This window comes from Streptococcus sp. 45 (assembly GCF_900108865.1).
Taxonomy (GTDB): Bacteria; Bacillota; Bacilli; order Lactobacillales; family Streptococcaceae; genus Streptococcus; species Streptococcus ruminicola.
In genome coordinates, this window is the sequence record NZ_FNXZ01000003.1 from 1 (window position 1) to 57671 (window position 57671).

At 36.8% G+C, this 57671-nt stretch carries 53 protein-coding genes, 3 tRNA genes and 1 rRNA gene; 25 read left to right on the forward strand and 32 right to left on the reverse strand.

Annotated features, from left to right (window positions below; all coding sequences use genetic code 11):
- The 18 genes from BMX18_RS05955 to BMX18_RS06040 form a co-directional block, all read right to left on the reverse strand.
- Window positions 1-186 (reverse strand): 16S ribosomal RNA (locus BMX18_RS05955); the annotation flags it as partial.
- Between the two features lie 514 nt (window positions 187-700).
- Entirely contained in the window at window positions 701-2674 is a 1974-nt protein-coding gene (gene ftsH / locus BMX18_RS05960; RefSeq protein WP_093815617.1) for an ATP-dependent zinc metalloprotease FtsH, read from the reverse strand.
- A gap of 20 nt (window positions 2675-2694) precedes the next feature.
- Window positions 2695-3237 (reverse strand): hypoxanthine phosphoribosyltransferase, encoded by a 543-nt coding sequence (hpt, locus tag BMX18_RS05965; RefSeq protein ID WP_074561122.1) that lies wholly within the window; start codon window positions 3235-3237, stop codon window positions 2695-2697.
- A 4-nt stretch (window positions 3238-3241) separates the two neighbouring features.
- Window positions 3242-4507: a tRNA lysidine(34) synthetase TilS gene (tilS, locus tag BMX18_RS05970; RefSeq protein WP_093815619.1), complete on the reverse strand. Its 1266-nt coding sequence runs from the start codon at window positions 4505-4507 to the stop codon at window positions 3242-3244.
- 10 nt (window positions 4508-4517) lie between these two features.
- Window positions 4518-5804, reverse strand: a complete 1287-nt coding sequence (locus tag BMX18_RS05975; protein ID WP_093815621.1) for a serine hydrolase — start codon at window positions 5802-5804, stop codon at window positions 4518-4520.
- A 12-nt stretch (window positions 5805-5816) separates the two neighbouring features.
- Entirely contained in the window at window positions 5817-5939 is a 123-nt protein-coding gene (locus BMX18_RS05980) for an SP_0009 family protein (protein ID WP_020915958.1), read from the reverse strand.
- Window position 5940: 1 nt separating this feature from the next.
- On the reverse strand, window positions 5941-6312 hold the full coding sequence (locus BMX18_RS05985; protein WP_006531200.1) for an FtsB family cell division protein: 372 nt from the start codon (window positions 6310-6312) through the stop codon (window positions 5941-5943).
- Window positions 6299-6571, reverse strand: a complete 273-nt coding sequence (locus BMX18_RS05990) for an RNA-binding S4 domain-containing protein (RefSeq protein WP_006531199.1) — start codon at window positions 6569-6571, stop codon at window positions 6299-6301. Before BMX18_RS05990 ends, BMX18_RS05985 begins: the two co-directional genes overlap by 14 nt.
- Before the next feature lie 195 nt (window positions 6572-6766).
- Window positions 6767-7258 (reverse strand): helix-turn-helix domain-containing protein, encoded by a 492-nt coding sequence (locus BMX18_RS05995; RefSeq protein ID WP_307770179.1) that lies wholly within the window; start codon window positions 7256-7258, stop codon window positions 6767-6769.
- A gap of 98 nt (window positions 7259-7356) precedes the next feature.
- On the reverse strand, window positions 7357-10854 hold the full coding sequence (gene mfd, locus BMX18_RS06000) for a transcription-repair coupling factor (protein WP_093815791.1): 3498 nt from the start codon (window positions 10852-10854) through the stop codon (window positions 7357-7359).
- 4 nt (window positions 10855-10858) lie between these two features.
- Complete coding sequence (gene pth, locus BMX18_RS06005; protein WP_021143396.1) at window positions 10859-11428, reverse strand: aminoacyl-tRNA hydrolase; 570 nt, start codon at window positions 11426-11428, stop codon at window positions 10859-10861.
- A gap of 77 nt (window positions 11429-11505) precedes the next feature.
- Window positions 11506-12621, reverse strand: coding sequence for a redox-regulated ATPase YchF (ychF, locus tag BMX18_RS06010; protein WP_074564732.1), 1116 nt, complete (start codon window positions 12619-12621; stop codon window positions 11506-11508).
- Window positions 12622-12720: 99 nt separating this feature from the next.
- Window positions 12721-12912, reverse strand: coding sequence for a DUF951 domain-containing protein (locus BMX18_RS06015; protein WP_039696077.1), 192 nt, complete (start codon window positions 12910-12912; stop codon window positions 12721-12723).
- Between the two features lie 10 nt (window positions 12913-12922).
- A complete protein-coding gene (locus tag BMX18_RS06020; protein WP_093815623.1) occupies window positions 12923-13807 on the reverse strand; it encodes a diacylglycerol/lipid kinase family protein in 885 nt (294 codons plus the stop codon).
- Window positions 13808-13937: 130 nt separating this feature from the next.
- Window positions 13938-15074, reverse strand: coding sequence for a DNA polymerase III subunit beta (gene dnaN, locus BMX18_RS06025; protein WP_039696079.1), 1137 nt, complete (start codon window positions 15072-15074; stop codon window positions 13938-13940).
- A 158-nt stretch (window positions 15075-15232) separates the two neighbouring features.
- A complete protein-coding gene (gene dnaA, locus BMX18_RS06030; protein ID WP_074564728.1) occupies window positions 15233-16588 on the reverse strand; it encodes a chromosomal replication initiator protein DnaA in 1356 nt (451 codons plus the stop codon).
- A gap of 203 nt (window positions 16589-16791) precedes the next feature.
- Window positions 16792-17574: a ParB/RepB/Spo0J family partition protein gene (locus BMX18_RS06035; protein ID WP_093815625.1), complete on the reverse strand. Its 783-nt coding sequence runs from the start codon at window positions 17572-17574 to the stop codon at window positions 16792-16794.
- 65 nt (window positions 17575-17639) lie between these two features.
- Window positions 17640-18896, reverse strand: a complete 1257-nt coding sequence (locus BMX18_RS06040) for a S1C family serine protease (RefSeq protein WP_093815627.1) — start codon at window positions 18894-18896, stop codon at window positions 17640-17642.
- A gap of 215 nt (window positions 18897-19111) precedes the next feature.
- Here BMX18_RS06040 and rlmH point away from each other — a divergent pair, with 215 nt between their 5' ends.
- The gene (gene rlmH / locus BMX18_RS06045; RefSeq protein ID WP_074564722.1) at window positions 19112-19591 is read left to right on the forward strand and encodes a 23S rRNA (pseudouridine(1915)-N(3))-methyltransferase RlmH; all 480 of its coding nucleotides are present in this window, start codon (window positions 19112-19114) and stop codon (window positions 19589-19591) included.
- 92 nt (window positions 19592-19683) lie between these two features.
- On the opposite strand, the gene BMX18_RS06050 is transcribed toward rlmH, so the two are convergent.
- A tRNA-Arg gene (locus tag BMX18_RS06050) sits at window positions 19684-19757 on the reverse strand.
- A gap of 331 nt (window positions 19758-20088) precedes the next feature.
- Between BMX18_RS06050 and BMX18_RS06055 the strand changes: the two genes are divergently transcribed.
- A tRNA-Glu gene (locus BMX18_RS06055) sits at window positions 20089-20160 on the forward strand.
- Window positions 20161-20191: 31 nt separating this feature from the next.
- Window positions 20192-20265 (forward strand) — tRNA-Asn (locus tag BMX18_RS06060).
- 146 nt (window positions 20266-20411) lie between these two features.
- Here BMX18_RS06060 and BMX18_RS06065 read toward each other — a convergent pair.
- From BMX18_RS06065 to BMX18_RS06075, 3 genes are all read right to left on the reverse strand, one after another.
- Complete coding sequence (locus tag BMX18_RS06065; RefSeq protein WP_093815629.1) at window positions 20412-22988, reverse strand: YfhO family protein; 2577 nt, start codon at window positions 22986-22988, stop codon at window positions 20412-20414.
- A 94-nt stretch (window positions 22989-23082) separates the two neighbouring features.
- Window positions 23083-24705, reverse strand: coding sequence for an ATP-binding cassette domain-containing protein (locus BMX18_RS06070; protein ID WP_074869659.1), 1623 nt, complete (start codon window positions 24703-24705; stop codon window positions 23083-23085).
- Window positions 24706-24798: 93 nt separating this feature from the next.
- The gene (locus BMX18_RS06075) at window positions 24799-25671 is read right to left on the reverse strand and encodes a YitT family protein (RefSeq protein WP_093815631.1); all 873 of its coding nucleotides are present in this window, start codon (window positions 25669-25671) and stop codon (window positions 24799-24801) included.
- 470 nt (window positions 25672-26141) lie between these two features.
- On the opposite strand from BMX18_RS06075, the gene trpS reads away from it, so the two are divergent.
- The 3 genes from trpS (at window position 26142) to BMX18_RS06090 (ending at window position 29983) form a co-directional block, all read left to right on the forward strand.
- Window positions 26142-27164 carry a tryptophan--tRNA ligase gene (gene trpS, locus BMX18_RS06080; protein WP_074482269.1) on the forward strand — a complete coding sequence of 341 codons (1023 nt, stop codon included), beginning with the start codon at window positions 26142-26144 and terminating at the stop codon, window positions 27162-27164.
- Between the two features lie 226 nt (window positions 27165-27390).
- Window positions 27391-28872: an IMP dehydrogenase gene (gene guaB, locus BMX18_RS06085; RefSeq protein ID WP_074965488.1), complete on the forward strand. Its 1482-nt coding sequence runs from the start codon at window positions 27391-27393 to the stop codon at window positions 28870-28872.
- A gap of 244 nt (window positions 28873-29116) precedes the next feature.
- Entirely contained in the window at window positions 29117-29983 is an 867-nt protein-coding gene (locus tag BMX18_RS06090) for a GRP family sugar transporter (protein WP_093815633.1), read from the forward strand.
- Between the two features lie 64 nt (window positions 29984-30047).
- Here BMX18_RS06090 and recF read toward each other — a convergent pair whose 3' ends face one another.
- Together recF and yaaA are read right to left on the reverse strand one after the other, a co-directional pair.
- Complete coding sequence (gene recF / locus BMX18_RS06095; protein WP_093815635.1) at window positions 30048-31142, reverse strand: DNA replication/repair protein RecF; 1095 nt, start codon at window positions 31140-31142, stop codon at window positions 30048-30050.
- 2 nt (window positions 31143-31144) lie between these two features.
- Window positions 31145-31528 carry a S4 domain-containing protein YaaA gene (gene yaaA / locus BMX18_RS06100; RefSeq protein WP_093815637.1) on the reverse strand — a complete coding sequence of 128 codons (384 nt, stop codon included), beginning with the start codon at window positions 31526-31528 and terminating at the stop codon, window positions 31145-31147.
- An 86-nt stretch (window positions 31529-31614) separates the two neighbouring features.
- Here yaaA and yfmF point away from each other — a divergent pair, with 86 nt between their 5' ends.
- The 9 genes from yfmF (at window position 31615) to BMX18_RS06145 (ending at window position 39840) form a co-directional block, all read left to right on the forward strand.
- Window positions 31615-32859, forward strand: coding sequence for an EF-P 5-aminopentanol modification-associated protein YfmF (gene yfmF, locus BMX18_RS06105; RefSeq protein ID WP_006531474.1), 1245 nt, complete (start codon window positions 31615-31617; stop codon window positions 32857-32859).
- Window positions 32860-34149 carry an EF-P 5-aminopentanol modification-associated protein YfmH gene (gene yfmH / locus BMX18_RS06110; RefSeq protein ID WP_074564709.1) on the forward strand — a complete coding sequence of 430 codons (1290 nt, stop codon included), beginning with the start codon at window positions 32860-32862 and terminating at the stop codon, window positions 34147-34149.
- 65 nt (window positions 34150-34214) lie between these two features.
- Entirely contained in the window at window positions 34215-35165 is a 951-nt protein-coding gene (locus BMX18_RS06115) for a helix-turn-helix domain-containing protein (RefSeq protein ID WP_039696093.1), read from the forward strand.
- A 12-nt stretch (window positions 35166-35177) separates the two neighbouring features.
- A complete protein-coding gene (gene pgsA / locus BMX18_RS06120; RefSeq protein WP_039696094.1) occupies window positions 35178-35732 on the forward strand; it encodes a CDP-diacylglycerol--glycerol-3-phosphate 3-phosphatidyltransferase in 555 nt (184 codons plus the stop codon).
- Complete coding sequence (locus tag BMX18_RS06125) at window positions 35729-36568, forward strand: energy-coupling factor ABC transporter ATP-binding protein (RefSeq protein WP_039696095.1); 840 nt, start codon at window positions 35729-35731, stop codon at window positions 36566-36568. The genes pgsA and BMX18_RS06125 overlap by 4 nt, the downstream gene beginning before the upstream one ends.
- Window positions 36544-37386 carry an energy-coupling factor ABC transporter ATP-binding protein gene (locus BMX18_RS06130; protein ID WP_074564705.1) on the forward strand — a complete coding sequence of 281 codons (843 nt, stop codon included), beginning with the start codon at window positions 36544-36546 and terminating at the stop codon, window positions 37384-37386. Before BMX18_RS06125 ends, BMX18_RS06130 begins: the two co-directional genes overlap by 25 nt.
- The gene (locus tag BMX18_RS06135) at window positions 37379-38176 is read left to right on the forward strand and encodes an energy-coupling factor transporter transmembrane component T family protein (RefSeq protein ID WP_039696097.1); all 798 of its coding nucleotides are present in this window, start codon (window positions 37379-37381) and stop codon (window positions 38174-38176) included. Before BMX18_RS06130 ends, BMX18_RS06135 begins: the two co-directional genes overlap by 8 nt.
- 138 nt (window positions 38177-38314) lie before the next feature.
- Window positions 38315-38920: an aggregation-promoting factor gene (locus BMX18_RS06140; RefSeq protein ID WP_074561052.1), complete on the forward strand. Its 606-nt coding sequence runs from the start codon at window positions 38315-38317 to the stop codon at window positions 38918-38920.
- Between the two features lie 251 nt (window positions 38921-39171).
- Window positions 39172-39840 carry a transglycosylase SLT domain-containing protein gene (locus tag BMX18_RS06145; RefSeq protein ID WP_093815639.1) on the forward strand — a complete coding sequence of 223 codons (669 nt, stop codon included), beginning with the start codon at window positions 39172-39174 and terminating at the stop codon, window positions 39838-39840.
- A gap of 28 nt (window positions 39841-39868) precedes the next feature.
- Here the strand turns inward: BMX18_RS06145 and BMX18_RS06150 are convergent, their stop codons facing one another.
- The 3 genes from BMX18_RS06150 to sdaAB form a co-directional block, all read right to left on the reverse strand.
- A complete protein-coding gene (locus BMX18_RS06150; protein ID WP_015695833.1) occupies window positions 39869-40504 on the reverse strand; it encodes an HAD hydrolase-like protein in 636 nt (211 codons plus the stop codon).
- An 88-nt stretch (window positions 40505-40592) separates the two neighbouring features.
- Window positions 40593-41465 carry an L-serine ammonia-lyase, iron-sulfur-dependent, subunit alpha gene (sdaAA, locus tag BMX18_RS06155; protein WP_093815641.1) on the reverse strand — a complete coding sequence of 291 codons (873 nt, stop codon included), beginning with the start codon at window positions 41463-41465 and terminating at the stop codon, window positions 40593-40595.
- Between the two features lie 11 nt (window positions 41466-41476).
- Window positions 41477-42148: an L-serine ammonia-lyase, iron-sulfur-dependent subunit beta gene (sdaAB, locus tag BMX18_RS06160; RefSeq protein ID WP_015695832.1), complete on the reverse strand. Its 672-nt coding sequence runs from the start codon at window positions 42146-42148 to the stop codon at window positions 41477-41479.
- A gap of 258 nt (window positions 42149-42406) precedes the next feature.
- Between sdaAB and mnmA the strand changes: the two genes are divergently transcribed.
- The 8 genes from mnmA (at window position 42407) to rpsD (ending at window position 51465) form a co-directional block, all read left to right on the forward strand.
- Window positions 42407-43528: a tRNA 2-thiouridine(34) synthase MnmA gene (gene mnmA / locus BMX18_RS06165; protein WP_074564673.1), complete on the forward strand. Its 1122-nt coding sequence runs from the start codon at window positions 42407-42409 to the stop codon at window positions 43526-43528.
- A 64-nt stretch (window positions 43529-43592) separates the two neighbouring features.
- A complete protein-coding gene (locus BMX18_RS06170) occupies window positions 43593-44231 on the forward strand; it encodes an RpiB/LacA/LacB family sugar-phosphate isomerase (protein WP_074564671.1) in 639 nt (212 codons plus the stop codon).
- Between the two features lie 221 nt (window positions 44232-44452).
- Window positions 44453-46357 carry a tRNA uridine-5-carboxymethylaminomethyl(34) synthesis enzyme MnmG gene (gene mnmG, locus BMX18_RS06175; RefSeq protein WP_074564670.1) on the forward strand — a complete coding sequence of 635 codons (1905 nt, stop codon included), beginning with the start codon at window positions 44453-44455 and terminating at the stop codon, window positions 46355-46357.
- Window positions 46358-46466: 109 nt separating this feature from the next.
- On the forward strand, window positions 46467-48446 hold the full coding sequence (locus BMX18_RS06180) for a DHH family phosphoesterase (RefSeq protein WP_093815643.1): 1980 nt from the start codon (window positions 46467-46469) through the stop codon (window positions 48444-48446).
- Window positions 48443-48895 carry a 50S ribosomal protein L9 gene (gene rplI / locus BMX18_RS06185; protein WP_006531457.1) on the forward strand — a complete coding sequence of 151 codons (453 nt, stop codon included), beginning with the start codon at window positions 48443-48445 and terminating at the stop codon, window positions 48893-48895. Before BMX18_RS06180 ends, rplI begins: the two co-directional genes overlap by 4 nt.
- A 33-nt stretch (window positions 48896-48928) precedes the next feature.
- Window positions 48929-50290 carry a replicative DNA helicase gene (dnaB, locus tag BMX18_RS06190; RefSeq protein ID WP_039696105.1) on the forward strand — a complete coding sequence of 454 codons (1362 nt, stop codon included), beginning with the start codon at window positions 48929-48931 and terminating at the stop codon, window positions 50288-50290.
- 34 nt (window positions 50291-50324) lie between these two features.
- Window positions 50325-50597 carry a Veg family protein gene (locus BMX18_RS06195; RefSeq protein ID WP_004233634.1) on the forward strand — a complete coding sequence of 91 codons (273 nt, stop codon included), beginning with the start codon at window positions 50325-50327 and terminating at the stop codon, window positions 50595-50597.
- A 256-nt stretch (window positions 50598-50853) separates the two neighbouring features.
- Window positions 50854-51465 (forward strand): 30S ribosomal protein S4, encoded by a 612-nt coding sequence (gene rpsD, locus BMX18_RS06200; RefSeq protein WP_004233633.1) that lies wholly within the window; start codon window positions 50854-50856, stop codon window positions 51463-51465.
- A gap of 94 nt (window positions 51466-51559) precedes the next feature.
- Here the strand turns inward: rpsD and BMX18_RS06205 are convergent, their stop codons facing one another.
- Window positions 51560-52096 (reverse strand): TetR/AcrR family transcriptional regulator, encoded by a 537-nt coding sequence (locus tag BMX18_RS06205; RefSeq protein ID WP_039696208.1) that lies wholly within the window; start codon window positions 52094-52096, stop codon window positions 51560-51562.
- 131 nt (window positions 52097-52227) lie between these two features.
- On the opposite strand from BMX18_RS06205, the gene BMX18_RS06210 reads away from it, so the two are divergent.
- Together BMX18_RS06210 and BMX18_RS06215 are read left to right on the forward strand one after the other, a co-directional pair.
- Window positions 52228-54738: a YhgE/Pip domain-containing protein gene (locus BMX18_RS06210; RefSeq protein WP_093815645.1), complete on the forward strand. Its 2511-nt coding sequence runs from the start codon at window positions 52228-52230 to the stop codon at window positions 54736-54738.
- 151 nt (window positions 54739-54889) lie between these two features.
- Complete coding sequence (locus tag BMX18_RS06215; protein WP_093815647.1) at window positions 54890-55243, forward strand: DUF1304 domain-containing protein; 354 nt, start codon at window positions 54890-54892, stop codon at window positions 55241-55243.
- Window positions 55244-55279: 36 nt separating this feature from the next.
- Here BMX18_RS06215 and BMX18_RS06220 read toward each other — a convergent pair whose 3' ends face one another.
- The 4 genes from BMX18_RS06220 to BMX18_RS06235 all read right to left on the reverse strand — a co-directional run bounded on the left by BMX18_RS06220 (window position 55280) and on the right by BMX18_RS06235 (window position 57625).
- Window positions 55280-56188: a DUF4097 family beta strand repeat-containing protein gene (locus tag BMX18_RS06220; RefSeq protein WP_093815649.1), complete on the reverse strand. Its 909-nt coding sequence runs from the start codon at window positions 56186-56188 to the stop codon at window positions 55280-55282.
- Window positions 56185-56769 carry a DUF1700 domain-containing protein gene (locus tag BMX18_RS06225; RefSeq protein WP_093815651.1) on the reverse strand — a complete coding sequence of 195 codons (585 nt, stop codon included), beginning with the start codon at window positions 56767-56769 and terminating at the stop codon, window positions 56185-56187. Before BMX18_RS06225 ends, BMX18_RS06220 begins: the two co-directional genes overlap by 4 nt.
- Window positions 56756-57082 (reverse strand): PadR family transcriptional regulator, encoded by a 327-nt coding sequence (locus tag BMX18_RS06230; protein WP_021143348.1) that lies wholly within the window; start codon window positions 57080-57082, stop codon window positions 56756-56758. Before BMX18_RS06230 ends, BMX18_RS06225 begins: the two co-directional genes overlap by 14 nt.
- Window positions 57083-57331: 249 nt before the next feature.
- Window positions 57332-57625: a WXG100 family type VII secretion target gene (locus tag BMX18_RS06235; RefSeq protein WP_021143347.1), complete on the reverse strand. Its 294-nt coding sequence runs from the start codon at window positions 57623-57625 to the stop codon at window positions 57332-57334.
- Window positions 57626-57671 lie beyond the last annotated feature (46 nt).

Here is a 57671-nt window from a genome sequence, read left to right on the forward strand (position 1 = left end):
TGCTGTTATGCGGTATTAGCTATCGTTTCCAATAGTTATCCCCCGCTAGTAGGCAGGTTACCTACGCGTTACTCACCCGTTCGCAACTCTTCCAACTTTAGCAAGCTAAAGTCTTCAGCGTTCTACTTGCATGTATTAGGCACGCCGCCAGCGTTCGTCCTGAGCCAGGATCAAACTCTCATTTAATCTTGTTCTCATTCTGTCACTGACAGATTTATCGTTTTTTGACAGGTTACTTCCGTAACCCACACGTTTGGTTCGTATTGTTCAGTTTTCAAAGGTCTTTGTCTCACTCGAGACAACTTCTATATTCTATCAAATTTGAAATCCTTTGTCAACATCTTTTTTCAAGAAATTTTCAAGTTCTTTTCAAATTTGTTACCGCTGCCCTCTCGAACAACAGCTATATTAGTTTATCATTTCTTCAACGCTTTGTCAAGAAGTTTTTTAACTTTTTTTCAAAGCCTTTTGAAATGTTTGCTGCTTCAAACAACAGCTTATTTAGTATACTAAACTTCATTTCCTCTGTCAACAGTTTTTTTAGCTTTTTTGATTTATTCTAGCTACCTCCATATTAGCAGCTAATAAGCCCGTTTTTAAGCGTATTATTTGAGCACTACTTTTCTATTGGGAGATAAAAAAAGAAGGCTCTACGAGCCTTCTTTTGTCTTTTCTGACTGTTTTCTACCTATTATGTAGATTATTCTTCAGAATCATCCATTTTTTCTTTGACTTCATCATATGAAAGAGCGTGTGCTTTTTCTGTATCGTTTTCTAATTCTTCAGGAACCTTACCTGTTTCATAGATAGATTTAATTTGTGCAGCATCAAGTGTTTCATATTTAAGAAGTGCTTCAGCAATAAGTTTATGAGTTTCACGATTATTATTGATAATATCAGCCGCTTTATTGCGTGCTTCATTTAGAAGCGCACGAACTTCATCATCAATCATTTGTGCTGTTTGTGATGAATATGATTTTTCCGGAGAAACTTGACCAGCCATGATGGCGTGGTTACCCTCATATTGAACAGGACCTAGTTTTTCACTCATACCATATTCAGTTACCATTGCACGAGCTAATTGAGTTGCTTGTTCGAAGTCATTTGATGCACCAGTTGTTTGAGCATTAAAAATGATTTCTTCTGCAACACGTCCACCCATCAAACCAGCTAACTGTTCTTTAAGATCAGACTTAGAGTGTAACATTTGATCTTCTTTCGGAAGAGCAATCATGTATCCACCAGCACGTCCACGAGGGACAATTGTGACTTTATGGACAACGCGAGCACTTGAGAGCACTAAACCAACGATTGTGTGTCCAGCTTCATGGTAAGCAACCATTTCACGTTCACGTTGTGAAATAGTACGGTCTTTCTTAGAAGGACCTGCAATAACTCTATCTTCGGCTTCATCAATATCTGAAGCATCAATTTTAGTTTTATTACGACGTGCAGCAACCAAGGCAGCTTCATTCAAGACATTTTCAAGATCAGCACCGACAAATCCAGGGGTTTGTTGTGCAACAACTTTTAAGTTAACATCTTCTGCCAATGGTTTGTTTTTAGCATGTACTCGAAGAATAGCTTCACGTCCTTTAACGTCTGGACTTCCTACAAGAATCTTACGGTCAAAACGTCCTGGACGCAAAAGAGCAGGGTCTAAGACATCACTACGGTTAGTTGCGGCAATAACGATGATGTTTTCGTTTCCTTCAAAACCATCCATTTCAATAAGGAGTTGGTTAAGAGTTTGTTCACGTTCATCATTTCCGCCACCCATACCAGCACCACGTCTGCGACCAACAGCATCGATTTCATCGATAAAGATAATCGCACGTTCAGCTTTCTTAGCATCTTCAAAGAGTGATCGAACACGACTCGCACCGACACCCACAAACATTTCAACAAAATCAGAACCTGAAATTGAGAAGAATGGAACGCCAGCTTCACCAGCGACAGCTTTCGCAAGTAATGTTTTACCTGTTCCTGGAGGGCCTTCAAGAAGGACCCCAGCTGGAATACGAGCACCAAGAGCTTTATATTTCTTAGGATTTTTCAAGAAATCAACAACTTCAACAAGTTCTTGTTTTTCTTCCTCTGCTCCAGCAACATCAGAGAATCTTACTTTAACATCACCTTTATTTTGTGACTTAGCTCGATTCTTACCAAAACTCATCGCACCACGAGCACCATTACCGCCTTGATTCATCATCATGAAGAAGAAGGCAATCACTAAGATAAGTGGAAGATAAGTTAGCGCCAAAGATAGCCAAGCTCCGCTTGAACTTTCTTGTTTGATGTTCACATCAACATCTGCTTTTTCAGCTGCTTTAGTAAGTGTATCAATAGAAGAATCACTTGGTAAAATAATTGATGTAAACTCAGTGACTGATGTCGAGTTATTTCCTTCTAAGAATGGAAGAGAGGCACTTGATTTAGTTTTTTTAGGTTTCGAATACTTACCACTTACTTCAATAATGCTACCGTTTGGCTGGTAAGTAATCGATTTAATATCACCCGCTTTAATTTGTTTAACCAAAGTCGAGTAATTAATTTGTTGGCTTTGTGTACTTGTTCCTCTCAAATAGTATTGAAATGCGGTAATAGCCGCAATAATAACAAGAATATAAATAAAGGAATTTTTTACAAAGCCATTATTTTTGTTATTTTTCATATATAACTAACGACTTTCTACTAATTTGAATAGATTTCTTCTTTCAAAACGCCAACATATGGTAAATTACGGTAACGTTCAGCATAGTCAAGACCAAACCCTACAATAAATTCGTTTGGAACATCATAGCAGACATAGTCAGCTTCGATGTCAACAACACGACCTTCTGGTTTATCAAAAAGGGTTGCGATTTTTACTGAATTTGCTTTACGGTATTTGAACATATCACGAAGGTATTTTAAAGTACGACCTGTATCGATAATATCTTCGATAAAGACAACATCACGACCTTCAATGTTCGTATCAACGTCTTTAAGGATTTTTACTTCACCACTGCTTTTTACTCCGCCGTGGTAGCTAGAGACAACCATAAAATCAATTTCGACATGTGTGTCGATATGTTTAATCAATTCTGCCATAAAAGGTACAGAACCTTTCAAAACACCAATTAATAGAGGATTTTTACCTTCATAGTCTTTTGTAAGTTGTGCGCCTAATTCTTTGGTTTTGGCAATAATCTCCTCTTCAGAATACAACACTTTTTCAATATCTTGTTCAAGCATGACATCACCTATTTCTAATTTTTTCAATATACAATTTGCCCTCCATTATATCATGTTTAGAGGGTTTTCTCAAATAAGTTTTATCAGCAACCTGGACAAAAATAATTTTTCCATCCTGCTCGCCGATAATGGCATTGGCACGTTCTTGACTTGGAATTTTCTCATCGATAAAAAGCCTACGCAATTTTTTCGAAAAATCTCCAAAATCAATGCGGTCACCTTCCTGTCTTTTTCTCAAAAGAATAGGATTTAAACTGTAAACAGCTATGCCTTCCTTATCTTTGCTAACAAATTGAAATTGAAACTGACCATAATTGACTATACTGTTATATTCTAGCATCTTTTGAGCTAGTTCCCCATCGGTCTTAGGGCTGATTTTTTTCACTTGAAATGTTTCATAATCTTTAACTAGCCAGTAATCTGATTTCACATGATAGTTAGCATTAGATTTATTTCTTAAAAGATGCAACATTTCCTCAAATTGTCCATGAGACACTTGCAATTCAGGAAAGTTTTCAAGGTAATTTTGAAAAAGAATAGCTTGAACTGCAGGAGTCTGAGCTAAAAATTGAGAGCAATTTGTTGGATCAATATCCTTTGTTAAATCCTGAAAAGCTTGGAAAAGTTGCTGACTTTCATTTCCAAGATAACGAAGGGCTTGTTTAAATTTAGGATTTTCTTCCTCTAAAATTGGAAAATAGCGATTCCTAATACGATTTCTCAAAAAGTCTAAAGAGCGGTTGGTATCATCTTCAAAGTGGAAGATATCAGGTAACTCTTTTTTAGAATACGCCAAAAATGGTCGAATCAATTCACCATCACCAAATGCATTCACGGTTTGCATTCCTGATAAATGGCGTAAACGACTGCCACGTAACAGTCGCATAAAAATCGTCTCAGCTTGGTCATCGGCATGATGTGCTGTTACAAGTGCTGTATAAGAATGCTCAGCCATCAACTCTTTAAAAAACTTGTAACGAAAATCACGCGCAGCTGTTTCCGAAAAAGCCCCAGAAAAGTAGGCTACATAAATCGGAATTTGGTGCTCTTTTGCCCATTCTCGCAAATAAGCTTCTTCAGTGTCTGACTCAAGACGTTGTTTATGATTCACGTGAGCAATAGCAATCTCTACTCCGAGTTTTTTTCGGTATATATACAAAAAGTGTAGCAGATTCATAGAATCTACTCCACCTGATACAGCTATTAAAACTTTTTTATGTTTGGCAAAATAAGCCTTTTTTTGAATTTCTTTTACTAATTTATCATACATAAGACATCACTTATTTTAAAATATTGTAAACGTCATTAGCGATATTTGAAATATCGTCGTAAGAAGCATTATTGGTAAAAATTGATAAGATGAACGGTTGATCAGCATAAACAATAGCAACGTCATGTCTGTAGTCGTAAGCATCACCAATTTTGTGAGCTACTTGAACATTGATATCTTTAGAGATACGTGCATTGTCAAAAGCAGTTGATGACAAATACGAAATGATTTCGCCATTTTGCTGATAAATAGCTTCCATTAAATCAGCAGCTGTTTTAGAAGACATTTCACGTGTCTTCATATCAAAATTAGTATTGGTTACAGCACTAATGTCTGAGGTGAAATGCTCACCATATTGTTTAGCGACATAATAACCTAAAATATTTGTCGCAACGTTATCAGAGTTCTGACAAACAGCTTTTAATAAATCTTCAACGCTGTAATCCTTATTATCAGCTGTTTTGCTAATTTTTCCGCTACCGCTTGGGTTATAAGCTTTAGCAAAGGTATTCACATCAGCAGTGTATTTTAGTTTATCATCCATCTTAACACTGCCATCCTGAATTTTTTCTTCAACGTAATACAGTGTCGCTAATTTGGCAACACTAGCTGCATACATTGTTGTATCAGGATTAATCCCTGCTGTTTCTTGGGTTGACAGTTGTTTAACGTAGATGGAATAGTTACCTTTATTATACTTCTGATTGAGAACCTGCTGAACTTTTTCCATACGATTATCAGTATCAGACAAAGCTTCTTCGCTAATCCATCCTTTACCATCAACTTTATAATAAGTTCCATGATGAGTTGTCGCTTTTTGTGAAACAGTTACTGCTTGATAAGCAGTTAAATCTGTTTTTGCTTCTTGTGTTCCAACAACATATGGTGATTGATAAACTTGAAAACCATCCTTTAGCCAGTAGTTTTCTGACAATGACTCTTGGCTAAGAATAACATCATCGTAAATCAACTGGCGGCTAGCTTCAATATAGTTACCATCTGATAACTCAAAAACAGGTTGAGAGTTATCATTAATCAGAATGCTAACAATATCCAATTGACTATTAGCAGCGATTGTTCTAGAAACAACTGTTAGATTACTATCTTTATAAATCTCGCTAGTTTTAGCAAGGACTGGATTTGAGGGCACAGCATCAAAGTAAGTTGTCGATGCTGCCACACCAGCTGTCAATTGGTATTTTGCTGCATTACTTAAATCAACATTTTTTTCGGTACTAACAACAGAAAGAGAAGTCAAGAAAAATGGTATTAGCATCACTGCGAATAGTTTTTTCATTGGCTCCTCCTTTCATTCTTTTTTAGTTGATTGATGATTTTCTTCTCGTAATTTTTGATTTTCTTCAGCCAATTCTTCTAGCTTTTCATCAGAATAAGCTAAAAATTTTTCAATAGTTTCGATTAAATTTTCCATATTATTTTGGTAATAGATTTGGCAATGGGTAAACCGTTTCGCCTGAGCGTGATAAATAATATTTTGCACGAGCATACTTTTCAACGTAGTTCTCGTCTTTTAAGCGATTTGCCAAAACTTTTTCAGCGTCTGTTTCTACAACAAGATTGTCGTAAGTTTTCTGAAGTGACACAACTTTATCTTTACGCTCTTGTAATGTTTGGTAACTTTTAACTAGGTTGTAAGTTGGCAAAATAAACAACAACATAACAACAATCAAAATCCATCCCATAAAACGATTACGTTTACGATTTTCTTCTTCCATGTAACGTTTTTTGGTATTTTCATCATTGATGTATTGATTGTTCAATTGAACGATATTAGGCTTCTCCATCCGCTTCTATCCTTGTTTCATTAATAATTTCATACATCTTAGTGGCGTCTTCTTTTTTGGTACTATCCTTCATTTCCAAAACGCGCACTGTCAGTAATTTATTTCCAAAACGAATTTCAACTTCGTCGTTAATTTTTAAATCAGTTGATGATTTAGCTAAGATACCATTTACTTTAATACGCCCTTTATCAGCTACTTCTTTAGCAACTGGACGGCGTTTTATAATACGGGATACTTTTAAATATTTATCTAATCTCATAATATTCTACCTCGCAATCTTTTCTATTTTATCACTTTTTTTCAGAAAATAGATGTTTTCAATCTGTTTGTTAAGATAATGTAATAAAAAGAGAGCTTATGCTCTCTTAGTTCTATAAAGTTAGATAGACGGTGTTTTAATAAAAAACTAGGGTAGAAACAACAACTCCAACAAAGAAAATAAGCCAAGTGACAGTTAACAAACTAAAGACAATATCTCTCTAAAAAAGTTTATCTTAACCTTTTTCTCTGGATTAAAAAAATTAAGAATGTCTGTATAGGTCTGAAGTTCGCGATTTTTTACAATATATAATATTTGAAAAAGAGAATAGGCAACTGGCAATGCTAATAAAGTCAAAATGACAACTACTTGCCCTTTATCAAATAAATAACGTGTTCCAAACGCAACTGAAAAAATAAACCAAGAAATTCCTCCAAGGATAAGCCATTTCTTAAATTGCGACTGGTCAACCTGATGTTTCATAATATCAACATCTCCTTTAATTAGATGATCTAAGGAAACATCAAAATAATTAGCCATCAACAAAAGTGAATTGATATCTGGGTAAGTCTTGCCCCTCTCCCAATTGGAAATTGTTTGACGTGAAACATAGAGTTTTTCTGCTAACTCTTCTTGAGAGAGATTCTTTTCTCTTCTCAATTCAGCTAATCTGCGTTCAAATTCCATTTTGACCTCCTTGACAATACCAGTCTAAACTTTACCAAAAAGTTTACCATAAAATCTCTTTGCTAAACTAGCTTTCTACTGTCAAAAGGCTTTGACATTTAGTCTTCTTTAGCTTTTCTTGCTTTAATCTCAGCTAGCATGCTACCAAATTTTTGGAGTTCTTCTAAAATTTCATAGTCCTTTTTACCTCTAACATTAAAGGTAATTTCAATTTTTCCTTGGTTCTCACCGATTCGAGCTTTCAAATCTGTCTTAGAAAGAGCCTCGAAATAATCTTGAGTCAAATAATGTTGTAGCGAAGCTTTTTCAAAACGCACCAAAAGATTATTATCTTTACGTTCAACAAGTTCTGTAAAGGCATTGTCCATGTAGGATTTCACAAGACCAATCTCAAGAAGGTAAGCGACTTGATCTGGGTATTCTCCAAAACGGTCAATCAATTCATCTTGTAAACTTTGGTAATCTTTAAGACTCTCAATTTCACGGATACGTTTGTAAATTTCAATTTTTTGACGCTCGTCATCAATGTACTCACTTGGAAGATAAGCATCAATTTGTAGGTTAATCTCAGCATTACTCTTACGACGTGCTTGAGATTTACCTTTTTTCTTAGCAATCGCTTCTTCTAATAATTGAGAATACATCTCAAAACCGACAGAATCAATAAAACCGCTCTGTGAAGCACCTAAGATATTTCCTGCACCACGAATAGATAAGTCACGCATAGCAATTTTGAATCCAGAACCAAGCTCTGTAAATCCTTTGATGGCATCTAAGCGTTTTTCAGAGACTTCGGTCAAAATCTTATCTGGACGATACATGAGATAAGCATAAGCAATACGATTTGAACGACCAACACGACCACGAAGTTGATACAAGGTTGACAAGCCCATGTGGTCAGCATTTTCAATGAACAAGGTATTGACGTTAGAAATATCAACACCTGTCTCAATAATCGTTGTGGCAACGAGAACATCGTAAACACCTTCAATAAAGTCCATCAAGGTGTTTTCAAGCTGAATTTCACTCATTTGACCATGAACGAATCCAATACTTGCTTCAGGCACCAATTCTTGTAACTCAGAAACCTTTTGATCAATCGTGTCAACGCGATTGTAAACGTAGAAAACTTGACCACCACGATCAATTTCACGAATAATAGCTTCGCGAATCAGACCTGGATTAGTTTCCAAGACATAAGTCTGAACAGGGTAACGATTTGTCGGTGGTGTTTCAATCACAGATAAATCACGGATACCAAGCATAGACATGTGAAGTGTACGAGGAATTGGAGTTGCTGTTAAGGTTAAGACATCAACTTTAGTCTTAAGCTCTTTTAGTTTTTCCTTGTGTTTGACACCAAAACGTTGCTCTTCATCGATAATAATCAAGCCCAAATCTGCAAACTCTACATCTTTAGATAACAATCGGTGAGTTCCGATAATAATATCAACTTGACCTTTTTTCAATTTTTCCAAAGTGGCTGTCTGCTCTTTTTTACTTTGGAAACGACTAAGCACATCAACAGCTACAGGATAATTCTCAAAACGCTCTGAGAAATTTGTAAAGTGTTGCTGAGCAAGCACGGTAGTCGGCACCAAAACGGCTACTTGTTTGTGGTCTTTAACAGCCTTAAAGGCGGCACGCATAGCAACCTCTGTTTTACCAAAACCAACATCACCAACCAAAAGTCGGTCCATCGTTTTTTCTTCTTCCATATCGTGTTTGATTTCTTTTATAGAACGAAGTTGGTCTTCTGTCTCTACATAAGCAAAGTCGTCATCAAACTCTTTTTGCAAGTCATCGTCCGGTGAGAAGGCAAAACCTTTCAGTTGACTACGTTCTGCGTATAGTTTCAACAAATCATCAGCAATATCTTCAACTTGTTTAGAAACCTTTTGTTTCGTTTTTTGGAAACGTCCATCGTTTAATTTATTGATTTTTGGCTCTTTACCATCAGCAGAAACATATTTTGATAGACTTTCAATTTGTTCCACAGGAAGAGAAATCGTTGAAGATCCTTGGTATTGAATCGTTAAATAGTCACGGTGTACCCCATGAATTTCAATAGTTTCAATTCCTAAAAATTGACCGATTCCATGAACATGGTGAACCACATAATCACCCTTAGAAAGTTCATTGTAATCTTTCAAACGTTCTGCATTGCTGATATTTGAACGACGGATGCGACGTTTGACTTTTTTATGATAAATTTCGTGCTCAGTGATTAAAACAATTTTATCGTCAGCAAAGTAAAAACCATTTGATAAATTGCCGACTACTAATTGCGCTTGATGTTCTTGTAAATCATTTGCATCAACTATCGGCAAATCCAAACCATATTCTTGCAGGTTCTCTTGCAGACGTTCTAAACCGTGTGGGGTATCTGATTGAACTAAAATAGTAGCTTTTGATTTTTGATAACGATTAATCTCATCAATCAAAAGCGGAAATTGATTAAAGAATTCTTGCATCGGGTATTGGGTGAAATTGTGTAATTTATCAAATTTCAGATTTCCCAATCCTTTATGGAAGTTTGAAAAGAAGGTTGCTGGTTGGTATTGACGTAATTCCTTATAAATATCAGCAAAGTAAACCAAACTTGACACAGCTTTACCACGTTGTAAATCTTCTGTCAATAGATTAGCAACCTCTAAATCAAACTTGGCATTGCGGTCAACCAACTTTTGAAAATCATCAAAGAAGACTGGTGTCCCTTTTGGAATATAATCGAGAAGTGTCCACTCTTTAGCATAAAAGAGAGACAAAAAACGTCTAATGTCTTGATGTCTATACTGCTCTTGTGTGGCTGCATAAAGTTCACTCAAATAAGCTTGTTGGTCATCCTTTGCAGTTTCAAGATACCTCTCAAAAGCTTGACTAGCTCTAGCAAAGTCCTCTTCTGACAAAATCAACTCATCCGCTGGATAAATCGTTACTTGTTCAACATTGCTAAGAGATTTTTGAGTCTGTGCATCAAATTGACGAATACCATCAACTTCATCACCAAAGAATTCCAAGCGGTACGGATAATCTGCCGTAATCTCATAGATGTCGACAATATCACCACGTCGGCTAAACTCGCCAGGATTCAAAACCTGAGAAACTTTTTGGTAACCAACGTTTGACAAGACCTTTACAACCTTGTCAAGGTTGTAATCCTCTCCGACAAGAAAATTCAATTGACTTTCTGAGTAAGTTTTAGGATTTGGCAACAAAACACGAGCACCAACTAGACTCGTAATCAAGATACCTGATTGTTTTTTATCTTGTAAAAAATTCAAAGCTTCTAAGCGAGAATGAGCTTTATCCATCGAAGCAAAAATGAATTCTGCAGCAGCAACATCATCCGCAAAAAACGTATAAACCTTATTCTCACCAATCAAACTAGATAAATCACTAGCCAATTTTTCAACTTCATTTTGAGTTGAGGTGATAATCACTATTTTTTCTTCATTAGCTTGATAAGCTGAAGCTATAGCAAGAGCTCTACTTGCTCCTGACAAACCCATAATAAGCTGTCTACCAAGATTAGACACGCCTGCATGCCAACTTTGGATTAGCTTATTTTGGCTAAATAAATCGATAATATTCATAGATTTACCCATTAAATTTTTGCATTGTTTTTACAAAATCAGCTTCCTGTAAATAAAATTGAACAGCATCATTAACTTTTTCTAGTGTGTTAGTGACTGTAATATAGTCATCCTTGTCAAATTTTCCAAGCACATGGTCAACAACTGAGCGACCTTGTTTAGGACGTCCAATCCCAACTTTAATACGGTCAAACGCTTGTGTCCCTGTGTGTGCAATAATTGACTTGATACCATTATGACCACCAGCTGAGCCTTTTTGACGAAGACGAATACGCCCGACTTCCATATCTAGGTCATCATAAATCACCATAAAATCTTCAATGGCAATATTATAATAAGTCAGCAAAGCATGTACCGCAATTCCTGAATTATTCATAAATGTAGTTGGTTTGACCAAGTACACTTTTTCACCATTGATAAAGGCAGAACCAACTTCTGCTTTGAAGTTTTTGTCTTCTGAAAAAGTCACATTCAAATCTTTAGCTAGACGATCAATTGCCATAAATCCGATATTATGGCGTGTTTCGTGATATTTACTGCCTGGATTTCCCAGACCTACGATCATTTTTACCATTATTTTTTCCTTTCAAATGTCAAAAGGGCTGGAAAAAATTTTTTCCAACCTCACTTGATTTTCAATTATTAGTTAGCTTAGACGTTAAAGCGGAATTCCATGATGTCACCATCTTGAACCACATATTCTTTCCCTTCTTCACGAAGACGACCTGCTTCTTTAACAGCTTTTTCTGAACCGTATTTGATTAAATCATCATAAGACATTGTAATTGCACGGATGAATCCACGTTCGAAGTCAGAGTGAATGATACCAGCTGCTTGAGGTGCTTTGATACCACGTTTAAATGTCCATGCACGAACTTCTTTTTCACCTGCAGTGAAATAAGTTCCAAGACCAAGCAAGTGGTAAGCTGCACGAGTCAAACGGTCGACACCAGATTCTTTCAAGCCAAGATCTTCAAGGAAGAATTCTTTATCTTCATCGTCAAGTTCAGAGATTTCTTCTTCTGCACGTGCTGAGATAACAACAACTTCAGCATTTTCAGTTGCTGCAAATTCACGAATTTGTTTCACATATTCGATGTCGTCTGGATTAGCAACTTTATCTTCATCAACGTTTGCTACGTAAAGAACTGGTTTTGTTGTCAAAAGGAACAATTGTTTAACAATTTTTTGTTCATCTTCTGTGAATTCAATTGTACGAGCTGATTTTCCATCTTCAAGCACTGGCTTGATTTTTTGAAGAACGTTAAATTCTGCAACAGAATCTTTGTCTTTTTGTGTACGTGCTACTTTTTCGACACGCGCATAACGTTTGTTAACAGATTCCAAGTCAGCAAGAATCAATTCCAAGTTAATAGTATCGATGTCAGCAAGTGGGTCAACAAAGGCATCTTCACGCCCTTGTTCACGCATAACGTTCTCGTCATCAAAAGCACGAACAACGTGAACAATCGCATCAACTTCACGGATGTTAGCAAGGAATTTGTTACCAAGACCTTCACCACGAGAAGCACCTTTTACGATACCTGCAATATCAGTAAATTCAAATGTTGTTGGGACTGTTTTTTTAGGGGTGATAAGCTCAGTCAATTTTTGTAGGCGTTCATCAGGAACTTCTACCATACCAACGTTAGGATCGATTGTCGCGAAAGGATAGTTAGCAGCTTCCGCACCTGCTTTAGTAATCGCATTAAAAAGAGTTGATTTTCCGACGTTTGGTAAACCAACAATACCTGCTGTTAAAGCCATATTTTATTAGTCTCCGTTAAATTTATTCAATCACAACTATTATAGCATAAAATCACTTAAAAAAGCCCGCTATATGCGCAGACTTAATGATTTTAAATATTATAATACTTTCTTCAACTTGCGTTCAAAATCATGACGGCTCATCATGACAATATGATCACAGTTTGTACAACGAATTTTAATATCTGCTCCAATACGAACGACTTCCCATTCGTTGGCTTTTTTGCCAGTTGCTTTAACAGTACACGCATGAGGTTTCTTCATCTCAACAAGACTTCCGATTTCGTACATGATTTCTCCTTTACAAATAAATATAACGTTTTTGCGGCATTAGTGTGACTTCATCAAGCGACACAATTTCACCATCAATCTCAATTAAACTTTTTTCAGGATTTTTTATGGTCACACTTTTGTAGGGATGATGCTGCAGGTAAGGGGAATGCTCATGCACTTTAAGAACTAAACTTAATAAAACAAGCACACGTTCCCACAAGGTTTCACCTTTGGCATACACGCAGTCTAGCTGTTCCAAATAAGCTGTGGCATGGGGCCAAATCATAACACCACCACCAAAGTAAGTATTGTTAGCCAGCGAAAAGAAAAACTGATTTCTAAGTTCAAGGACTTCTCCTGCTTCTGTCTCTAGACAAAGTGAAGCAAAAGCTGGTTTCTTAATCAAGCATTGAATCGCTGTTAGGATGTAAGTCAATTTTCCTAAATGATATTTGTTCAGTTTAGCTTTTAGCTGAGACTGTTCAACATGATTAATAACCCAAGAAACAAACCCCAAATCTAAACTGTTTAAAACCAAGCCATTTTGGTAAGTATAAACCGTAATTTCTTTTGGAGCTTGCTTAGTCGACTCAATAAGGTGTGTTAATTCTTTTTTCAATCCAAGAGCACGCGCAAAATCATTTCCTGACCCCATTGGATAATACGCAAAGGGAATATCAGCTGGCAGGTAATATAAAACTTTGGATAAGGTACCATCACCACCAAGAATCAATAATCTATCTTTCTCAGGTTGAAAGGTCTCTAAAACATCATTGACTTGATTTTCTTCGTCATCTGGATAACGCGTCAGAAAAACAGCCATCTCTTGATTCAATTCATTTTTCAACCTTGTAATAACTTCTTTGGCACTACGATTTCCTGAATGAGGATTAGCAATAATATAAAGTGTCATATCAAGAAATATTATAACATAAAAAGCAAGAGCACTGTATAGACAGTGCCCTTGCTGGAGATTATGAAAAAGAAAAGTTTTAGGATGATTATAGTATACGAATTCATCCTTAAAGTTTCCTTAAAGAATTTTAGTTTGTACGAACCGGTGTGATTAATTGGATAAAGTTTTCAGCATCATCACCTGGCATCAACGTAAATGGACGAACTGGTGAGATAAAGCGAATCACAACTGTTTCACTCTTCAAGGCTTTAAGAGCTTCAATCAAGTAAGTTGGGTTAAAGCTGATTGTCAAATCGCTACCTGATTGATCAATAATATCCAATTCTTCGTTAACTTTACCAACTTCAGGAGAGTTAACGTGTGCTGAAACGCTGTTATTTGTAATTTCAAGCTTAACAGTACCATTTTGTGTGGCATTTGAAATCAAATGAGCACGTTCCATAGCTGAACGAAGAGCACCTGTATTGAAGGTTACTTCTGTTTCAAATGAATTTGTCAACAAACGGTCTGTATCAGGATAATTTCCCTCTAATAGACGTGTATAGAAGCTAATGTAGTCACTTCTGAAAAGCATTTGACTATCTGAGAAGAAGACTTCTACTGTTTCGATATCATCTGTAAAGACTGCTGCAAATTCACGAAGAGATTTACTTGGAATAACAACGTTAAAGTCGTTTGAAGTATTGTCCAAAGTTAATTTGCGTTGGCTCATGCGGTGTGAGTCAGTAGCAACCGCTTTGAAATCTTTGTGGTCGCTAAGCACCATGTGAACACCAGTTAAAATTGGACGACTTTCTTGAAGGCTAGCTGCAAAAGCTGTTTCGGTAATGATTGACTTTAATAATTTTGTTTCAATAACAAGAGGATTTTCAGTAGCCATTTCTTGAAGACGTGGGTAAAGGTCAACATCTTTCCCTTTAAGAGTGATTTCTGATTTACCACTTGTCAAAACGATTTGGTGATGTTCAATTTCTTCAAAATCTAAAGTAACATCTGGAAGACTTGAAACAATGTTAATAAAGAAGTTTGCTTCTAATAGAACTGCACCTGGTGATGTAATCAAAAGACCTGCATTTTCATTAGAAGTTGGAATAGTATTTTCAATTGAAATTTGTCCATTTGAACCTGTTAAGGTGATATTACTATTTTGAACTTCAATTTTGATAGTAGATAATACAGGAATTGCATTCTTCGAAGAGATTGCTCTCTTGGTAGCATTCAATGCTTGAAGAAAGAAGGATTTATTAATTGAGAATTTTATCATGAAGATAACTCCTTTAATTTATAAGTATTAAGTTAGTAGTAGTAGTAGGTCTTGTTTATACTGTTGATAACTCCAAAAATGCTATAAAAATCGCGGAATAAGAGTTGTTAACAACCTGTGGATAAATCACATATTTTTTTGCTACTTATCCACAATGCTTATTTGATCTTGTTTTTGATGGTTTCAATTTCGATTCGTAAACTATCGTCTTGAGCCAGCATATTTTTGATTTTATTATAGGCATGAAGAACGGTAGAGTGGTCACGGCCACCAAATTCTTTTCCGATTTTTGGAAGAGAGTTATCAGTCATCTCACGCGCCAAATACATGGCTACCTGACGTGCCAAAACAATATCTTGCGTACGTTTAGTAGCTTTGATTTCTTTGACAGTGACTCCGTAGAATTTCCCAACTTGACTTTGAATTTCTTCTATTGGGATAACCGTCATTTTCGGACCATCTTGCTTACGTGCTCGGATGGCTTCAGCAGCAATGTCGACGGTGATGGTTTGGACTTTTTTGATACTTGCGACAAGGCTAATATCCTTTAAAGCACCTTCTAGGTCACGGACGTTAGAATCAAATTGACCAGCAAGATATTCAATGGTATCCTGCGGGAACACAAAATCATATTCTTGAGTTTTATTGGTCAAAATTGCCACGCGTGTTTCAAAATCAGGCGGCGTGATATTGATTGTCAAGCCCCATTTGAAGCGCGTGACCAAACGTTGTTCCAGATTGTCGAGATGATCTGGCGTGCGGTCACTGGTCAGTACGATTTGTTTGTTGTTATCGTAAAGAGCGTTGAAAGTGTTGAAAAACTCTTCTTGCGTACCAGATAATGTTTTTTTGGCGAGCGATTGAATATCATCAATCAGCAAAACATCAAGATTACGGAATTTTTCTTTCAATTCTTCCATAGTATCTAATCGAATATGGATAACAAATTCATTGATGAAATTTTCAGCTGTGATGTATTTTACACGCGCTTTGGGGTTATTTTGCAATACCGCATTACCAATGGCATTTAGCAAGTGAGTTTTTCCGAGTCCAGGTCCACCCCAGATAAATAAAGGGTTGTAAGTAGTCCCTGGAGCGTCCGCAACGGCATAAGACGCAGAAAAGGCCCAACGGTTTTCATCACCTTGGACAAAGTTGTCAAAAGTATACTTTGTATTTAAATCTGAATCAACCTGGGGCAGGTGGTTTTTTTGTGGTGTTTGGAGAACTTGGGAAGTTGCTTCTTCTACTGCTTGCTTAGCTAAATCTTCTTCGAAGACATAGTTCACGACAATTTCAGCATTATAAACCTCAAAACCAGCCGTTAAAATGATTGGTTTTAAATTTTTATCCCAAAAGAGTTCTTTCATAGGATCTAGGTAAATCGTCGCCGTATTTTGCTCAATTTGAATTAATCGAGCATCTAAAACAAAAAATTCATAAGTTGCTTGTTTTAGTTGACTTTTTGCCAGTTCAAGGACCCTATTCCAAAAAATTTGTTCATTTTCAGTCATAGTCTATTCCTTTTTGTGGATAATTCATAAATTATTTTAACATAAAATCTCAAAGTTTTCCACAACTGTGAAAATAAAAAATCCACACTGTTTATAGGAGTTTTCCACAGGGTGTGGACAACACAGAAAAAGGCCTAAAATCAGTGATTTTGGCCGCTTTTTCTTGTGGAAAACTATGAAATTTAAAAAGAGAAATTCACAAGCTATTTTAGCCTGTTGATAATTCTGTTTAAGTCTTCTTCTGATTGAAAATGTAATTGTAAGTCTCCTTTAAAGCCACTTTTAGAAAGTGATAAGGTGACAGGGAGACCTAATAATTTTGATAATTCTTCTTCTTGATGACGGATAAAAATATCTTTTTTGCTTACTTTAGAAGATGTTTTTTTCTTTTTGACGGATTTTACAGATTGTTCGAGTTTGCGAACGCTCATATCTTCGCTCAGAATTTTTTGGTACCACTTCTCCTGCTCTTTTTCGTCCTTAAGTGTCAGCAGCACACGCGCGTGTCCTTGAGAAAGTTCACCTTTTTCGACGGCATGAGAAATAATCGTCGGTAAATTCAATAAGCGCAAGCAATTAGTGATATATGGTCGTGATTTTCCCATAAATTGTGCCAACTCTTCGTGAGTCATTTGGTTTTTATCGAGTAATTGCTGATAAGCCTTGGCTTCTTCAATAGGATTGAGGTCAGAGCGCTGCAAATTTTCGACAATGGCAAGCTGCATGCTTTCTTGATTAGTAATGTCTTTTATAATTGCAGGAATTTCGCTTAAACCAGCCATTTTTGAAGCTTTGAGGCGTCTTTCGCCTGCAATGAGTTCATAACCAAAAATATCTGATTTACGGACGATTATTGGTTGTATAAGTCCATTTGCTTTTATCGAGCGAGAAAGCTCTTCTAATTCTTCTTGCTTAAATTTCAAACGAGGTTGGTAAGGATTTGGAGCAATATCGTCAATAGGTATGAGATTAAGTGTTTCAATCATAGTTTTTCCCTTTAAAAAATGAAGCTGAGAAGCTCAGCCTCATTAGTTTTTAGTTTTAAATTAAATTATTGATTTGATGAAGAAGAGAGGTCTTGTGTTGTTTTCGTTAGTTTAATAGTTTCTGTTTTCTTGTCAGTACCACGATAGAAGGTTACCTTAATAGAATCTCCAGTTGAATGACCGTAAAGGACACTTTGAAGATCTGTGATAGAAGAAACATCTTTATCATCGATAGCTGTAATCACATCGTATTTTTTAAGTGTTCCTTCAGCAGGCATACCTGATTGAACTGAAGCAACGACGATACCGGCTGTGACGCTAGTTGGAATATTTAGGCGACTGATTGTTGTTGTTGACAAATCGCTTAGGTTAGCCATTGTGATACCAAGTGCTGGACGGATAACTTTTCCGTTTGCTTCTAATTGATTAATAATTTTAACCACATCATTAGCTGGAATAGCAAATCCCATACCTTCTACAGAATTACCTGATCCAGAATCTGAGGTAGAAGAAATTTTACTTGAATTAATACCAATCACTTGTCCTTCAATGTTAATCAAAGCACCACCAGAGTTACCTGGGTTAATAGCAGCATCAGTTTGGATAGCATTAGTTGAAATTGTTTCGCCATCATCGTTAGTCATTGTGACTGTACGGCTTAGACTTGAGATAATCCCTTGGGTTACTGAGTTAGCGTAATCAGTACCTAGAGGGCTACCAATAGCAATGGCTGTTTCACCAACAGTAATTTTATCTGAATCAGCAAATTCAGCTACTGTTGTGACTTTATCAGAAGAAATTTTGACAACGGCGATATCTGAGTAAGTATCGGCACCGACTAATTCACCAACTACTTTTGTACCGTCAGAAAGCATGATTTCGATTTGACTAGCGCCATCGACAACGTGGTTATTAGTAACGACGTAAGCAGAATTGCCATCTTTTTTGTAAATAACCCCAGAACCTTCACTAGCGATGCTTAAATCACTATCTGAGCCATTATTATTAGTGTTATTATCTAAATTGCCACCAAACATTTGCATATACAAATCATTTGAAGAGCTATTTGATTGATAATTGATGACTGATACGACTGCTTCTCCCACTTTTTCGACAGCTTTTGTCGTATCATTAGTATTTGAGTAACTTACTTTACTTGTTGTGGTTTTTGTACTTGAACCACTAACATTATTAATAGAGATGCCAGCCATATTCAAAATGAGTAGGGTTCCAGCAACTCCTCCGATGAAACCAACTAAAATAACGGATAGTGGTTTAAGGATTTTTTTGTAATTGACTTTTCGAAATTTTATTTTTTTCACGTCTCTTCCTCCCTTTTTTTATTCACAGATAGCATATAAAAAACGACTTAATTATACCTTAAAAGGGAAAAAAAATAAAGTAATCCACAGGTTGTGGAAAACTTTTGAAACTTGTTCAAAAATCCCCAAATTATAGCGATATTAAGCCTCATTCTAGATTGTTAACATGTGGATAATGTGTGAAAAGCTTGTGAATATGTGGTAAAATAGAAGGCATGAAAGTAAAAATTATTGCTGTTGGAAAATTAAAAGAAAAATACTTAAAAGATGGTATTGCGGAGTATGGTAAACGCATGAGTCGCTTTGCCAAATTTGAAATTGTTGAGTTGCCCGATGAAAAAACACCAGATAATGCGAGTGAGGCGCAAAATCACCAAATCATGGAAAAAGAGGGTGACCGTATTTTAGCTAAAATCTCTGAGCGCGATTACGTCATTGTTTTAGCTATTGAAGGTAAACAATTCCCATCAGAAGAATTTAGTAAGATTATCGCCGATGCAACTTTGAGAGGTTATTCAGACATTGTATTTGTCATTGGAGGTAGTCTAGGTCTAGCTGACAAGGTAAAAAAACGTGCAAATCTCAAAATGAGTTTTGGTTTACTAACTTTACCTCATCAGTTAATGCGCCTAGTTTTATCTGAGCAAATTTATCGAGCTTTCATGATACAACAAGGAAGTCCTTATCATAAGTAAAAAGCAGTTCAATTTGAACTGCTTTTTCTAGTTTCATGTGAAACACTACTAGTGGAGAAAATAAAAAAGCCGGCTAAAGCCGGCTTAAGATTTGATCCCAGCAGGATTCGAACCTGCGACCGTTCGCTTAGAAGGCGAATGCTCTATCCAGCTGAGCTATGAGACCATATCAACTTAATCATTCTATCAAAATAACAGCTTTTCTGTCAACTAAAAATCGTACTTTACGCTAGCCTGGGTGGTTTTTAAAAAGTAAAGAATAGGTAAAAGAAAAAAATACTTTTTTACTAGTAAACAATTTTCTTATTTACCGAAAGTTCACCTGTAAATGCTTGATATTAAAGGCTTTTTAGCACGTTAAAATTGTTTGAATTTTTTGGCGATAATTTAGTGCAAAAAAACTTCAAAAAAAGTAAAAAAAATTGAAAAAAACTATAGACAAAGAAAAAATATCTGGTATAATAATAAGAGTGTTGAGGGGAAATCCTAAAACTTCTGGTCCGTTGGTCAAGGGGTTAAGACACCGCCTTTTCACGGCGGTAACACGGGTTCGAATCCCGTACGGACTATAAAACTACTGCTTAGCAGTTTTTTTGTTTATCCGGCATAGCTCAGTTGGTAGTAGCGCATGACTGTTAATCATGATGTCGTAGGTTCGAGTCCTACTGCCGGAGTGATAAGACACCTTCCTAAGTTTTACTTAGGATTTTTTATTGCTTAAAAAGAGCTAGAACAATTGTTCTAGCTCTTTTGGTGCTTATAATCTGTATTTATGGTTTCCAAATAATTAGGCAAATAAAAAGTATCCCTTGGATACTTTTTATTTTTTTCGTTTTCTCGCGATATTGTAACAGATAAATAGGAGGAGTCCAACTGATGATAACATCACTCCTTCTTTAAAGCCTGTAGGCAGATAAGTCAGAACGACTTTGCCTTTTCCAGACTTGACGTCAACTTTCATAAAGCCGTCTTGAGCTTTTGATAAAGTGATTTTTTGGCCATTTTGAGTAGCTGTCCAACCTTTATCGTATGGAATAGTAAATAAGAGTGATGAAGCCTTGTCGGCTTTGTAGGTAGCTGTTACAGTGTTTTTATTGGTAGTAACTTTAACCTTTTGGCGATTAATGATTTCCATAGCCTTTTGATAGCTTGTCGTATCTAAGGCATAAAAGTTTGATTGGTTAAAGGATACTTGGTTATTTTCAGGGAATGAAAGAGTAACATGCAAAGTTTGACTATCTTCAAAATATCCAAGATCAAAGAAAGTGTAGGCATTATCAGTTGTATATTCTGCCGTTTTACCATTGACAGTAATTTGGACCTTCTGGCTATTTTCATTAGAGAAGGTGATATTTGGAACGCTGATATAAAGTTGCGTATTAGGAGCGACAGTAAGGTTATAATCAGCATGCGAATTTAATTGTCCGTCATTACTAGTGGTTACACGACCATTTAGAAGATTAGCTCCTCCTGATAATTGGGAAGCCACACGCGTGAAGTATTTTTCAGATAAGCCAGTGAGATTGTTCATCCAGTTAGTTTGGTTGTCAAGCGTGTTGACACTGAAGTCAATATCTTTGTAAAGACCATTGGTTAGAATTGCTAATTGGCTAGCGTATTGATTTTCATATAGTGATGTATTACCAGAGTTATCAAGGTAACGGAATCCAAATTTGTTGACATCAGTTTCTGAAAGATTGTATTTGACAGCAAATAAACTATCCATTAGCAAGGTATTATTTTGATAACGAAGGTTTAGATTCGTTCCAGTTGACTTAAAACCAAGTCGATCTAGTGTGCTGCTGGATGTCGTGTTTCGAATAGATGAGAACTGAGAAATACCATGATAATTGTATTTCATGCTGTCATTACCTGTTTGAGGAAGGAGCTCCTCGGTACGATAAAATGTCGTGTTTAGTTTTTGACTTTTTTGAATGAGTTTTTCAGTATCTGTCAAATTAAGCTCATAACTTTGACGAGAAGGAAAGACCCATTCGCTATTTAGGGCTGTAATTTGATAATAGGTGTTAAGTGAAGTTTCAAATACTGTAAAGAGAAGTGTAAAGCTAATGAATAAATTAAATGTTAAATACTGCTTAGCGTAGCTAATTAATATAATGGTGTAAGCAGCTAAGAAAGAAAAGGTGATAATGATTTGTGGTGCTTCTAAAAATTGATAATGATTTTTGAGCAGTACCGTAGTTAAAAAGCCAAGTCCTAGTGGAACAATACCAATAAGGTAATGCTTAACAGTTAATTCTTTGAGACGTGACAACGTTTTTGCGGCCAAAAGAATCACCATTAGTGAAAATGCCCAAGAATAACGGTGCAGAAACATATTTGGTGAGTGCATTCCTTGCCACATTAAATCTAATGGTTCAAGGTAAAAACTAGCAATAATGAGTAGTAAAACAATACTGTAAGCTAAACGTGTTTGCCATTTGATTGACTTGATGGTAAAGAAGATAATAGCTAAGATTAAAGGGAAAATACCTACGTAAATCATAGGGATTGAGCCAAACTTTGTTGTGTCATAAGCACCAACAAAGTTTTTGGCAAATAAGTCTAGGAACCACGAATTTTCTGTAAACCATTCTGTAAAGGTAGAGAATTTCTCACCGTGCGTTGACAGGTCCAAGTAAGTAGGTAGCAGCATGACACAGCTAGATACCCCAGCTAAGATTGACACTACTGTAAAGTCTACAAATTGACGTCCAATTACTTTCAAGCGGCTTTCCTTGCTGATTTGAACAAGAAAATAAAGCACTAGGAAAATGGCAACCATATAACCAAAGTAGTAATTTTGAATAAAGAGAATGGTTAAAGTAAGGTAGTATAAGATGAATTTTTTCTGATTTAGTAATCGGTTAAGTCCTAGAATAATGAGCGGCAAAAGGATGAAAACATCCAGCCACATATTAATCTCAATCTGGCTAATAGCAAAGCTCATCAGCGCATATGAGCTTGAGAGGATAACGGTAAATGGTTTTAATACCTTTGGATACAGTTGGCGTAGGCTATAAAAGCTAGTTAATCCCATGCAAGCAACTTTTAACAATGTAAAGAGATAAATGGCATTGGGCATGCTTTTTAAGCTAAAGAAGTAGACAAAAGGTGAGAAGAAACTACCAAGATAATAGCTGATTAAAGCATAAAAATTTAATCCCAGCCCACTGGTAAAGGTATAAAAGAGACTATCTGAACCGTGTAAAATATTTCGTAAATTTTCAGCGAAAATAACGTATTGGTGAAAGCCATCACTAGCTAAAATAGTTGTCTCACCATTAAAGGAAATATTTTCAGCCAAAAGGGCTAGAAATAAAATTACAAAAGGTAAGAAGAAAGCTGTTAGGTAGTAAATGGTATTATTTGTTAGTTTAAAAGATTTTAGTTTCATAATGTTAGTAAGACAGGTTGAGATAATAATCCCAACCTGTTTCTTTTCTATAATGTAAAATATGGTAATGTCGTTTTAGATTACGACATGATGATTAGTCTTTCCAAAGTTCTTTAACTTTTGCTTGAACTTCTTCATTTTCAAGGAATTCATCGTAAGTTTCATCGATACGGTCAATCACCCCATTTTTAGAAATGACAACGATGTGGTTGGCAAGTGTTTGGATGAACTCGTGGTCGTGACTCGCAAAGATGATAGATTCTTTGAAGTCTTTCAAGCCATCATTCAAGCTTGAGATTGATTCCAAGTCTAAGTGGTTAGTTGGGTCATCAAGGACAAGAACGTTTGATTTGAGAAGCATCAATTTAGAAAGCATCACGCGCACTTTTTCTCCCCCTGAAAGAACGCTAACTGATTTGTTAACTTCATCTCCAGAGAAGAGCATGCGACCTAGGAATCCACGAAGAAATGTGTTATCGTCTTCTTCTTTAGAAGCAAATTGACGAAGCCATTCAAGGATTGATTCACCTGAAGCAAAATCACGTGAGTTATCTTTTGGAAGGTAAGAGCGACTTGTTGTAACACCCCATTTGATAGTTCCTTCGTATTCGATATCATCCATCAATGCACGAATAAGAGCTGTTGTTTGAATATCGTTTTGTCCGATGAAGGCTGTTTTATCACCTGGACGTAGGATAAAGCTGATGTTATCGAGAACTGTTTCACCATCGATTTTAACAGACAAGTTTTCGACTGTTAGAAGGTCCTTACCAAGTTCACGCTCAGCTTTGAAGTTGATGAATGGGTATTTACGACTTGATGGAACAATTTCTTCAAGTTCGATTTTATCAAGCATTTTCTTACGAGAAGTAGCTTGTTTTGATTTAGAAGCGTTGGCAGAGAAGCGAGCAACGAATTCTTGCAATTCTTTGATTTTTTCTTCTGCTTTAGCGTTACGGTCAGCTTGCAGGCGAGCAGCAAGTTCAGATGATTGTTTCCAGAAATCATAGTTACCGACGTAGAGTTTGATTTTACCAAAATCAAGGTCAGCCATGTGTGTACATACTTTGTTCAAGAAGTGACGGTCATGGGATACGACGATGACTGTATTTTCAAAGTCAATCAAGAAATCTTCTAACCAAGTAATTGATTGGATATCAAGACCGTTGGTTGGTTCGTCAAGAAGAAGAACATCTGGTTTACCAAAAAGAGCTTTGGCAAGGAGAACTTTCACCTTGTCACCATTAGCAAGTTCGCTCATGTTTTGGTAGTGAAGTTCTTCTGGAATATTAAGGTTTTGGAGCAATTGTGAAGCTTCACTTTCAGCTTCCCAACCGCCAAGCTCAGCGAATTCACTTTCTAATTCTGCTGCGCGGACACCATCTTCATCTGAAAAGTCAGGTTTCATGTAGATAGCGTCTTTTTCTTTCATGATATTGTAAAGGCGTTCATTCCCCATGATAACGACATCAATCGCACGTTCTTCTTCGTAGTCAAAGTGATTTTGACGAAGAACAGATAGACGTTCGTCTGGACCAAGGGAAACATGACCTGTTGTTGGTTCAATATCTCCTGCCAAGATTTTTAGGAATGTAGATTTTCCTGCACCGTTGGCACCGATTAAACCATAGGTATTTCCAGCTGTAAAGTTGATGTTAACCTCATCAAACAGTTTTCTATCGCTGAAACGTAGTGATACATCAGAAACTGTAAGCAATTTTTCACCTCATATTATTTATCTATAAGCTCATTGTACATGAAAAAGCCCCAATTTTCAATTAGAGAAGTGGGGCTTTGAGTTACGTTTGGATTACATTGGTAAAATGGCGTCTTTTTCGTTGAGTTTGTAGTATTTTTTAAGGCTGAAACCACGTCCCATAACTTGTGTTGCGGGCATAACAACGATAAAGGCTGCTTCGTCGATTTTTTGAATATTTTTTTCTAAACGAGGGACTTCTTGGCGAGAAACGGTTGTCATTAACATGGTTTGATGGTCGCCAGAAAAGCCACCAGTAACAGGGATTTCAGTGACACCACGGTCAGCTTCTGTTGAGATATAGTTTTTGATCAAGTCATTTTTAGGTGAAATAATCATCAAGTTACGAGATGAAGTAACACCGATTTGCATGCTATTTACCACGTATCCAATAACGAGTAAAGCAATAATCGAATACATTACTGTGTCAGTATCAAAGGCGATAAATCCCATAGCTACACTACAACCATCGACAATCGTCATGGCTACTGCTAAAGGAAGCGGTGTGTATTTATGGAGAATTTGGGTGATAATACCAGTACCACCAGTTGAAGAATTCCCCCAGAAAACAACTCCTAAACCAAAACCACAGATAATAGCTCCAAACAGAGCAGCTAGTAGCGGATTATGAGTCAGATTTGGTAGATTTTCTGTCAATTTGACAAAAATAGAATAAATCCATGACCCATAAATGGTTTTGAAGAAAGTTTCTTTTCCAAGGAAAAGCCAACAAGCTAACAATAAAGGAACGTTGGTAATCATAACAAAGTTACCAGGATTCCAGCCAAATAAAGCTTTCAAGCTGACCGCTAAGCCGACCACACCACCAGATGCAATATGATTTTCAAGGAAAAAGCAATTGAAGCCAACAGCGGCAATAAAAGCTCCTGCAGTTACGAGTGCAAAATCAATCAGTCTTTTTTTCATAGTTAATCCTCTTTTTTATAACAAAACAAACGATTATATTATGGCAAAGAAGCAGCTTAACGTCAAGATTTTTGGGCAAAAGGAGTGTTTGGAAAATGCTAGTTTTAATCTTTCTAATTTAATTAAAACACAAAATGTATAATTATTCTTCGAGCATAAAAGAGCTCAAAATGCTGTACAAACTTGACAAAGAACCCAGAATTTCATAAAATGAAGAAGATTCAGAAGAGTAATGTAAACGCGTACTTTTAGAGAGCTGATGGTGCTGTGAATCAGTAGTAAGCTTACATGAATGGGCTGATGGTAAAAGAGAATAATCTTTACATGAACCGTGTAAATTTTTATATAGTGGTAAGAGATGGTAGGCTAGTTCTATCAATTGAGGTGGTACCGCGTATTGACAACGCCCTCACGTAGTTTAACTACGTGGGGCTATTTTTTACTTTTGAAATTAATTTTGAGGTGATAATATGGCAAAACCAATTATTTTAACAGGTGACCGTCCAACAGGTAAATTGCACCTAGGACACTATGTTGGAAGTCTAAAAAATCGTGTTCTTCTACAAAATGAAGATAAGTATGATATGTTTGTCTTTTTGGCAGACCAACAAGCTTTGACAGACCACGCTAAAGAGTCTGAGATTATCAGAGAATCAGTTGGAAATGTTGCTTTGGACTACTTGTCAGTAGGACTTGATCCAGCTAAATCAACGATTTTCATTCAAAGTCAAATTCCTGAATTGGCTGAATTGACAATGTACTACATGAATCTTGTTTCATTGTCACGTCTAGAACGTAACCCTACTGTTAAAACAGAAATTGCTCAAAAAGGATTTGGTAGCTCAATTCCAACAGGATTCTTGGTTTACCCAATTTCACAAGCCGCAGATATTACTGCTTTTAAAGCTAATTATGTGCCAGTCGGAAATGACCAAAAACCAATGATTGAACAAACACGTGAAATCGTACGTAGCTTCAATCACACTTATAAAACAGATGTTTTGGTTGAACCAGAAGGTATCTTCCCTAAAAATGAAGCAGCTGGTCGTTTGCCAGGGCTAGATGGTAATGCGAAAATGTCTAAATCTCTTGGAAATGGTATTTATTTGTCTGATGATGCTGACACTGTTCGTAAAAAAGTAATGAGCATGTACACAGATCCTAACCACATTCGTGTTGAAGATCCAGGACAAATTGAAGGAAACATGGTTTTCCATTACCTTGATATTTTTGGACGTGAAGAAGATCAAGCAGAGATTGCTGCTATGAAAGAACACTACCAACGTGGTGGTCTTGGTGATGTGAAAACAAAACGTTACTTGCTTGAGATTCTTGAACGTGAATTGGCACCAATTCGTGAACGTCGCTTAGAATATGCAAAAGATATGGGTGAAGTATTCCGTATGCTTGAAAAAGGAAGCGAAGCTGCGCGTGAAGTTGCAGGGCAAACTCTTGCTGAAGTTAAAGCAGCTATGGGGATTAACTACTTCTAAAATCGACAGAACTCTGAGGCAAATGCCTTGGAGTTTTTTTGGCAATTAGTAACATGTGTTTTAAATGAGAATTGCAAAAATAATCAGTCTAATATAGGAAAGAATTTTTGGAAAAAAATTGAATTTAATTTGTTGACAAATGAATTTAGCGTGTTATTATAGTAACAATAAAAAATTAGCTAGGGTTAAAAATCCCCTACAAATATATAGAAAAGAGGGTTATTTAATGTCAAATTGGGACACTAAATTTTTGAAAAAAGGTTACACTTTTGATGACGTACTACTCATTCCTGCTGAAAGTCATGTTCTTCCAAATGAAGTTAACATGCAAACAAAACTTGCAAAAAATTTGACATTGAACATTCCTATCGTGACAGCTGCTATGGATACTGTTACTGACAGTAAAATGGCAATTGCTATTGCACGTGCGGGTGGTCTTGGTGTTGTTCACAAAAATATGTCAATTCAAGAACAAGCAGAAGAAATCCGTAAAGTAAAACGTTCAGAAAATGGTGTTATTATTGATCCTTTCTTCTTAACACCTAAACATTCTGTCTCTGAAGCAGAAGAGTTGATGCAACGTTACCGCATTAGTGGTGTTCCGATTGTTGAAACCCTTGAAAATCGTAAATTGGTAGGGATTATCACAAACCGTGATATGCGTTTCATCTCAGATTACCATGCTCCAATTTCAGCACACATGACAAGTGAAAAATTGGTAACAGCTCCTGTTGGAACTGATTTGGAAACTGCAGAACGCATTCTTCACGAACACCGTATTGAAAAATTGCCTTTGGTTGATGAAGCTGGACGTTTGTCAGGTCTTATCACTATCAAAGATATTGAAAAAGTTATTGAATTCCCTAATGCCGCTAAAGATGAATTCGGTCGTCTTTTGGTTGCAGGTGCTGTCGGTGTTACTTCAGATACATTCGAGCGTGCTGAAGCCCTCTTTGAAGCAGGTGCAGATGCCATTGTTATCGATACTGCTCACGGTCACTCAGCTGGTGTTCTTCGTAAAATTGCTGAAATTCGTCAACACTTCCCAGAACGTACATTGATTGCTGGTAACGTAGCAACTGCAGAAGGTGCACGTGCCCTTTACGAAGCTGGTGTTGACGTTGTTAAAGTCGGAATTGGTCCTGGTTCAATCTGTACGACTCGTGTCGTTGCAGGTGTCGGTGTTCCTCAAATTACTGCTATTTATGACGCAGCAGCTGTTGCGCGTGAATATGGTAAAACAATTATCGCCGATGGTGGTATTAAATACTCAGGTGATATCGTTAAAGCTTTGGCAGCAGGTGGTAATGCTGTAATGCTTGGTTCTATGTTCGCTGGTACAGATGAAGCACCGGGTGAAACTGAAATCTACCAAGGTCGTAAATTTAAAACTTACCGTGGTATGGGATCAATTGCAGCTATGAAGAAAGGTTCAAGCGATCGTTACTTCCAAGGTTCTGTTAACGAAGCTAACAAACTTGTTCCAGAAGGAATTGAAGGTCGTGTAGCTTATAAAGGTGCTGTAGCCGATATCGTCTTCCAAATTCTTGGTGGTATTCGTGCTGGTATGGGTTATGTTGGTGCTGAAAATATCTCAGCTCTTCATGAAAAAGCTCAATTTGTTGAAATGTCAGGAGCTGGTTTGATTGAAAGTCACCCACACGATGTTCAAATTACAAATGAAGCGCCAAACTACTCAGTACACTAAGATAGACTGAGATTAATAATTAAATCTCTGATAAGTTCGTAAACTTATCAGAGATTTTTTTGTGTAGGCCTTTACAAAATGCTATGTTGTATGGTAGAATATGTAACTATGTTCGCAAAAAACATGAAATTTTCTTTTACTTTTCTGAAAAAGCGTTTTCATAAAAAGCGAATAGTTAATTATATATTTACAACAGTGTAAACAACGTTTACTAATCTGTAAAACATATCGTAAAGGAGAAAAAATGCAGGGTATTTTATTTGCATTAATTCCCATGGTAGCATGGGGAAGTATCGGGTTTGTCAGCAACAAAATTGGAGGTAAACCAGATCAACAAACATTAGGAATGACTTTAGGGGCGCTTTTATTTGCCTTTGTTGTATGGTTGTTTGTTCAACCAGAAATGTCAGTATCACTTTGGGTTGTCGGGATTATTGGTGGTATGCTTTGGTCTATGGGTCAAAACGGTCAATTCCGCGCAATGCAATACATGGGTGTTTCAGTAGGTAACCCATTGTCAAGTGGTGCTCAACTTGTATTTGGTAGCTTGATTGGTGCCATTGTATTTGGTGAATGGGGCAAACCAGTTCAATACACACTTGGTATTATTGCTTTGCTTCTTTTGGTTATCGGATTCTATTTTACAAGTAAACGAGATGCTGAAAAAGTTGAAACTAGCGAACTTACTGACTTTGGTAAAGGTTTCCGTGCTTTGACTTACTCAACAGTTGGTTACCTTTCTTACACTATTCTATTTAACAACATCATGAAATTCGATGCTTTAGCTGTTATCTTCCCAATGGCCGTAGGTATGGTACTTGGTGCTGTTATGTTCATGAAATTTAACGTTAAATTTGAAACAGTTGTTATCAAAAACGCAATCGTTGGTTTGATGTGGGGTGTTGGTAACATCTTCATGCTTCTTGCAGCTGCAAAAGCAGGTCTTGCTATTGCCTTTAGTTTCTCACAATTAGGTGTTATTATTTCTATTATGGGTGGTATCCTCTTCTTGGGTGAAACAAAAACACGCAAAGAAATGCGCTGGTTGGCAATTGGTATTGCATGCTTTGTTCTTGGTGCAGTCTTACTAGGAATTGTTAAATCTTACTAATTATCATTGACAGTAGTGTCAATTTAATTGTAAACATAAAAAGAGCTGGCTTTTGCCAGCTTTTTTAGTTTTCTTCAATATTTCCTTGATTAACAGTGAAAATTTTCAACTCTTCTGGAAGTTGTGATAAATGTTCAAGACTTGTTGTTGTGATAAAGGTTTGAACATTTTTAGCAATAATCATTTTTAATAACTCTGTTTGTCGGTAGTTATCTAGTTCACTCATAACGTCATCAAGAAGAAGGATTGGGTAATCACCAGTGACATTCTTGATAAGTTCAATCTCAGCCATTTTAAGAGATAAAATCAAGCTACGGTGTTGTCCTTGGCTACCAAAATGAGCAGACATGTCATTGATGAAAAATTCTAAATCATCACGATGAGGACCTGCGCCGGTATTTTTTTTGAAAATATCACGTTTGCGATTCTTTTCCAAAGTTTTTAAGAAGTATTCTTTGATTTCACTTTTTTCTTGGAATGGCACAGATGATAGATAGCGAATTTTTAAATGTTCTAGGCCATTAGAGATGGCATAGTGATAGCGGTCGGCTTCTTTTTCGAGATTAGAGACGAAATCTAAGCGATGTTCCATGACGCGGCTACCAAAATCAGCTAATTGCTCATCAAGGACTGCTAAAAAGTCGATGTCAACTTTTTCAGCGGTTTTTAGGTAAGTGTTACGTTGTTTAAGGACATGATTGTAATTAGACAAATCAGATAGGTAGACAGGTTTGATTTGTCCTAAATCAATATCAATAAACTTACGACGGAGGCTAGGTGCTCCTTTGATAAGTTGTAAATCTTCAGGTGCAAATAAGACGACTGTCATCACTCCGATGTAGTCGGATAATTTAGCTTGTTTGAGGTGATTAACTCTAGTGACTCGTCCTTTACTTGATAGATTGATTTCCAAAGGAACTGTCCCAGTTGAGCGTTGCAGAATACCTGAGACGCGGAGTTCTTTTTCTTGAAAATGAATCAGCTCTTTGTCTAAGCGTGTACGGTGGCTGCGAGTTAAAGATAAGAAATAAATAGCTTCTAAGAAATTTGTTTTTCCTTGAGCGTTTTTCCCGATAAAGACATTTAGCCCGGGAGAAAATTCAAGCTCATTGGTTAAATAATTGCGATAATTTTTTAAGGCTATTTTTTGAATCCACATGCTTAAGTTCCTGGGAAGCGAACGGGTTTGCGTTCTTTAGTTGGCTTCGTTTGTTTTTTCGCTTGTTTTTGTTTCTTATCTTTTTTATTTTTAGCGTTTAATTCTTTAACGATAGCAGCAACACGAGCTTTTTCAGCTAAGGCTTCAAGATGTTCATTCTTTTCTTCATCTGTTGGCGCGATAATATCGATAGTGATACCGTCTTCTGGAATGCTTACAACATCACCGAGACGAATTTTTTTACCGCGACGTTTTTCATCCTCGCCGTTGAAGAGAACGGTTGTTTCTGCTAAATAGGCTTTAATAGCACCACCGCTTTGGATAATACCTAGTTCTTTTAGTAAAGCTTGCAAGGTAATATAGTCATCAAATAATTTGTATTCCATCGTTTTCTCCATTTTATAATTCAAGTAATTATAACATAAACGTGGTATAATTTTAGCTAATAAAGTGTTTTAGTAAGGAATTTGTAATGAAAATAGTTGATGGTGTTGAATTACATCTAATCAAAAATGAAAAATTCAAAATGAACCATATTACCTTTCGATTTTCAGGAGAGTTCAGCCAAAAAACGGTAGCCAGACGTGTTTTGGTGGCTCAGATTTTAGCAACGGCTAATGAGAAATACCCGACGGCACAGCGTTTTAGAGAGCGTTTGGCAAGCCTTTATGGAGCGACTTTGTCAACCAAGGTATCAACTAAGGGATTGGTTCATATTGTTGATATTGAACTAACTTTCATGAAGAATCAGTATGTGATGACTACAGAAAATCTCTTGGAAGAAGTGATTGAATTTTTATATCAAGTTCTTTTCTCACCGCTTGTAACAGTTGAGCAATATCAGTCTAAATTATTTGAGCTTGAGCAAGCGAACTTAATTAATTATTTAAAAGCTGATAAGGATGATAGTTTTTATAGTAGTGAGCTAGGTCTTAAAAAACTTTTCTTTACGAACCCAGCTTTTCAAACATCAAAATATGGGACAGCTGAATTAGCAGTCGCTGAAAATTCTTACACGGCTTTTCAAGAGTTTCAGAAAATGCTTCGTGAAGATCGCTTGGACATCTTTTTATTGGGAGAGTTTGATGACTATCGCATGTTACAATTGTTCAATCGATTTCCTTTTGAAGACCGTCAAAAAGATTTAGTATTTGACTACCAACAAGAATTTAGCAACATTGTTCAAGAAAAATTAGAAGTCAGAGAAGTTAATCAGTCTGTTTTGCAGTTAGGTTATTCTTTCCCAACTAGATATGGTGACAAGGATTACTTTACACTTCTTGTCTTTAATGGTTTGTTTGGAGGTTTTGCTCATTCTCGTTTATTTACAGAGGTTCGTGAGAAAGAAGGACTTGCTTATACTATCGGAAGTCATTTTGATATCTTTACAGGTTTACTGAATGTTTACGCTGGTATTGACAAGAAGAATCGCAATCGAGCGATGCAATTAATTAACAAACAATTTTCAACGATTAAGGTAGGTCGCTTTTCAGAAGCCCTTCTTAAGCAAACGAAGAAAATGTTACAAGTCAATTTAAGATTGGCAGGAGACTCTCCAAAAGTATTAATTGAGCGTAGTTACAACGGTCAATATTTGAAGAATCATTACAGCGTTGACGATATGATTGACAACATTGACAAGGTTAGTAAAGCTGATGTGATGCAACTAACTAGAAAGATTAAACTGCAAGCACTGTATTTTTTGGAGGGAAAGTAAGTGACAAAATTAGTTGAAAAAGTTTTCCCTGAAATTGGTGAAACTTTGTATACTGCTGTACTGGAAAATGGATTGAAAGTTTTTTTGATTCCTAAGACTGATTTTCAAGAGTCTTGTGGGATGTTGGTTGTTAATTTTGGCTCCCTTGACAATAAGTTTACACTAGATAAAAGTGAAAAATGCTATGAGAAGGGGATTGCTCATTTTCTAGAACATAAGTTGTTTGAATTGGAAGATGGTCAAGATGTTTCAGAGCTATTTACAAATGCCGGTGCCAACAGTAATGCCTTTACAACCTTTGACAAAACATGTTTTTATTTTTCAACGGTAGATCATTTAAATGAAAACTTAGACTTGTTGCAGCATTTTGTGGCAGATACTGCCTTTACAGATGAGTCAATTGAGCGAGAAAAATCGATTATCGGTCAAGAGATTGACATGTATCAAGATGATGCGGATTATCGACTTTATCAAGGAATTCTTGAAAATTTATATCCTAAAACTGCTCTTGCTCAAGATATTGCTGGAACTCAAGAAAGTATTGCCAATATTTCAGTAGCGGACTTGAAAGAAAATCATGATGTCTTTTATTCTCCACAGGAGATGACACTCTTAGTCGTTGGCAATTTTGATAAGGATGACATCTTTAAGCAAATCCAAGAAAGTCAAAAGGGAAAAAATAAGACAGCTCATCATCTTGAGCGTCAAGAATTGGCTTACGAATCTGTTGTGCCGAAGGCATCGGTTCAAATGGAAGTGACACAACCTAAACTAGCTATTGGCTTAAGAGGCCCTGCTTTATCAGAAGGAGAATCTACCTTGCGTCAAGAATTAGCCTTGAGATTATTTTTTGCGATGATTTTGGGTTGGACTTCAAGACGTTATCAAGAACTTTATGAAAATGGTCAGATTGATGACTCATTTGATTTTGAGATTGAAGTTTATCAAAATTTCCAATTTTTGATTATTTCTTTAGATACTTCAGTACCGATTGCTATGGCAACGAATCTGCGACAATATTTAAGTAAAGTAGCAATGTCTAGTGATTTGGAGGATTTGTCAGAAGAACATTTTGAAATTGTTAAAAAAGAATTGTATGGAGACTTTTTCAAGAGTCTAGATTCAATTGATAACCTTTCAGCGCAATTTATCAATCATCTTGCTGATGAGGAAACTTATCTATCGGTTCCTAAACTATTAAAGACTTTAAGTTTTGAAGAAGTTCTTAAAAGAGGAAATGATTTCTTAAGTCAATCAGACGCGACAGAATTCACAATCCTTCCAAAATAAAATCGAAATACTTGTTAAAATTTGCTATAATAAATCTGATTATATTTTATTAAAGGAAACCTTGTATGAGAGAAGAAACGATTGGTGAAATCTTAAGAAAAGGTCGAGTTGCCAAAAACTTGACACTAGAAGATGTTGAAGAAAAAACAGCAATTCCTTCACCACATCTTTTAGCATTAGAGTTAGAAAAATTTAAATTAATTCCTAAAGATGAAGTTGAAACTTACCTTCAACAATATGCGGAATTGGTAGATGTAGATGCAGCAGAACTATTAAAGCGCTATCGAGCACAAGTATTTGCATCAAGTATTGAAACAGCACCAGTAGTTGCTGAGGATGAGAAAATTACAATCGTACCAAGTCATAAAAAAGTAGCTAAAACAGCTCCAGTTTCAGTTTCTAAACCTAAACCTGAGCCTAAACCTGAACAGACAGATGATTTTGGTGTTGGTTCACGTTCAAGTCGTTATAAAAGTTCAGAAAAAACAGCAACTTATCTTCCGATTATTCTGCTTTGCTTAGTTGCTTTAGGAATTTTAGCTTTTGTTTCATTTGTCACTTGGACACAGCTTCAAAGCGATAGCAATCAAGCAAAACCAAGCTACTCTGTTGTTCATAGTTCATCATCAAGTAGCTCATCAACTCCAGAAAGTTCATCAACCAGTGAATCTTCTTCATCTGAAGAAAAATCATTGAAGATGGAAACTGAAGGAGGCGGAAGTAATTTAACGGTTAATCTATCAAATGTTACAGATAGTTTGACAGTTGACATCAGCTTAGCTGGTGCTGATAGCAGTTGGGTTTCTGTAAGCAATTCAGAAGCTGGCGATGCTGGAACACTTCTTTCTTCAACAGGAGTTTCAAGCTATTCAGCAACCCTTCCTGCAGGTACAAAAACATCTGTGATTACACTAGGAGTCACTGCAGGTGTTAACGTTTCAATCAATGGTCAAGCGGTAGATACATCAGCTTTGACAAGTACAACATTAAGTTACATTACAATTAATATTCAATAATAAGGTAGGAAAATGAAAATCGATTTTACAAAAAAAGAAAACATTCCTAATTTGTTAACATTAGGTCGCATTGTTTTGATTCCAGTATTTATCTTGATTCTTTGTATCTGGAATAGCGTAGCTGGACATGCTGTTGCAGCAGTTGTTTTTGCGCTAGCAAGTATTACAGACTACTTAGATGGATACCTTGCAAGAAAATGGCAAGTTGTTACAAACTTTGGTAAATTTGCCGATCCATTGGCTGATAAAATGTTAGTGATGACAGCGTTTATTATGTTAGTTGAATTGGGAATGGTTCCTGCGTGGATTGCTGCGATTATTATTTGTCGTGAGTTAGCAGTAACTGGTCTTCGTTTACTACTTGTTGAAAATGGTGGAACAGTTTTAGCAGCTGCTATGCCTGGTAAAATCAAAACATTTACTCAAATGTTTTCAATTATTTTCTTACTTTTGCATTTTTCAATGATTGGAACACTTTTGCTTTATGTCGCTTTGATTTTCACAATTTACTCAGGATATGATTATTTCAAAGGGGCAGGATTCCTCTTTAAGGACACATTTAAATGACAAATAGTATTGACGTCAAACATTTAAAATTCAAATATACTGATCATCAAGAACATTACACCTTAGATGATTTATCGTTTCACGTGAAACAGGGAGAATGGTTATCCATTATTGGCCATAATGGTTCAGGAAAATCAACCACAGTTCGTTTAATTGATGGGCTTTTAGCAGCTGAATCAGGTCAAATCTTTGTTGAGGGAGAACTCTTAACTGAAGAAAACGTGTGGAACATTCGTCATAAAATTGGAATGGTTTTTCAAAATCCAGATAACCAATTTGTTGGTGCGACAGTTGAAGACGATGTCGCATTTGGGTTAGAAAACAAGGGAATTCCATTAGAAGAGATGCAAGCACGTGTCAAAGAAGCCCTTGAATTAGTTGGCATGTCAGCTTTTGCAGACCGTGAACCAGCTCGTTTGTCAGGTGGACAAAAACAACGTGTGGCTATTGCAGGTGCTATTGCTATGCGTCCTAATATTATTATTTTGGATGAAGCGACTAGTATGCTTGATCCAGAAGGACGCTTAGAATTAATTCAAACAATCAAAGAGATTCGCGACCAATATAATATGACCGTTGTGTCGATCACTCATGACTTGGATGAGGTTGCGCTTAGTGATCGTGTCTTAGTCATGAAAAAAGGAAAAGTTGAGTCAAGCTCAACCCCACGCGAACTTTTTGCTAGAGGAGAAGAATTATTGACTTTGGGATTGGATATTCCTTTTTCAGCCAATCTTATCTCTACTTTAAAAGACAAAGGGTTTGAATTTACAGAGAATTATCTTACGGAAAAGGAATTAGAAGATCAGTTATGGGAATTACTCTTGAAGGCGTAAATTATACATATCAAGCGGGGACACCTTTTGAAGGGCGTGCCCTTTTTGACATTAATCTTACTATAAAAGAAGGCTCATATACAGCCTTTATCGGCCACACTGGGTCAGGTAAGTCAACAATCATGCAACTTTTGAATGGTCTTAACGTCCCTACAGAAGGGGCTGTTATTGTTGATGATATTAAGATTACGGCAAACTCAAAAAATAAGGAAATAAAACCCGTCCGTAAAAAGGTTGGATTGGTCTTTCAATTTCCTGAAAGTCAGCTTTTTGAGGAAACAGTTCTTAAGGATGTGGCATTTGGACCACAAAATTTTGGTGTTTCTATAGAAGAAGCTGAACAGTTAGCGCGTGAAAAACTTGCCATGGTAGGAATTCATGAAGAATTTTTTGAAAAGAATCCTTTTGAGCTATCTGGTGGTCAAATGCGTCGTGTGGCTATTGCTGGGATTCTAGCCATGGAACCAGAGGTTTTGGTTCTAGATGAACCGACAGCTGGCCTAGACCCTAAAGGACGCCGTGAATTGATGACTTTATTTAAAGAACTGCATCAAAATGGCATGACAATTGTTTTAGTGACTCATTTAATGGATGATGTTGCCAATTATGCTGATTATGTTAATGTTCTTGAAGGTGGTAAATTGGTTCGCTCAGGTTATCCTAAAGAAGTCTTCCAAGATGTCGCATTTCTTGAAAGTAAACAACTTGGTGTTCCTAAAATTACGAAATTCGCTCAGCAACTTGTCAAACGCGGCTTACATTTAGATACTTTACCAATTACTATAGAAGAATTTGCAGAGGTGGTGAAACATGGATAAATTAATACTTGGTCGTTATGTACCTGGAGATTCCTTAATTCATCGTCTAGACCCTCGTAGTAAACTCCTATCAATGATTTTATACATTATCATTGTTTTCTGGGCCAATAACCTTGTGACCAATCTATTGATGATTGCTTTTACTTTAGGAGTTGTCTTTCTATCGAAGATTAAACTTAGTTTCTTCTTAAAGGGTGTTCGTCCGATGATTGGAATTATTTTATTCACGACCTTATTTCAAATGTTCTTTACACACGGTGGTGAGACCTATTTCCAATTTGGTATTTTGAAAATTACTAGCTACGGGTTTAATCAAGCAATATTAATTTTCATGCGTTTTGTTTTGATTATCTTCTTTTCAACGCTATTAACCTTGACGACAACGCCTTTAAGCCTTGCTGATGCTGTGGAGTCATTGTTGAAGCCATTTGTTCGTTTTAAGGTTCCTGCTCACGAAATCGGCTTAATGCTGTCTTTGAGTTTACGTTTTGTCCCAACATTGATGGATGATACGACACGTATTATGAAAGCTCAGCGAGCGCGTGGGGTTGATTTTGGTGAAGGAAATCTCATTCAAAAGGTTAAATCAATCATTCCAATCCTTATTCCGCTCTTTGCTTCAAGCTTTAAACGTGCGGATGCTTTGGCTCTTGCTATGGAAGCACGTGGCTATCAAGGTGGAGATGGACGTACAAAATACCGAATTTTACAATGGAAAATCAAAGATTCGGTGACCATTTTGCTTGTCATAATTTTAGGAATTCTCTTATTTTATCTTAAAGAAAGCTAAAACGCCTAATCTGTAGGCGTTTTCTTTATATTATAAGAATCTAATTGTAATATTTTTAATATAACTCTAAAGCCAGAGTAACATTAAGTCTGTATTATATAGCCTGTACTAATTTTTGAAACAAAAAAGGAGCATATAATGCAAACAAATATTTTTAAAACTAAATCGAAATCTATTAAACTTGGTCTTGCCGGTGTAGCCGCAGCAGCAGCACTTATTGCCCCAGCAGTTGCTAACGCTGATTCATACACAGTAAAATCAGGTGATACACTTTCTGAAATTGCTGTAACTTACAACACTACAGTTGAAAAATTGGCTTCAACTAACCAAATCGCTAACGTTGACTTCATCACTGTAGGTCAAATCTTGGAACTAGATTCAGAAGCTACTGCACCAGCAGCAACTACAACTGAAACTGCAGCCGTAGAAGCAGCTCCAGCAGCTACTGATAACTCAGCGGCAGCAGCACCAGCAGCACAAGCTGAAACAACAACTACTTCTTACTCATCAAACTTGGGTACTTCAGATGCTCAAGCTAAAGAAATCATTGCTCAACGCGAATCAAGCGGTAGCTACACAGCTCAAAACGGTCAATACTATGGTCGTTACCAATTGACAATGTCATACCTAAACGGAGACTTGTCAGCTGAAAACCAAGAACGCGTTGCCGATTCATACGTAGCAGGACGTTACGGTTCATGGTCAGCAGCCCTTGCATTCTGGAATGCTAACGGTTGGTACTAAGATAAGAGACTTTTCTTAGAGTTAATATTATTTACTATTTAGCGAATTACCAGTATTAGATAGATAAGCTTGAAGAATTTATCTTCAAGCTTTTTTATGTCTACAAAAGCTTGAATTTTAGCGTTTTCATAGTAAAAACGATGTTAATTTCAATATCTCTGTAATATTTTTAACATATTTTCAATCTGAGAGTAATAAATAAATTATATGATAGGAAACAGGAGTTCTAGAGAGGTATATATTTATTTAACATGTATAGTAGGATTACTAAAGCAAAACATAGAAAAATTAGAAATATTATTGTCAGCATCCTTGGAGCTATTTTAGTTGTAGCGATGGTTGTTGTCCTTATTCCAAAAATAGAAGCATTCGCAGAAACTATTACAACTCGTTCAGAGGCAGGAGCTGCGAAAGCTGTGTCAACAAGTTCTGAAAGCTCTGAAGTGTCATCAACAAGTATCAGTTCAACTACAGCAGAATCAGAAGAGTCTAGCAGTAGCTCATCAGAAGAAACTGAAGAAGTTGAGGCATCTTCTACCGAAGAGGTTCAAGAATCAGAAGCAAGTTATGCTGAGGTTGCTCCAGCTAATGATAATACAACGACTGTAGCTGCTGCGCCTACACCATCTTCAACGACAGCCCAAACGGCACCATCAGTAGCTTCAAATGGTAATACAGCAGGTGCTGTTGGTTCAGATGCTGCTGCCCAAATGGCTGCTGCAACAGGTGTTCCACAATCAACTTGGGAAGCTATCATTGCACGTGAATCTAATGGAGATCCAACGGTTGCCAATGCTTCAGGAGCATCTGGTTTATTCCAGACTATGCCAGGTTGGGGATCAACTGCAACAGTTCAAGATCAAATTGCAACAGCAATTAAAGTTTACAATACTCAAGGACTGTCAGCTTGGGGATACTAATTTAATAGAAGAAAAAGCACTAATCATCCTATAAAGATGATAGTGCTTTTTTAATATCGTATGGATGGTGACAGATACTTTCTGCTCCATGTTCTTGTAAACTTTCTAGGCTACCAAATCCCCAGGTTACCCCAAGTCTTCGAACTCCTGTTTTTTGTCCACCAATCATATCAAACTTTGTATCGCCGATGATAACAGCTTCATGCGCTTGAATGCCTTGTTCCGTTAGACAGGCCTTAATCACATCAGCTTTGTGGAAGTGCTCGGGAGTAGACCCATAGACTTTTTTAAAGTGTGAAATAATACCAAGCTCTGTTAACATCAAGTTAGCCATAGGTTGGTGCTTACTTGTGGTAACAAATAGTGAGTAATTTAAGTCATTTAATTCTTGTAGAGCTTCTGCGATACCAGTGTAAAGAGAGACTTGGTGGACTCCTTTTTCACCATAGTAATCTCTAAAGGTTTTGATAGCATGATTAACCTCGTCAGCTTGCTCAAAATAATGACCGAAAGTGACTTCTAGAGGTGGTCCGATAAATGTTGACAATTGTTTGTCAGTTTGTAAAGGTAGTTGTAACTTTTCAAAGGCATAATTAAATGCTGCTTTAATACCAGGACTTGAATTTACTAGTGTTCCATCAAGGTCAAATAAGATAGATTTCATGTTTACTCTCCTGTAAATTTTGTCAACAATGATTGACAAATACGTCAATTAGCAAGGAACCAAACAAATAGTATTCGAATACTATCGTCTATTCACCAAAGATTTTAGCTTGTAAGCGACGACCAGTAGGTGTGGCTGCTAAACCACCTTCAGCAGTTTCTCTAAAGGCTGTTGGTAAACTAGATCCTACTTGGTACATGGCATCAACAACTTCATCAACTGGAATTTGTGATTTAATGCCAGCCAGTGCCATATCAGCGGCAACTAAGGCAAAACTAGATCCAAGTGCGTTGCGTTTGACACAAGGAACCTCGACAAGACCAGCGACAGGGTCACAGATCAAGCCTAGCATATTTTTGATGACAAAGGCTACAGCTTGACTAGCTTGATAAGCAGAGCCTCCAGCAGCTTTGACAAGAGCAGCTGCGCTCATGGCTGAAGCAGACCCGACTTCGGCCTGACAGCCACCTTCAGCACCAGAAATAGAAGCGTTATTTCCAATAACCAGTCCAAAGGCACCAGCAGTGAATAAGAACTCTAACTGCTCTTCTTCAGAGAGGTTTAATTTATCAATAGCCGTTGTTAAGACAGCAGGTAAGCATCCAGCAGAGCCTGCTGTTGGAGTTGCACAGACAAGTCCCATTTTGGCGTTTAGTTCGTTGACAGCAATTGCGTTTCGGACAGCTGTTAAAATGGTTGTATCAGACAAGTTTTTACCTGATTTTAAGTAGGCATCCATCTTGACAGCGTCTCCGCCTGTCAGCCCACTAATTGATTTACTAGGAGTGAGTCCATCAGTAACAGAATTTTTCATGACTTGAAGATTTTTCTTCATGATATGAATAATTTCATCACGGCTACGTCCGCTCAATTCTGTTTCTGTGGAAATCATTAGCTCAGCAATATTGCCGTTAAAGTCTTTATCGGCTTGTTCAACTAATTCTTTAATAGAATAAAACATTCTTTTCCTTTCTAGTCAAAGAAATTGACATTGTGTAGGTGCGGAATGTGCTGGATTTGTTCCACAGCTTTATGACAATCACGTGAGTCAACTTCGATAATCATAATGGCTTTTTCCCCAGCGCGTTCGCGGGTCACATTCATTTGAGCAATGTTGATATTGTGTTCAGAAAGAATATCTGTTACTTTAGCAATCATACCAGGAATATCTTGGTGAACGATAATAAGAGTAGGGGTATTCATTTTAAGAGAAACAGAGAAGCCATTGAGTTCAGTAACTTCAATATTTCCTCCACCAATTGATACACCTGTGATACTCATGCTTTTATCACCTTTTTCAACGGTAATCTTAGCAGTATTTGGGTGAGGGGCATTACTGTCCTTTAAAATATCCCAATAAATGCGTACCCCTTTTTGGTGAGCGATTTCTAATGAATTTTTAATATCTGGATTGTCAGTATCCATTCCTAGGATACCGGCAACGAGTGCTTTATCAGTTCCGTGTCCACGGTAAGTTTTAGCAAATGAATTATATAAATGAAATGTTACGGAATCAGGAATTTCTCCGAAAATAGAGTTAACAATTTTTCCAATACGAACAGCACCAGCAGTGTGGCTGCTTGATGGGCCAATCATAACAGGTCCGATAATATCAAAGACGGATTGGAATTTTAGATTTTTCATATCTACTCCTTCTAGAATCTATGCTTACTTATTATAACAAAGGAAAGGAATTGGGTAAACGATAATAAATCGCTTACTTTCATAGAAAATGAGAAAAAGATTTAAAAATAAGTCTAAATGCCTTACATAACTGGAAATTCATGTTATAATAGTCTTCGCGTGGATTTCTGCGCTCAAAATCGACCTTCAAATCGATTTTTGAAAAACTGGGCCCTTCAAGCCTATGTTCGAAAAAAATATCTTGATGGGAGGATTATCATGACAGATAATTCAAAAACACGTGTTGTTGTTGGTATGAGTGGAGGCGTTGATTCGTCTGTAACTGCTCTTCTTTTGAAAGAACAAGGTTACGACGTTATTGGTGTTTTCATGAAAAACTGGGATGACACAGATGAATTCGGTGTGTGTACAGCAACCGAAGATTACAAAGACGTAGCAGCTGTTGCTGACCAAATCGGCATTCCGTATTATTCTGTTAACTTTGAAAAAGAGTACTGGGATCGTGTCTTCGAATACTTCCTTGCGGAATACCGTGCAGGACGTACGCCAAATCCAGATGTAATGTGCAATAAGGAAATCAAATTTAAAGCCTTCCTTGACTACGCTATGACACTTGGTGCTGATTATGTGGCAACTGGGCACTACGCACAAGTCTCTCGCGATGAAGATGGTACAGTTCACATGCTTCGTGGTGCAGATAATAACAAAGACCAGACTTATTTCTTGAGTCAATTGTCACAAGAACAATTGCAAAAAGTAATGTTCCCACTTGGTCACTTGGAAAAACCAGAAGTGCGTAAAATTGCTGAACGCGCGGGACTTGCAACAGCTAAGAAAAAAGATTCAACAGGAATTTGCTTTATTGGTGAAAAGAACTTTAAACAATTCCTTAGTCAATATTTACCAGCTCAAAAAGGTCGCATGATGACTGTTGATGGCCGTGATATGGGTGAACACGCTGGTTTGATGTATTACACAATCGGTCAGCGTGGAGGTCTTGGTATCGGTGGTCAACAAGGTGGCGACAATGCTCCTTGGTTTGTTGTCGGAAAAGACCTTTCAAAAAATATTCTTTACGTTGGTCAAGGTTTCTACCATGAGTCACTAATGTCAACTAGCCTTGATGCTTCAAGTATTCACTTTACACGTGATATGCCTGAAGAATTTACAATGGAAGTTACTGCAAAATTCCGTTATCGCCAACCTGATTCAAAAGTTACTGTTCATGTTAAAGGTGATAAAGCAGAAGTTGTCTTTGATGAACCACAACGTGCTATCACACCAGGTCAAGCTGTTGTATTCTACGACGGTGAAGAATGTCTAGGTGGGGGAATCATCGATATGGCTTATAAAAATGGCGTTGCTTGCCAATACATCTAATTGACAACTTTGTAAAGAAAGGTTGACAGACTTGCTTTCGGGAATGATACTAGGGGATTATCTTATGAGAGTGGGAGTTATTCAAGCGAGTACAAGGTCAGATATAAATGACCTCTTATTTCAATCAGTGCAGAAAGCTGTAAAGGGACTACACGAAGTTGTTAACTTTGGAATGTTTCCAAATGAAACAGCAAACTTTTCATATGTTGAAGTGGCTGTTATGGTAAGCTTGTTGATTGAAACACAAAGTCTAGATTTTGTGGTGACTGGTTGTTCATCTGGTCAAGGGATGATGCTTGCTTGTAATAGTTTACCTGGCTTGCGTTGTGGCTTTATTCAAACACCACAAGATGCTTATCTTTTTGGTCGTATTAATAATGGCAATGTTGTTTCTTTGCCATTAGGCTTAAATTTTGGGTGGTCAGGTGAGCTAAATTTACAGTACACTCTAGATAAGTTATTTGAAGATGAGTTCGGTTGTGGATATCCAAAAGAAGACGCTAAACGTAAACGGCAAGACGCTGACAACTTGGTTAAGTTAGCGACTATCACCAAACGCTCTTTTAGTGATATCCTAGATCAACTCGATCAAAACCTTCTCCGAAAAATCTTATGCCGAGAAAGTTTTTATAACTATCTTATGACTAATGGGAAAAATCAACTATTGCTCGAAAAATTATTGGCGATTAAATTGACAATTTAACTTAATTTGATACAATAATCATAACAATAATCATGATGGTCAAAGCTCATGAGAATTGTGCGTTTTTGTCGCACAGTTTTCGAGGGTTTTGATCGTTTTTTTGTTTTACTAATCGTATTTTATATTTGGAAAGGAATGCTTTGAGTAGCTTAGCTAATCTTTTGATTATTTTAATTTGATAAAAAGATTGGCAAAGGTTTACTTGATATTGTAATTGAATCATGACACATGAATTTGCTGAAAATTATGATGTAATTGTTGTTGGTGCTGGGCATGCTGGTGTAGAAGCTAGTTTAGCTGCAGCTCGTATGGGTTGTAAAACAATGCTCGCAACAATCAATTTGGAAATGTTATCCTTTATGCCATGTAACCCTGCTATCGGAGGTTCTGCCAAAGGTATCGTCGTTCGTGAAATTGATGCTCTTGGTGGAGAAATGGGTAAGAACATTGACAAGACTTACATCCAAATGAAAATGCTTAATACTGGTAAAGGTCCTGCTGTACGTGCTCTTCGCGCACAAGCTGATAAGGCGCTTTACTCTCGTACAATGAAGCATACTGTTGAACAGCAAGAGAATTTGACATTACGTCAGTCAATGATTGAAGAAGTTTTAGTTGAAGATGGAAAAGTTGTTGGTGTTCGCACAGCTACTAATCAAAAATTTTCAGCTAAAGCTGTCGTTATCACAACTGGTACAGCTCTTCGTGGAGAAATTATTTTAGGAGAACTTAAGTATTCATCAGGTCCTAATAACAGCTTGGCTTCTATCGGACTTGCTGACAACTTGAAAGAACTTGGACTTGAAATTGGACGTTTCAAAACAGGAACACCACCACGCATTAAAGCAAGTTCTATCAATTATGACGAAACAGAAATTCAACCAGGTGACGAAAAACCAAATCATTTCTCATTCATGTCAAATGATGAAGATTATCTCAAAGATCAAATTCCTTGCTGGTTGACATATACTAACCAAACAAGCCACGATATTATCAATAAAAACCTTTATCGTGCCCCAATGTTCTCAGGTATTGTTAAAGGTGTTGGTCCTCGTTATTGCCCATCTATTGAAGATAAAATTGTTCGTTTTGCAGATAAAGAACGTCACCAACTTTTCCTAGAACCAGAAGGACGTGAAACTGAAGAAGTTTACATTCAAGGATTGTCAACAAGTCTTCCTGAGGATGTTCAAAAAGAATTGGTTCACTCAATTAAAGGGCTTGAAAATGCTGAAATGATGCGTACAGGTTATGCGATTGAGTACGATATCGTTTTGCCACACCAATTGCGTGCAACACTTGAAACTAAGAAAATTTCTGGACTCTTTACCGCAGGTCAAACTAATGGTACTTCAGGTTATGAAGAAGCTGCAGGACAAGGGATTGTTGCTGGTATCAATGCCGCTCTTAAAGTTCAAGGTAAACCAGAAATGATTCTAAAACGTAGTGATGCTTACATTGGTGTTATGATTGATGACTTGGTAACAAAAGGAACTTTGGAACCTTATCGTTTGTTGACAAGTCGTGCAGAATATCGTTTGATTTTGCGTCATGATAATGCTGATATGCGTTTGACTGAAATTGGTCACCGTGTTGGTTTGGTTGATGAAGAACGCTATGAACGTTACTTGAACCGTAAACGTCAATTTGACAATGAGTTGACAAGATTGTCAAGTCTTAAAATCAAACCTGTTAAGGAAACTAATGCACGTATTGAAGCACTCGGTTTCAAACCGTTGACAGATGCCTTGACAGCAAAAGAATTCATGCGTCGTCCTGAAATCAATTATGAAATTGCAACAAGTTTTGTCGGTCCTGCGGAAGAAAAACTGGATAGCAAAGTAATTGAACTTTTGGAAACTGAAATCAAATACGAAGGTTACATCAACAAAGCACTTGATCAAGTGGCTAAAATGAAACGCATGGAAGAAAAACGCATCCCTGCTAATATTGACTGGGATGATATCGATTCTATTGCGACAGAAGCTCGTCAAAAATTCAAGAAAATTAATCCTGAAACTATCGGACAAGCAAGCCGTATTTCAGGGGTTAACCCAGCTGATATTTCTATCTTGATGGTTTACTTGGAAGGTAAACAAAAACACCATCGTAACCAAGAAGATTAAGTATCATTAAAACAAGAAAGCAACCCTTATTGACTGGGGTTGCTTTTCTGCTTTCCTACTATAAATTAAGCCTATTTTATGGTATAATTGTAAGCTAAGAGGTTAACCAATGAAAAGATTTCGATTTGCAACTATCCACTTAGTCATGATTGGCCTTATTTTATTTGGCATCTTGGCTATCTGTGTCAGACTTTTTCAGACGGAGTCAGCTATCTTAGCTGCAATCTTTTTGGCGCTTTCTTTACTTGTAGCTTTGCTTTACTACCAAAAAGAAAATTACGAGTTATCGGAACTTGAACAAATTGAATTATTAAACAACCAAACAGAAGTTGGTTTAAAACACTTGTTGGAACAAATGCCAGTAGGGGTTGTTCAGTTTGATCAAGAAACAAATGAGGTAGAATGGTTCAATCCATACGCAGAGCTCATTTTCACTAGTGAAGAAGGAGAGTTTGAGGATGATGTCATTCGTAGAATTATTGGGGCTAAGCGAGAAGGGGACGCCACTCAGACATTTGAGTTAAATGGCAATAAGTACTCATCTTACATCGATTCTTCAACTGGGATTTTCTATTTCTTTGACACATCTATGGGAAATCGTCAGCTGGGAGATGCGGCCTTTTTGCGTCCAGTCATTGGGATTATTTCCATTGATAACTACGATGATGTGACAGATGATTTGTCAGATGCTGAGATTTCACAAATCAATAGCTTTATTGCCAACTTCATTTCGAATTTTACGAAGTCAAAAAATATTTTTTATCGCCGTGTTAACATGGATCGATTCTACTTTTTCACAGATTATGCTGTGTTGAGTAGTTTGATTGACGATAAATTTGATGTTTTGGAAGCTTTTCGAAAACAAGCTAAAGAAGAACATAATTTGCCATTAACTCTTAGTATGGGTGTTTCTTATGGTGATGATAATCATCAACAAATTGGACAAGTAGCTTTGCAGAATTTGAATACGGCACTTGTTCGTGGTGGTGATCAGGTTGTTATTTGTGAAAACGACGAGCATAAGAAACCATTGTATTTTGGTGGTGGTTCAGTATCTACTGTCAAGCGTACACGTACACGTACGCGTGCTATGATGACAGCTATCTCAGATCATATCAAAGGTGTTGACCGTGTCTTTGTGGTTGGTCACCGTAATATTGATATGGATGCCCTCGGTTCAGCTGTAGGGATGCAATTCTTCGCAAGTAATATCAACGAAGAATCTTATGTGGTTTACAATCCAGATGAGATGAGCCCAGATATTACGCGTGCCGTCAAAAGATTGCAAGAAGATGCTAAGACACGACTTATTACTATTAAGCAGGCGATGTCAATGATGACAGAACGCTCATTGTTAATTATGGTTGATCATTCTAAGATTGATTTGACTTTATCGCAAAAGCTTTACAATAAGTTTACAGACGTGATTGTTGTCGACCATCATCGCCGTGATGATAATTTCCCAGAAAATGCTGTTTTAACTTTCATTGAAAGTGGAGCAAGTAGTGCTAGTGAGTTAGTTACAGAGTTGATTCAATTCCAGAATGCTAAGAAGCGTTTGAGTAAAATTCAAGCGAGTGTCTTGATGGCTGGTATTATGCTTGATACGAAGAATTTCTCAGCTAGCGTTACAAGTCGAACATTTGATGTTGCAAGTTATCTTCGAGCTCACGGAAGTGATAGTATTGAAATTCAAAATATTTCTCAAACGGATTTTGAGGAATATCGATTGGTTAATGAGTTAATCCTTAGAGGCCGAAAAATTTACGATAACATTATCATCGCTAGCGGGCGTGATGGTGTCAATTATAGTAAAGTGGTTGCTAGTAAGGCGGCTGATACCATGCTATCTTTAGCTGGTATTGAGGCGACATTTGTTTTGGTGCAAGTTGCTCCAAATAAAGTTGCTATTTCAGCGCGTAGCCGTAGTAAGATTAATGTTCAGCGCATGATGGAAGAACTCGGTGGTGGCGGTCACTTTACACTAGCTGCATGTCAGTTGGAAAATATGTCAGTGAGCCAAGCAGAGAGTGCTTTACTTGATGTGATTGAAAATGATTTAAGAGAAAATATGGAGGCAGAGAGATGAAAGTAATTTTTCTAGCAGATGTTAAAGGAAAAGGTAAAAAAGGCGAAATCAAAGAAGTTCCAACAGGATATGCTCAAAACTTTTTGATTAAGAAAAATCTTGCTAAAGAAGCTACTAACCAAGCAATTGGTGAATTAAAAGGTAAACAAAAATCAGAAGAAAAAGCTCAAGCTGAAGTCTTAGCTGAAGCTAAAGCTCTTAAAGCTGAGCTTGAAAAAGAAGAAACTGTTGTTAAGTTTACTGAAAAAGTTGGACCTGATGGACGTACATTTGGTTCAATTACTGCTAAAAAAATTGTTGAAGAATTATCAAAACAATTTGGTCTAAAAATCAACAAACGTGCGATTAATTTGGACCATCCAATTCGTGCAATTGGTTCTGTTGAAGTACCTGTGAAATTACATAAAGAAGTTACTGCTGAAATCAAATTAAACATTAAAGAAGCATAATAATATTTGAGCTTACTAGGGGAGGTGAAAAGATTGGCAGAAGAGCCAGAATTGAGAGTTCAGCCACAGGATTTGTTAGCAGAGCAATCTGTCTTAGGTTCTATTTTTATCTCACCAGATAAACTCATTACTGTCCGTGAATTTGTTAGCCCAGATGACTTTTATAAATACTCGCACCGCGTTATTTTTAAAGCCATGATTACTTTGAGTGATCGTAATGAGGCTATTGATGCAACGACTGTAAGAACGATTCTTGATGATCAAGGTGATTTACAAAATATTGGTGGTTTGTCTTATATTGTTGAATTGGTCAACAGTGTACCGACAAGTGCCAATGCTGAATATTATGCTAAGATTGTTGCTGAAAAAGCAATGTTGCGTAATATCATCTCTAGGTTGACAGAGACTGTAAACCTTGCTTATGAAGGGGCAACTGATTCAGAAGATGTCATTGCGGGGGCTGAAAAAGCACTTATTGAAATTAATGAGCACAGCAACCGTAGTGGTTTCCGTAAGATTTCGGATGTCTTGAAAGTTAACTACGAAAACTTGGAAATTCGTTCGCGTCAAACGAGTGATGTTACTGGTTTACCAACAGGATTTCGTGATTTGGATAAGATTACGACAGGTTTACATCCAGATCAGTTAGTTATTCTAGCTGCCCGTCCAGCCGTCGGGAAAACAGCCTTTGCTTTGAACATTGCTCAAAATGTTGGGACTAAGCAAAATAGACCTGTAGCTATCTTCTCTCTGGAAATGGGTGCTGAAAGTTTGGTTGACCGTATGTTGGCTGCTGAAGGGATGGTTGATTCTCACAACCTTAGAACTGGTCAGCTAACCGATCAAGAATGGAATAACATTACCATTGCTCAGGGAGCTTTAGCTGATGCACCAATCTATATTGACGATACGCCTGGTATCAAGATTACTGAAATTCGTGCACGTGCCCGCAAGTTGTCTCAAGAGGTCGAAGGTGGTCTTGGTTTGATTGTAATTGACTATCTTCAGTTGATTACAGGGACACGTCCTGAGAACCGTCAACAAGAGGTTTCTGATATTTCTCGTCAATTGAAGATTTTGGCTAAGGAATTGAAGGTTCCTGTTATTGCCTTGAGTCAGTTGTCTCGTGGTGTTGAACAACGTCAAGATAAACGACCAGTTTTGTCAGATATTCGTGAATCTGGATCTATCGAGCAGGATGCGGATATTGTAGCTTTCTTATACCGTGATGATTATTATCGTCGTGAAGGTGAAGAAAGCGATGATGCTGTTGAGGATAATACGATTGAAGTTATCTTAGAGAAAAACCGTTCAGGTGCGCGTGGAACGGTGAAATTAATCTTTCAAAAGGAATATAATAAATTCTCTAGTATTGCGCAATTTGAAGAGCGTTAAGCAAAAAAAACTTTTATAAGGAGCAAACGATAAGATGAGTGATGCATTTGCAGATGTAGCAAAAATGAAAAAAATCAAAGAAGATATTAAAGCCCACGAAGGTCAATTGGTTGAATTGACACTCGAAAATGGTCGTAAACGTGAAAAAAATAAAATTGGTCGTTTGACTGAAGTTTACCCATCATTGTTTATCGTTGAATACAATGAAAACTCTGATGTTCCAGGTGCGATTAATAACTCATACGTTGAATCATACACTTATTCAGACATTTTAACTGAAAAAACATTGATTCGTTATTTTGATTAATTTTATCTAAGAATTAACATACAAAAGGCTTTACAGAGCCTTTTTTTTATGTTAAACTAAATTCCGTGTGAAATAATAGCGGGAGAGTATGAAGCTCGTCAACAGTTGGCTCTTCTACAGTTTTTCTTTCTATAGAAAAGCTTCTAGAAGTCGGAAAAGTAATCTTGGCTGTTTAGATGAAAGTCACCTGCACGAATCAGGATTCTCTAAATTGTTATTTCCTACAAAATTTTTATTTTATAGGAGGACATTTTAAATGTCACGTTATACAGGTCCATCATGGAAACAATCTCGTCGCCTTGGCTTGTCTCTTACAGGTACAGGTAAAGAATTAGCACGTCGTAACTACGTGCCAGGTCAACACGGTCCTAACAACCGTAGCAAACTTTCTGAATACGGTTTGCAATTGGCTGAAAAACAAAAACTTCGTTTCACTTACGGTGTAGGTGAAAAACAATTCCGTAACTTGTTCGTACAAGCTACTAAAGTTAAAGGTGGAACTCTTGGTTTCAACTTTATGGTTCTTTTGGAACGTCGTCTTGACAACGTTGTTTACCGTCTAGGTCTTGCAACTACTCGTCGTCAAGCTCGTCAATTCGTTAACCACGGTCACATCCTTGTTGATGGTAAACGTGTTGATATTCCTTCATACCGCGTAACTCCAGGTCAAGTTATCTCAGTTCGCGAAAAATCAGCTAAAGTACCTGCTATCCTTGAAGCTGTTGAAGCTACTCTTGGACGTCCAGCATTCGTATCATTCGACGCTGAAAAACTTGAAGGTTCATTGACTCGTCTTCCAGAACGCGACGAAATCAACCCAGAAATCAACGAAGCTCTTATCGTTGAATACTACAACAAAATGCTTTAATTCACTGTTTATTGAAGTATTTAAAACCACGGTTTTTCCGTGGTTTTTTGTTTTCTTATTGAATATAAAAAAGCCACCTTTATGGTGGTTTTTGTTAAAGCGGCAAAAGTTTTAGGATGAGATTAGTCATTTGGCGTGGTGATTCTTTTTTACCTTTAGCAATCCAGGATTGGCAAAGGCCGAAAAAGGCATAGGCGAAGTAAATACTGCTGTATTCTCTCTCAACAGGACTTAATTCATCACGGCCAAAACGGTCTTGTAAATCAGTATTAATGAAAATACGTACTTTATTAATGATAAAAGCTTGGAATTCACGAGTTCCGTTGGCTGAAATCAAGGCAGATAAGAGCTGCTCACGTTTTAGAAATTCAAAAATTTCCAAAAAGGCTTGAGCTTTATTGCCTTCGTGCTTTTCAAAAATGTATTCAACCTGATTAAAGAGCGTTTGTTGGCAAGAATCAATCAACTCAAATTTATCCTTGTAATGAGTGTAGAAGCTAGAACGGCTAATACCAGCTTCTTTAGCCAACTTAATCGTTGTAATATCATCAAAACTTTCTGTTTTTAAGAGGCTAACCATAGCTTCTTGAATAGCCCTCTTAGTGTTTGCTTTGCGGTTGTCATGTGCCATAAACAATTTCTTTTGAACACTTTTAGACAGAGTGTCCAAAATCTCCTTCTTTTGTCTTGAAATTATTTCATATCCTTGTATAATATATTTTATCATAATTTTTGAACAGTGTGTCTAAATTAGGAGAAAATATGTTAGAAGAATTAAAAGCACTTATTAAAAGTCCCAAACTTTGGGTAACAATGATTGGGGTTGCGCTTGTTCCAGCGCTTTATAACTTGTCATTCTTAGGCTCTATGTGGGACCCTTATGGGAATGTAGAGAATTTGCCAGTGGCGGTTGTCAATGAGGATAAGTCAGCAACGCTAAATGATAAAACTTTAAAAATTGGCGATGACATGGTAGACAGTATGTCTAAAAATAAAGCCCTTGATTATCACTTTGTCAGCCAGAAAAAAGCTGATAAAGGTTTAAAAGATGGCGATTACTACATGGTTATCACATTACCAGAAGATTTGTCAGAGAAAGCCTCTAGCTTATTAACGGATAATCCGAAGAAATTAAACATTAAGTATCAAACAACAGCAGGTCGTAGTGTTGTCGCTTCAAAAATGAGTGAATCAGCAATGACTAAGCTTAAAGATACCGTTTCAGAAAATATCACGAAGACTTATACGAAGGCAGTCTTCAAAAGTATGACTAGTCTTCAAGATGGTTTGAAAAAGGCTAGCGATGGTGGCAATCAATTAGTTGATGGTAGTCAAAAACTTGAATCAGGTAGCCAAACCATTACAGATAACCTAAATAAAGCCGCTTCAGGAAGCCAACAACTTGCTGATGGTTCAACAACACTTGCCAATGGTCTTGGTGAATATACAGCTGGTGTTGGAAAATTAGCACCTGGTCTTGACAAACTCTCTGGAGGTGTTTCAGCATATACCAATGGTGTAGGACAGTTATCATCAGGTTTGACAGAAAAATCAGGTAAGATTTATGATTATGTCGATGGTGTAGGGCAATTGTCAGTTAAAGTTCCAGATTATGCTAATGGTGTCAGTCAATTATCATCAGGCTTAACTCAATTAAATGCTAAATCTAAAGATTTAATCGATGGTATTAATCAATTACAAACAGAAAGTAGCAATAATCTAGATCAATTAATTGCAGTTGCGACTAACCTAAATAACGGCTTACAAGCCACTCAAAATGAACTAAATAATACAAGCTTGCCAGACACTTCACGATTACAAGCAAATCTTAATGAGCTAAATCAATTAGGCCAAGAGCTATCTGGTATGAGTTCTGCAATTTCATCTATCAATAGTTCAGATTTAGCGGCTGTCCGAGCTACTCCTACATACCAAGGTCTTAGCTCAGAACAACAAGCTGAAATCGATGCTGCTATCACTAATAGTGCTGGTGCAACAACTGCCAATAATTTAACAAGTCAAATTTCAGGTATTCAAACACAGCTTGCCTCACTTCAAGAAGATTTATCAGCACAATTAACGAATTTATCAGCTCTTCTTGATAAAGTAGCTGCCTTAAAAGCGAATGCTTCAACTGCTAGTGCAGGAAGTCAACAATTAGTAGCTGGTTTAACGCAATTTAAAGCAGGTTTGACATCAGATCAAGGTATTCCAGCTTTGGCTTCAGGTATTTCTAGCTATACAGCAGCAGTAGGTCAATTAACTGCGGGAGCAACTAAACTAGATTCAAATAGTCCTAAATTAGTTGGAGGAATAACACAATTAGCTTCTCACAATGATGAGGTTAAAGGTGGCGTTAAACAGGCAGCAGATGGCGCTAACCAACTCGATTCTAAAAGTGATGAGTTAAGAAGCGGTGCAAGTGAAGCAGCATCAGGTGCTAACAAGTTAGCTGCAAACAATGATAAGCTAAATAGTGGTGCTAAGCAATTACAATCAGGGGCACAAGAATTAGCTTCTGGTTCAAGCAAATTGGCTACTGGTAGTGGTACATTGACAAACGGATTGACAACATTGACAGATGGCTTGACAACATTGACAAGTTCATTATCTGATGCTAGTCATCAATTATCATTAGTTTCAGTAGATAGTAAGAATGCGAAAATGGTTTCTGCTCCGGTATCTACAGCTGCTAAAGATAAAGATAGCGTGAAAACAAATGGTATTGGTATGGCGCCTTACATGATTGCTGTATCACTTATGGTTGTTGCTCTTTCAACAAATGTTATCTTTGCTGATTCATTATCAGGTCGTCCTGTTAAGAATCGCTTTGAGTGGGCAAAACAAAAATTGTTCATCAATGGTTTGATTTCAACAGCAGGTTCAGTAATTCTTTACGCTGCTATTCAATTCCTTGGATTTGAAGCTAACTACGGTTGGCAAACACTACTCTTCATTATTTTGAGTGGTTGGACATTGATGGCTCTTGTAACAGCATTAGTCGGTTGGGATAATCGCTATGGTTCATTCGCTTCATTGATTATGTTGTTGTTGCAAGTGGGTTCTGCTGGTGGTTCATATCCAATTGAACTTAGTCCTAAGTTCTTCCAAGTCGTTCACCCATATATGCCAATGTCATACATTGTTACTGGATTACGTCAAACAATTTCAATGACATGCTCAAATGGCAAAGAAGTAGCTGTTCTAACTGGTTTCCTTCTTGCCTTCATGGTCTTAGGTCTTGTCATTTATAGAAAACAAGATGCAGAGTGATAGGTTTCCTATCCTCTGTTTTTTTGTAGGCAAATCATTTGAAGAATGTCTTAAGCTTTTGTATACTTAACAAAAGTTGATTAATTTAGAAACGTTTACGATGAGTTTACAGGTGTGTAAAATCTGTAGATTATGAGAAAGAAGAGAAAATATGTCAATTATTACACTGATTTTAGCTGCTTTAGTAGCTTTGGAACATTTTTATATTATGTATTTAGAGACATTTGCGACACAGTCTAAAGCAACAGCGCGTGTCTTTAACATGTCAGAAGAAGAGCTGCAACGTGAATCTGTAACCAATCTATTTAAAAACCAAGGAATTTATAATGGTTTGATTGCTGTTTTTTTGCTTTACGGTATCTTTACAGGAAATGCAACTGTTGTGGTCATTTTCCTTTTGAATGTTGTTCTGGTAGCTCTTTATGGTAGTGTGACTGCTGATCGAAAAATTATTATTAAACAAGGTGGTTTAGCTATTTTAGCCTTATTAACATTTTTATTTTAAGATATAAAAAAGGTGCCGTGTCGGCACCTTTTTAGTTTAATTAATAGTAATGTCACCGGTATTACCGTCAACTTTTAGGATGTTTTTGGTTGAAGGAATTAGGGAACTTGAGATATCACTGTCTCCCATACTGTGGCTTGATTGGACAGTAAGGTTTTTATTAGCTAAGGTGATGTCGATGTCGCCGGTTGAATTAGATAAGTTATTTATACCTTCAAATGAAATAGCATTGGCTGAAAAATCTCCGATTGAAAGGTTAATACTTGAGTCGGTTAATTTACCATTTTCAATATCAATATCACCTGTGTTAGTTGTTAGAGAGAAGTTGGTAAAATCAGAATCTTGGAAGTAAGCATCCCCAACAGAAAGAGTACTTTTTCCTGATTTAAAGGTACAATTGGTAAAATCCAAATCTCCAGCGTTGAGTTCGACATTAGCGTAATTAGCATGGATATTTTTTACTTGGAGGTCACCAACTTTTAGGTTAGTTTTGATGGACTGAATATCTGTATTTTCAGGAACAGAGATGATAATGGTATGTTTATTGGTTATTGTCCCAGTTTTCGCTAGGTTAATAAGGTCAGCTAAACTGATAAGGTTAATGGAAGATCTGTGGTTACCATTCCAGCTGCCTGTTTGTTTAACAGCTAATGTCCCATCTTTAGTGACTTGGTAGGAAACAGGAAGTTTTTTACTGTCAGAGTAGGAGATAAAAGGCTTGTCAATGTTTTCTTTTGCGATTGTGACATCAAAAGCTGTTGCATTGATATCAATTTTATCAAATGGTTCAAGTGATGTTTTATGATGTTTGATTTTAGCTTTCACTTCGTATTTTTGGTTGAGTTTTGTTAAACCTCCAGTAGCCAGACCAATTCCAGCTAGCCCAGCTCCTGCTAAACTAGCTCCAATCCCGATACCTAAAACAATTTTTGTCCACTTTTTCATGATTTTCTCCTTTTACTTGCCGCTTTTTGAATTAATTTGCTGATACTTTTTACTGCGAATTTCCCAACAGCACCAGCAGCTAAAAGAGCTAGTAGTGCTAATCCGAGTGATAGAAGTCCTAACCCAACTCCCAAGGCTGTCGTTGATGGGGCGATACTGAGGTAAGACCAACTGTCAACCAACATGTAAACGCCAGATGTTAAAAGGGCAACTCCTAGAGCTAGTACCATGGCTATAATGGCAATCCCAATCGCCAAAATGGTAATAATAACCATAAGTAGCACCAAAATGAGTGGTAGGGCAACTGGGCTAGCTAGAATAGCTAAGATAGCAATCCAGATAATGACAGCTCTGTTTTTAGGGGATTTTTCATCCTCAACGATTTTTTCATCGAGTAATCGACTGATAATATCATGAGCTGCATCTTTTGGTGCTCCAAGTTCAGCAATAACTTCTTCTTCGTTTTCAGGACCAGCTTCATCGAAATATTCTCTGAAATAGTCCATTGCTTCCAGATAATCCTCTTTTGGCAATTTTTTGAGGTATTTATCTAGTTTTGCCAAATACTCACTTTTCGTCATCCTCTAATCTCCCTTCAACAATGTCATCGATTTTTGTGATATACAATTGCCACTCACCCTTTAGAAAGGTGAGCTGTTGTTTACCTCTTTCTGTAGTGGTATAGTATTTGCGTTTGCGACCTTGGTATTCTTGTTGGTAGGTGTTTAAATAACCTGCTTTTTCGAGTTTCTTTAAGATGGGATAAAGCGTTGATTCTTTGATATTAGCCACTTTTTTAATGGTGTGACTAATAGCGTAACCATAAGAATCTTCTTTATCGACAATCGCTAGGATAAGAAATTCAATAACCGTCGCAGAAGTTGGAAAATACATAGCAAATTCCTTTCTGACAATATATAAAATTTTTATATATAATTATTTTATATATAAACTATAAATCAGGTTAATTTAAAAGTCAAGTATAATATATAAAAATTTTATATATTATAAAAATATAGAGTGTAAAGATAAAAAACTACTGTAAACTTAGGTTTACAGTAGCTGTTAAAATTAAATTTTGGAAAAGGTGGATTCTGTTAATGATATTTTCAACAGTCTCCCAGTCCACCTTGCCAGAACAAATTAGTTAAGTCCGAATGAAGCAGAGTCTTGTGCGTCACGTTCTGCAACAGTTTCAGCATAGTTGTTTAATTGTTGATTGATACTTGCAAGCAACTCTTCAAATTTTTGAACTTGAGTGTAGAGTTGGTTGTATTGTTCAAGGTAAGCGTTGAAAGCTTGACCTTTCCATTCTTCAGCAATTTGACTGTTCATGCTGTTTACAGATTGGATAGCTTGCTCAATTTGTTCTTTTGAACGAGTGTAAACTTGAGCTTGCTCCTTAAGTTGTTCTGGTGTTACGCTAATAGCGGCCATAAAAATCTCCTTTAAAATTTATTTTTTTCTAAATTATACGCTTTTA

Coding starts and splice junctions, on each gene's coding strand:
- BMX18_RS06015 (WP_039696077.1), bottom strand. CDS start 12,912: ATGTACGAAATCGGAAGTCTTGTTGAGATGAAGAAACCTCATGCGTGT.
- dnaA (WP_074564728.1), bottom strand. CDS start 16,588: ATGACTGAAAATGAACAAATTTTTTGGAATAGGGTCCTTGAACTGGCA.
- BMX18_RS06220 (WP_093815649.1), bottom strand. CDS start 56,188: ATGAAAAAGTGGACAAAAATTGTTTTAGGTATCGGGATTGGAGCTAGT.
- BMX18_RS05995 (WP_307770179.1), bottom strand. CDS start 7,258: ATGGAATTTGAACGCAGATTAGCTGAATTGAGAAGAGAAAAGAATCTC.
- BMX18_RS06035 (WP_093815625.1), bottom strand. CDS start 17,574: ATGATTGAAACACTTAATCTCATACCTATTGACGATATTGCTCCAAAT.
- mnmG (WP_074564670.1), top strand. CDS start 44,453: ATGACACATGAATTTGCTGAAAATTATGATGTAATTGTTGTTGGTGCT.
- BMX18_RS05990 (WP_006531199.1), bottom strand. CDS start 6,571: ATGAGATTAGATAAATATTTAAAAGTATCCCGTATTATAAAACGCCGT.
- BMX18_RS06065 (WP_093815629.1), bottom strand. CDS start 22,988: ATGAAACTAAAATCTTTTAAACTAACAAATAATACCATTTACTACCTA.
- BMX18_RS05975 (WP_093815621.1), bottom strand. CDS start 5,804: ATGAAAAAACTATTCGCAGTGATGCTAATACCATTTTTCTTGACTTCT.
- BMX18_RS06125 (WP_039696095.1), top strand. CDS start 35,729: ATGACAAATAGTATTGACGTCAAACATTTAAAATTCAAATATACTGAT.
- BMX18_RS06135 (WP_039696097.1), top strand. CDS start 37,379: ATGGATAAATTAATACTTGGTCGTTATGTACCTGGAGATTCCTTAATT.
- pth (WP_021143396.1), bottom strand. CDS start 11,428: ATGGTAAAAATGATCGTAGGTCTGGGAAATCCAGGCAGTAAATATCAC.
- dnaN (WP_039696079.1), bottom strand. CDS start 15,074: ATGATAAAATTCTCAATTAATAAATCCTTCTTTCTTCAAGCATTGAAT.
- BMX18_RS06235 (WP_021143347.1), bottom strand. CDS start 57,625: ATGGCCGCTATTAGCGTAACACCAGAACAACTTAAGGAGCAAGCTCAA.
- BMX18_RS06205 (WP_039696208.1), bottom strand. CDS start 52,096: ATGGCACATGACAACCGCAAAGCAAACACTAAGAGGGCTATTCAAGAA.
- yfmF (WP_006531474.1), top strand. CDS start 31,615: ATGAAAATAGTTGATGGTGTTGAATTACATCTAATCAAAAATGAAAAA.
- rpsD (WP_004233633.1), top strand. CDS start 50,854: ATGTCACGTTATACAGGTCCATCATGGAAACAATCTCGTCGCCTTGGC.
- BMX18_RS06020 (WP_093815623.1), bottom strand. CDS start 13,807: ATGACACTTTATATTATTGCTAATCCTCATTCAGGAAATCGTAGTGCC.
- BMX18_RS06170 (WP_074564671.1), top strand. CDS start 43,593: ATGAGAGTGGGAGTTATTCAAGCGAGTACAAGGTCAGATATAAATGAC.
- BMX18_RS06210 (WP_093815645.1), top strand. CDS start 52,228: ATGTTAGAAGAATTAAAAGCACTTATTAAAAGTCCCAAACTTTGGGTA.
- guaB (WP_074965488.1), top strand. CDS start 27,391: ATGTCAAATTGGGACACTAAATTTTTGAAAAAAGGTTACACTTTTGAT.
- ftsH (WP_093815617.1), bottom strand. CDS start 2,674: ATGAAAAATAACAAAAATAATGGCTTTGTAAAAAATTCCTTTATTTAT.
- BMX18_RS06130 (WP_074564705.1), top strand. CDS start 36,544: ATGGGAATTACTCTTGAAGGCGTAAATTATACATATCAAGCGGGGACA.
- BMX18_RS06225 (WP_093815651.1), bottom strand. CDS start 56,769: ATGACGAAAAGTGAGTATTTGGCAAAACTAGATAAATACCTCAAAAAA.
- mfd (WP_093815791.1), bottom strand. CDS start 10,854: ATGAATATTATCGATTTATTTAGCCAAAATAAGCTAATCCAAAGTTGG.
- ychF (WP_074564732.1), bottom strand. CDS start 12,621: ATGGCTTTAACAGCAGGTATTGTTGGTTTACCAAACGTCGGAAAATCA.
- sdaAB (WP_015695832.1), bottom strand. CDS start 42,148: ATGAAAAATCTAAAATTCCAATCCGTCTTTGATATTATCGGACCTGTT.
- yaaA (WP_093815637.1), bottom strand. CDS start 31,528: ATGGAATACAAATTATTTGATGACTATATTACCTTGCAAGCTTTACTA.
- hpt (WP_074561122.1), bottom strand. CDS start 3,237: ATGCTTGAACAAGATATTGAAAAAGTGTTGTATTCTGAAGAGGAGATT.
- BMX18_RS05985 (WP_006531200.1), bottom strand. CDS start 6,312: ATGGAGAAGCCTAATATCGTTCAATTGAACAATCAATACATCAATGAT.
- mnmA (WP_074564673.1), top strand. CDS start 42,407: ATGACAGATAATTCAAAAACACGTGTTGTTGTTGGTATGAGTGGAGGC.
- BMX18_RS06075 (WP_093815631.1), bottom strand. CDS start 25,671: ATGAAAAAAAGACTGATTGATTTTGCACTCGTAACTGCAGGAGCTTTT.
- rplI (WP_006531457.1), top strand. CDS start 48,443: ATGAAAGTAATTTTTCTAGCAGATGTTAAAGGAAAAGGTAAAAAAGGC.
- BMX18_RS06115 (WP_039696093.1), top strand. CDS start 34,215: ATGAGAGAAGAAACGATTGGTGAAATCTTAAGAAAAGGTCGAGTTGCC.
- recF (WP_093815635.1), bottom strand. CDS start 31,142: ATGTGGATTCAAAAAATAGCCTTAAAAAATTATCGCAATTATTTAACC.
- BMX18_RS06145 (WP_093815639.1), top strand. CDS start 39,172: ATGTATAGTAGGATTACTAAAGCAAAACATAGAAAAATTAGAAATATT.
- BMX18_RS06195 (WP_004233634.1), top strand. CDS start 50,325: ATGAGTGATGCATTTGCAGATGTAGCAAAAATGAAAAAAATCAAAGAA.
- pgsA (WP_039696094.1), top strand. CDS start 35,178: ATGAAAATCGATTTTACAAAAAAAGAAAACATTCCTAATTTGTTAACA.
- BMX18_RS06090 (WP_093815633.1), top strand. CDS start 29,117: ATGCAGGGTATTTTATTTGCATTAATTCCCATGGTAGCATGGGGAAGT.
- BMX18_RS06140 (WP_074561052.1), top strand. CDS start 38,315: ATGCAAACAAATATTTTTAAAACTAAATCGAAATCTATTAAACTTGGT.
- BMX18_RS06215 (WP_093815647.1), top strand. CDS start 54,890: ATGTCAATTATTACACTGATTTTAGCTGCTTTAGTAGCTTTGGAACAT.
- BMX18_RS06150 (WP_015695833.1), bottom strand. CDS start 40,504: ATGAAATCTATCTTATTTGACCTTGATGGAACACTAGTAAATTCAAGT.
- BMX18_RS06180 (WP_093815643.1), top strand. CDS start 46,467: ATGAAAAGATTTCGATTTGCAACTATCCACTTAGTCATGATTGGCCTT.
- sdaAA (WP_093815641.1), bottom strand. CDS start 41,465: ATGTTTTATTCTATTAAAGAATTAGTTGAACAAGCCGATAAAGACTTT.
- tilS (WP_093815619.1), bottom strand. CDS start 4,507: ATGTATGATAAATTAGTAAAAGAAATTCAAAAAAAGGCTTATTTTGCC.
- trpS (WP_074482269.1), top strand. CDS start 26,142: ATGGCAAAACCAATTATTTTAACAGGTGACCGTCCAACAGGTAAATTG.
- rlmH (WP_074564722.1), top strand. CDS start 19,112: ATGAAAGTAAAAATTATTGCTGTTGGAAAATTAAAAGAAAAATACTTA.
- BMX18_RS06230 (WP_021143348.1), bottom strand. CDS start 57,082: ATGTATTTTCCAACTTCTGCGACGGTTATTGAATTTCTTATCCTAGCG.
- BMX18_RS05980 (WP_020915958.1), bottom strand. CDS start 5,939: ATGGAAAATTTAATCGAAACTATTGAAAAATTTTTAGCTTATTCTGAT.